49 protein-coding genes and 1 tRNA gene (1 of these 50 cut by a window edge) are annotated in these 57671 nt (G+C 63.3%); 19 read left to right on the forward strand and 31 right to left on the reverse strand.

Translation table 11 applies throughout. From position 1 onward, the window contains the following. Nucleotides 1–39: 39 nt before the first annotated feature. The 6 genes from ABD283_RS00300 to ABD283_RS00325 all read right to left on the reverse strand — a co-directional run bounded on the left by ABD283_RS00300 (nt 40) and on the right by ABD283_RS00325 (nt 4106). Nucleotides 40–582 carry a MerR family transcriptional regulator gene (locus ABD283_RS00300; RefSeq protein ID WP_344223140.1) on the reverse strand — a complete coding sequence of 181 codons (543 nt, stop codon included), beginning with the start codon at nt 580–582 and terminating at the stop codon, nt 40–42. A 230-nt stretch (nt 583–812) separates the two neighbouring features. After that, nucleotides 813–1328, reverse strand: a complete 516-nt coding sequence (locus tag ABD283_RS00305) for a bifunctional nuclease family protein (RefSeq protein ID WP_344223080.1) — start codon at nt 1326–1328, stop codon at nt 813–815. Further along, nucleotides 1329–2093: a transcriptional regulator FtsR gene (gene ftsR, locus ABD283_RS00310; RefSeq protein WP_344223081.1), complete on the reverse strand. Its 765-nt coding sequence runs from the start codon at nt 2091–2093 to the stop codon at nt 1329–1331. It lies immediately after the preceding gene. Between the two features lie 8 nt (nt 2094–2101). Next, nucleotides 2102–2545, reverse strand: coding sequence for an FHA domain-containing protein (locus ABD283_RS00315; protein ID WP_344223083.1), 444 nt, complete (start codon nt 2543–2545; stop codon nt 2102–2104). 33 nt (nt 2546–2578) lie between these two features. Next, nucleotides 2579–2965 (reverse strand): glycine cleavage system protein GcvH, encoded by a 387-nt coding sequence (gene gcvH, locus ABD283_RS00320; RefSeq protein WP_344223084.1) that lies wholly within the window; start codon nt 2963–2965, stop codon nt 2579–2581. Between the two features lie 97 nt (nt 2966–3062). Further along, a complete protein-coding gene (locus tag ABD283_RS00325) occupies nt 3063–4106 on the reverse strand; it encodes a CobW family GTP-binding protein (RefSeq protein ID WP_344223085.1) in 1044 nt (347 codons plus the stop codon). Nucleotides 4107–4351: 245 nt separating this feature from the next. Here ABD283_RS00325 and ABD283_RS00330 point away from each other — a divergent pair, with 245 nt between their 5' ends. Continuing rightward, nucleotides 4352–5758, forward strand: coding sequence for a DASS family sodium-coupled anion symporter (locus tag ABD283_RS00330; protein WP_344223086.1), 1407 nt, complete (start codon nt 4352–4354; stop codon nt 5756–5758). A gap of 55 nt (nt 5759–5813) precedes the next feature. On the opposite strand, the gene ABD283_RS00335 is transcribed toward ABD283_RS00330, so the two are convergent. Further along, the gene (locus tag ABD283_RS00335) at nt 5814–6899 is read right to left on the reverse strand and encodes an FAD-dependent oxidoreductase (protein WP_344223087.1); all 1086 of its coding nucleotides are present in this window, start codon (nt 6897–6899) and stop codon (nt 5814–5816) included. Then, entirely contained in the window at nt 6896–7927 is a 1032-nt protein-coding gene (locus ABD283_RS00340) for an LLM class flavin-dependent oxidoreductase (protein WP_344223088.1), read from the reverse strand. Before ABD283_RS00340 ends, ABD283_RS00335 begins: the two co-directional genes overlap by 4 nt. A 335-nt stretch (nt 7928–8262) precedes the next feature. On the opposite strand from ABD283_RS00340, the gene ABD283_RS00345 reads away from it, so the two are divergent. From ABD283_RS00345 to ABD283_RS00370, 6 genes are read left to right on the forward strand one after another with little or no spacing between them, the layout of a single operon-like run. Further along, nucleotides 8263–11202, forward strand: a complete 2940-nt coding sequence (locus tag ABD283_RS00345; RefSeq protein ID WP_344223089.1) for a DUF4040 family protein — start codon at nt 8263–8265, stop codon at nt 11200–11202. Continuing rightward, entirely contained in the window at nt 11199–11525 is a 327-nt protein-coding gene (locus ABD283_RS00350; protein ID WP_344223090.1) for a cation:proton antiporter subunit C, read from the forward strand. Before ABD283_RS00345 ends, ABD283_RS00350 begins: the two co-directional genes overlap by 4 nt. Then, a complete protein-coding gene (locus ABD283_RS00355) occupies nt 11522–13093 on the forward strand; it encodes a monovalent cation/H+ antiporter subunit D family protein (RefSeq protein WP_344223091.1) in 1572 nt (523 codons plus the stop codon). Before ABD283_RS00350 ends, ABD283_RS00355 begins: the two co-directional genes overlap by 4 nt. Next, on the forward strand, nt 13090–13491 hold the full coding sequence (locus tag ABD283_RS00360) for a Na+/H+ antiporter subunit E (RefSeq protein WP_344223092.1): 402 nt from the start codon (nt 13090–13092) through the stop codon (nt 13489–13491). The genes ABD283_RS00355 and ABD283_RS00360 overlap by 4 nt, the downstream gene beginning before the upstream one ends. Then, nucleotides 13488–13745 (forward strand): MrpF/PhaF family protein, encoded by a 258-nt coding sequence (locus ABD283_RS00365; RefSeq protein WP_344223093.1) that lies wholly within the window; start codon nt 13488–13490, stop codon nt 13743–13745. Before ABD283_RS00360 ends, ABD283_RS00365 begins: the two co-directional genes overlap by 4 nt. Then, entirely contained in the window at nt 13745–14134 is a 390-nt protein-coding gene (locus ABD283_RS00370; RefSeq protein ID WP_344223095.1) for a cation:proton antiporter, read from the forward strand. The genes ABD283_RS00365 and ABD283_RS00370 overlap by 1 nt, the downstream gene beginning before the upstream one ends. A 258-nt stretch (nt 14135–14392) precedes the next feature. Here ABD283_RS00370 and ABD283_RS00375 read toward each other — a convergent pair whose 3' ends face one another. From ABD283_RS00375 to ABD283_RS00385, 3 genes are all read right to left on the reverse strand, one after another. Further along, a complete protein-coding gene (locus ABD283_RS00375; RefSeq protein ID WP_344223096.1) occupies nt 14393–14869 on the reverse strand; it encodes a hypothetical protein in 477 nt (158 codons plus the stop codon). A gap of 155 nt (nt 14870–15024) precedes the next feature. Next, nucleotides 15025–16074, reverse strand: coding sequence for an NAD(P)-dependent alcohol dehydrogenase (locus ABD283_RS00380; RefSeq protein WP_344223097.1), 1050 nt, complete (start codon nt 16072–16074; stop codon nt 15025–15027). 92 nt (nt 16075–16166) lie between these two features. Further along, the gene (locus ABD283_RS00385; RefSeq protein WP_129701112.1) at nt 16167–16658 is read right to left on the reverse strand and encodes a GNAT family N-acetyltransferase; all 492 of its coding nucleotides are present in this window, start codon (nt 16656–16658) and stop codon (nt 16167–16169) included. Nucleotides 16659–17392: 734 nt separating this feature from the next. On the opposite strand from ABD283_RS00385, the gene ABD283_RS00390 reads away from it, so the two are divergent. Then, entirely contained in the window at nt 17393–19456 is a 2064-nt protein-coding gene (locus ABD283_RS00390; RefSeq protein ID WP_425552780.1) for an excinuclease ABC subunit UvrA, read from the forward strand. Between the two features lie 370 nt (nt 19457–19826). Here the strand turns inward: ABD283_RS00390 and ABD283_RS00395 are convergent, their stop codons facing one another. Beyond that, the gene (locus ABD283_RS00395) at nt 19827–21185 is read right to left on the reverse strand and encodes an ApeA N-terminal domain 1-containing protein (RefSeq protein WP_344223100.1); all 1359 of its coding nucleotides are present in this window, start codon (nt 21183–21185) and stop codon (nt 19827–19829) included. Nucleotides 21186–21466: 281 nt separating this feature from the next. Between ABD283_RS00395 and ABD283_RS00400 the strand changes: the two genes are divergently transcribed. The 7 genes from ABD283_RS00400 (at nt 21467) to brxL (ending at nt 34119) form a co-directional block, all read left to right on the forward strand. Beyond that, nucleotides 21467–21655, forward strand: coding sequence for a helix-turn-helix domain-containing protein (locus ABD283_RS00400; RefSeq protein ID WP_344223101.1), 189 nt, complete (start codon nt 21467–21469; stop codon nt 21653–21655). A 232-nt stretch (nt 21656–21887) separates the two neighbouring features. Further along, nucleotides 21888–22538 carry a hypothetical protein gene (locus ABD283_RS00405; RefSeq protein ID WP_344223102.1) on the forward strand — a complete coding sequence of 217 codons (651 nt, stop codon included), beginning with the start codon at nt 21888–21890 and terminating at the stop codon, nt 22536–22538. Next, nucleotides 22535–23092, forward strand: coding sequence for a BREX protein BrxB domain-containing protein (locus ABD283_RS00410; protein ID WP_344223103.1), 558 nt, complete (start codon nt 22535–22537; stop codon nt 23090–23092). The genes ABD283_RS00405 and ABD283_RS00410 overlap by 4 nt, the downstream gene beginning before the upstream one ends. Further along, entirely contained in the window at nt 23089–26547 is a 3459-nt protein-coding gene (brxC, locus tag ABD283_RS00415; RefSeq protein ID WP_344223104.1) for a BREX system P-loop protein BrxC, read from the forward strand. The genes ABD283_RS00410 and brxC overlap by 4 nt, the downstream gene beginning before the upstream one ends. Nucleotides 26548–26549: 2 nt before the next feature. Further along, complete coding sequence (locus ABD283_RS00420) at nt 26550–29735, forward strand: BREX-1 system adenine-specific DNA-methyltransferase PglX (protein WP_344223105.1); 3186 nt, start codon at nt 26550–26552, stop codon at nt 29733–29735. Continuing rightward, nucleotides 29732–32065, forward strand: a complete 2334-nt coding sequence (pglZ, locus tag ABD283_RS00425) for a BREX-1 system phosphatase PglZ type B (protein WP_344223106.1) — start codon at nt 29732–29734, stop codon at nt 32063–32065. The genes ABD283_RS00420 and pglZ overlap by 4 nt, the downstream gene beginning before the upstream one ends. After that, nucleotides 32062–34119 (forward strand): protease Lon-related BREX system protein BrxL, encoded by a 2058-nt coding sequence (gene brxL, locus ABD283_RS00430; RefSeq protein WP_344223107.1) that lies wholly within the window; start codon nt 32062–32064, stop codon nt 34117–34119. The genes pglZ and brxL overlap by 4 nt, the downstream gene beginning before the upstream one ends. Before the next feature lie 503 nt (nt 34120–34622). On the opposite strand, the gene ABD283_RS00435 is transcribed toward brxL, so the two are convergent. The 11 genes from ABD283_RS00435 to ABD283_RS00485 all read right to left on the reverse strand — a co-directional run bounded on the left by ABD283_RS00435 (nt 34623) and on the right by ABD283_RS00485 (nt 45918). After that, nucleotides 34623–35804, reverse strand: coding sequence for a tyrosine-type recombinase/integrase (locus ABD283_RS00435; protein WP_344223108.1), 1182 nt, complete (start codon nt 35802–35804; stop codon nt 34623–34625). Nucleotides 35805–35808: 4 nt separating this feature from the next. Then, nucleotides 35809–36066: a helix-turn-helix domain-containing protein gene (locus ABD283_RS00440; protein WP_425552776.1), complete on the reverse strand. Its 258-nt coding sequence runs from the start codon at nt 36064–36066 to the stop codon at nt 35809–35811. A gap of 158 nt (nt 36067–36224) precedes the next feature. Beyond that, a tRNA-Pro gene (locus tag ABD283_RS00445) sits at nt 36225–36298 on the reverse strand. Nucleotides 36299–36734: 436 nt separating this feature from the next. Further along, nucleotides 36735–38279 carry a ribosome biogenesis GTPase Der gene (gene der, locus ABD283_RS00450; protein ID WP_344223111.1) on the reverse strand — a complete coding sequence of 515 codons (1545 nt, stop codon included), beginning with the start codon at nt 38277–38279 and terminating at the stop codon, nt 36735–36737. Nucleotides 38280–38286: 7 nt separating this feature from the next. Next, the gene (gene cmk / locus ABD283_RS00455; RefSeq protein WP_344223112.1) at nt 38287–39027 is read right to left on the reverse strand and encodes a (d)CMP kinase; all 741 of its coding nucleotides are present in this window, start codon (nt 39025–39027) and stop codon (nt 38287–38289) included. After that, the gene (locus ABD283_RS00460; protein WP_344223114.1) at nt 39027–40139 is read right to left on the reverse strand and encodes a prephenate dehydrogenase; all 1113 of its coding nucleotides are present in this window, start codon (nt 40137–40139) and stop codon (nt 39027–39029) included. The genes cmk and ABD283_RS00460 overlap by 1 nt, the downstream gene beginning before the upstream one ends. 2 nt (nt 40140–40141) lie before the next feature. Further along, nucleotides 40142–41167: a pseudouridine synthase gene (locus tag ABD283_RS00465; protein ID WP_344223115.1), complete on the reverse strand. Its 1026-nt coding sequence runs from the start codon at nt 41165–41167 to the stop codon at nt 40142–40144. A 7-nt stretch (nt 41168–41174) separates the two neighbouring features. Next, the gene (gene scpB, locus ABD283_RS00470) at nt 41175–41810 is read right to left on the reverse strand and encodes an SMC-Scp complex subunit ScpB (RefSeq protein ID WP_095798450.1); all 636 of its coding nucleotides are present in this window, start codon (nt 41808–41810) and stop codon (nt 41175–41177) included. 86 nt (nt 41811–41896) lie between these two features. Continuing rightward, the gene (locus ABD283_RS00475; protein WP_095798348.1) at nt 41897–42775 is read right to left on the reverse strand and encodes a segregation and condensation protein A; all 879 of its coding nucleotides are present in this window, start codon (nt 42773–42775) and stop codon (nt 41897–41899) included. A gap of 55 nt (nt 42776–42830) precedes the next feature. Next, nucleotides 42831–43724: a ParA family protein gene (locus ABD283_RS00480; protein WP_344223116.1), complete on the reverse strand. Its 894-nt coding sequence runs from the start codon at nt 43722–43724 to the stop codon at nt 42831–42833. A 271-nt stretch (nt 43725–43995) separates the two neighbouring features. Next, nucleotides 43996–45918, reverse strand: coding sequence for a propionyl-CoA synthetase (locus ABD283_RS00485; RefSeq protein WP_344223117.1), 1923 nt, complete (start codon nt 45916–45918; stop codon nt 43996–43998). A 187-nt stretch (nt 45919–46105) separates the two neighbouring features. On the opposite strand from ABD283_RS00485, the gene ABD283_RS00490 reads away from it, so the two are divergent. The 4 genes from ABD283_RS00490 to ABD283_RS00505 all read left to right on the forward strand — a co-directional run bounded on the left by ABD283_RS00490 (nt 46106) and on the right by ABD283_RS00505 (nt 50506). After that, a complete protein-coding gene (locus ABD283_RS00490; RefSeq protein ID WP_344223118.1) occupies nt 46106–46771 on the forward strand; it encodes a GntR family transcriptional regulator in 666 nt (221 codons plus the stop codon). Between the two features lie 69 nt (nt 46772–46840). After that, complete coding sequence (locus ABD283_RS00495; RefSeq protein ID WP_344223119.1) at nt 46841–48373, forward strand: MmgE/PrpD family protein; 1533 nt, start codon at nt 46841–46843, stop codon at nt 48371–48373. A gap of 3 nt (nt 48374–48376) precedes the next feature. Then, on the forward strand, nt 48377–49288 hold the full coding sequence (gene prpB / locus ABD283_RS00500; RefSeq protein ID WP_344223120.1) for a methylisocitrate lyase: 912 nt from the start codon (nt 48377–48379) through the stop codon (nt 49286–49288). Between the two features lie 78 nt (nt 49289–49366). After that, nucleotides 49367–50506, forward strand: a complete 1140-nt coding sequence (locus ABD283_RS00505) for a bifunctional 2-methylcitrate synthase/citrate synthase (protein ID WP_315279257.1) — start codon at nt 49367–49369, stop codon at nt 50504–50506. A gap of 122 nt (nt 50507–50628) precedes the next feature. Here the strand turns inward: ABD283_RS00505 and ABD283_RS00510 are convergent, their stop codons facing one another. From ABD283_RS00510 to recN, 8 genes are all read right to left on the reverse strand, one after another. Then, nucleotides 50629–51042: a hypothetical protein gene (locus ABD283_RS00510; RefSeq protein WP_344223121.1), complete on the reverse strand. Its 414-nt coding sequence runs from the start codon at nt 51040–51042 to the stop codon at nt 50629–50631. A gap of 91 nt (nt 51043–51133) precedes the next feature. Continuing rightward, nucleotides 51134–51865, reverse strand: a complete 732-nt coding sequence (locus tag ABD283_RS00515; protein ID WP_344223122.1) for a hypothetical protein — start codon at nt 51863–51865, stop codon at nt 51134–51136. Then, a complete protein-coding gene (locus ABD283_RS00520) occupies nt 51862–52380 on the reverse strand; it encodes a DUF421 domain-containing protein (protein WP_315279250.1) in 519 nt (172 codons plus the stop codon). Before ABD283_RS00520 ends, ABD283_RS00515 begins: the two co-directional genes overlap by 4 nt. A 95-nt stretch (nt 52381–52475) precedes the next feature. Beyond that, nucleotides 52476–53459, reverse strand: a complete 984-nt coding sequence (locus tag ABD283_RS00525; protein ID WP_344223123.1) for a D-alanyl-D-alanine carboxypeptidase family protein — start codon at nt 53457–53459, stop codon at nt 52476–52478. A 99-nt stretch (nt 53460–53558) separates the two neighbouring features. After that, nucleotides 53559–54527 (reverse strand): site-specific tyrosine recombinase XerD, encoded by a 969-nt coding sequence (locus ABD283_RS00530; protein ID WP_344223124.1) that lies wholly within the window; start codon nt 54525–54527, stop codon nt 53559–53561. Next, nucleotides 54524–55177 carry an NUDIX domain-containing protein gene (locus ABD283_RS00535; protein ID WP_344223125.1) on the reverse strand — a complete coding sequence of 218 codons (654 nt, stop codon included), beginning with the start codon at nt 55175–55177 and terminating at the stop codon, nt 54524–54526. The genes ABD283_RS00530 and ABD283_RS00535 overlap by 4 nt, the downstream gene beginning before the upstream one ends. A gap of 41 nt (nt 55178–55218) precedes the next feature. After that, entirely contained in the window at nt 55219–56913 is a 1695-nt protein-coding gene (gene pyrG, locus ABD283_RS00540; RefSeq protein WP_344223126.1) for a CTP synthase, read from the reverse strand. Nucleotides 56914–56962: 49 nt separating this feature from the next. Then, nucleotides 56963–57671: the final stretch of a DNA repair protein RecN gene (gene recN, locus ABD283_RS00545; RefSeq protein ID WP_344223127.1), read on the reverse strand. The gene runs 1004 nt beyond the window's last position; only the last 709 of its 1713 coding nucleotides appear in the window; its start codon lies beyond the right edge, outside the window — the gene reads right to left on this strand; it ends in the stop codon at nt 56963–56965.

Below are 57671 nucleotides of genomic sequence, written 5' to 3' on the forward strand. Positions count from 1 at the left end.
TTCGTAGCCGCCTTTTCAGCCAAAATATGTCTGCGGTGATCAGCCCGCGTTCTTCTTGCGACGACGCGCTCGGCGAGCCGACAGCTCGTCCTCGGGAAATTCCTCAGCAGCGGCATCGGCGGCCACGGCAGTGTGCTCGGAGGGCATGGAGGCCAGGGCACCCTCGATTTCACGCCAAACACGGCCAACCGCAATACCGAATACGCCTTGGCCGCCCTGGACAAGGTCAATGACTTCATGGGGAGAGGTGCATTCGTAGACACTGGCACCGTCCGACATCAAGGTCAGTTGCGTGAGGTCCTCGACGCCGCGCAAGCGCAGTGCGCCCACTGCGGAACGGATTTGCTGGAGCGAGACCCCGGTGTCGAGGAGGCGCTTCACGACCTTGAGGACCAAGATGTCCCTGAAGGAGTACAAACGCTGCGAACCAGAACCCTTGGCGCCGCGCACGGTGGGTTCGACCAGACTGGTGCGGGCCCAGTAATCGAGCTGCCGGTACGTGATGCCAGCGGCTTTACATGCCGTGGGTCCGCGGAATCCGACGGTCTCGTCAAAGCTGACCAGGTCCTCGTCGAAAAGCATCCCCTGTGTACCGCCCGTCAGAGAAGACTGGAGCGGATCTGCTGCATCCAGCGGCAGGTCTCCGTGGCTCACATATCCTCCTCTGAATAGGCGGGGGTAGTTCATGGCTGTGTCACCAAAAGAGAGTTCTCGGTGATGATTAGACGGTAGACCTCGGGGTGCGGTGGGTCAAAGACATTCGCGCGGGGTCCCAACGTGTCGCAGGGTCAGCTTGCTTGCTGAAATCCTGGTCAAGTCTGGAAGTCGTCCGGGTCCACGTGATCCAAAAAGTCACGGAACTCACGTACCTGAGCGTCCGCTTCAGCCTGGTCCGGGGCGGGCTGTTCGCGCAGTTCTCCGTCCGCGCTGAGCACCAGCCCTGAATCCTCCAGTACGGATTGCGCACACACGATCTGGGACTTGGTCCGTACGGCCACTGCGAGGGCGTCCGAAGCGCGAGCATCCACCACGGTCCCATTGTCGAATTCGATAGCGGCGTGGAACACCGTGTCCTCCACGGTGTGGATGACCACCCGGGAGATGTGGTGGCCCAGCGCGTCCACTACGGAGATCAACAGGTCGTGTGTGAGTGGCCGGGGCGGCTTGATGCCCTGCATCGCGAACACGATGGAGGTTGCCTCGTTGGTGCCCACCCAGATGGGCAAGTGCCGGGCACCACTGAGTTCACGCAACACCACCACTGGTTGTCCGGTGGGTACGTCCATGCGCACTCCCGCTACTTCCATGGGTACGTCCGGGGAAGCCAACTATCGCTCCTGTTCGAATGGACGGAGGGTGTCTTTGAGCTGCGAGTTCACGAGAGCCGTGGTCATCGTCAGACATAGCGACGCAATTTCTCGAGCCCTCTGTGGCGCCTTCTCGCGAGAAACCGGGTCGCGCCGGCTGATGAGCGGGGCAATGGTGCCCTCCACCAGTCCGATCATGCGCTCTGAAGCCCCGCGCAATGCCCTGAGGTGCCTCGGTTCGATCCCGTACGCGCTCAGTCGCTTGGCGGTCGCCGCAACGGTGAGCGCAAAGTCGTCGAAGTACCCCGAGCGTTCCACGAGCCACCCGTTATTCATCAGCTCCCGCAACAGCGTGGTCTCAGCTCCCGTGCGGGCAGCCACCTCGCGCAGCGTGTAGCGCCTCCCGGACACACGAACCGGGCTGGCCATTGCTTGCTGGGGGTCCTGCGATTCGTTGGGTGAGACGGACGACGTCGCTCGCTCCCCCTGGCGAGGTTCCTGCGGTTCGGCGTCCGCTCCCGGATCCTCGCCACGATCCAGGCGATCACGAATGACCCTCAGCGGGAGGTAGCGCTCTTGCTGAAGGCGCAGAACCGTGGCCAATCGCTCAATGTCTTCTTCCGAGTACTTGCGGTACCCCGAGGGCGTGCGGTGCGGATGTACCAGCCCTTGGTCCTCCAGGAAACGGATCTTGGAGGCGGATAAGCCGGGGAACTCAGGCTGTAATTGCCGCAGTAGTGCCCCGATACCCACCAGCGAGGAATGCGAGTGACCGGATTCAGGCATGAGGAGAGTCAGGAGTCCTTTTGTACGGAGTGGTAGAAGGTGAACCGGAACTTACCGATCTGAACCTCGTCCCCGTTCTCCAAGTTTTTAGAGTCCACCCGGTCACCGTTCACGTAGGTGCCGTTGAGCGAGGACTGGTCAACCAGTTCGTATGAGTTCGAGCGACGCAGGAAACCCGCGTGCCTACGGGACACCGTGACGTCATCCAGGAAGATCGAGCATGCGGGGTGACGACCGGCGATCACCTCGTCACGGTCCAACAGGAAACGTGAGCCCGTGAGTCCACCGTTGGTCTCGAGTAGCAGCGCGGAGCCCGGGGGCAGCGCTGCGACGGCGTTCTGCTCGCTCTCGGTCATCTTGTGACGAGCGGCAGTGGAAAGGACATCCGCAACAATCTGAATGGATGTGGTTTCCGGCCCCGAGTTGGGTACGGAGTTGTCCTGCTTTGACATAAGTATCTTTCTCCTGGGTGTGGAGTATGCGGGTCAGTCCAGCTGCTGCTGATACTGGTCAGCGTCCAAGAGGTCCTTGGTCGCCTCCGGAGAATCAGCACGGATCGTGAAGAGCCAGCCGTCCTCGTAGGGGGAAGCGTTCACAGCACCGGGGTTGTCCTCGAGCTCGGGGTTGACCTCGGTGATCTCGCCGGAAACCGGCGCGAAAAGGTCACTCACGGATTTGGTGGATTCGATCTCGCCCACAACAGAGCCTGCGGAAACTTGATCCCCTGCCTGGGGCAAGTCCACGAAGACCACTTCACCCAGTTCGTCCTGGGCGTGATCAGTGATGCCCACCCGGTAGGTGTTGTCGTCCTTGAGATCCTTAACCCATTCGTGCTCTGAGGTGTATGCGAGTTCCGCGGGAATGTTACTCATGCCGCTTAGTTTAGGGCACAGAGGGTGTAACTTGTCTGCGTGCCTCGCACCTACTTGCGACAACGGCCGGAGATGACACCGGATTGCATTGCGTGCCTCAGGTGCGGAACCGCGTGAGGCGGCGCAGTTGCGAAGCTGAGGCGGGCGGTGTCGTTGACGGAAGACAGAAAGCCTCAAGTCTTGCCTGCAGATCCGCGTGGTCCAGTTCTAGGCCGATTGCCACGAGCGATGACGCTGCCGGTTCCTCCTGAGCGCGGGCCATTGCGTCCACCGTGACATACCCGGCCACCGAATGGACCGCGAATCGTCGCGCGCCTGAGGCGGTCACCACGTCCACGATGGCCTTGACCCGGTAGACGGTCTCCGGAGGGTCAAGCGCGAATTCCGAGAGCGCCACGGGATCGACCGGGCCCTCGTGTTCCACCGTCACGGACTGATGATGGACGTGGTGGTGACGCGCATGATCGTGGTCGGCTTGGGATTCCCCCAGCGTTTCGCCCGGGTTCCATAGAGCCAACTGACCGAACTCAAGTTCATCATCGTCGCTGGCATCCACGAACAGCGCGGGGTCGAAATTTCCGTGGGGCGCCTCAATGATCATGGCGTGGGGGTTCGCCCGCTGAATTCGCGCCTCGAGAGAATTTCTAGCGCCGGGATCCGTTACGAGATCGGTCTTGGTCAACAGGACGACGGCGGCAGCGCGCACGTGCTGCTCCAAATCCCACCCGGCGGCTTCTGCCTGCGGGATGTGAGCAGCATCCACGACCTCGATCAGTCCGCCGAAACGGATCTTGGGGACTCGTGAGTCCATGACGAGCCGTAGCAACGCCGGTGGTTCGGCAACCCCGGAACCCTCGATGACGATGGCGTCCAGACGGAGATCCGGACGAGTCAGTTTCTTGAAGGCGTCATCCAACTGCTCGGGATCTGAAATGCAGCACAGGCATCCGCCCGCCACGGATACGGGTTCGTCCACCTGGCCAGCTACTAGAGCTGCGTCAACGTTCACATCGCCAAAGTCGTTGATGATCACGCCGATGCGTGCGCCACTTGCTGCGAGGAACCGATTGAGGACCGTAGTTTTCCCAGCGCCCAGGTATCCGGTCAGAATGAGAACGGGAATGCGCGCGGAGCTGGGCAACTGTACGGAACCTCCTGGTGAGACGGTGCGGGTCGCCAGTGTAGCCCGTGGCTCACGTGGTGGATGTCGTTCGGGCGGCGAGGGGAAACGACAACCGCCACCGCACTTCTAGAAGACGGCACGCCCCACTGTGTGGTCAGACCAGGCGTAGAATCGTGGTAACAGCCGTGTCGATGCGTTCGGAGCCCGCCGTGGGAACAGCCCAAGCCACCCAGCCAACAGGTCGTTCGAAGGACACCGTTTCCATGCTCTGGAAATTCGGAGTCATGCTGGTGGTCGGTGCGGTCATCTTCTTCATACCCCCGCCCGAGGGCGTCGATCCGCGCGGCATGCACATGCTCGGCATTTTCGTGGCCACCATCATCGGGCTGATTCTGCAGCCGCTACCCACACCGTCGCTAACGCTTATCGGGCTGGCGGTGGCCATGGTGACCGGAACGATGAGCGTTCCAGACGGCGAGGCTCTGGCCGGCTTCGCTAATTCCACGGTTCTACTCATCGTCGCGGCGTTCTTCATCGCGGACGGATTCCTGCTCACGGGTTTGGGACGACGCGTCGCGCTCATGTTCGTGTCCAAACTCGGCAAATCCCCCATCGGAATTGCTTACGGAATGGCCGCCACCGACCTGATCCTCGCGCCGGCGACTCCTTCTAATACCGCTCGCGCGGGCGGCGTGGTCTACCCGATCATTCGGTCTATCGCCGAGGTCCAGAACTCGACTCCGGAAACCGAAGAATCCCGCCGGAAACTCGGTTCCTACCTGACATTCACGGCCTCCCACGTCAATGTGGTCACATCCGCCATGTTCGTCACTGCCATGGCTGGCAACCCGGTGGCACAGCAAGCCGCCGTCGATATGGGTATCGAAGTCACATGGGGCAACTGGGCACTGGCCGCCATCGTCCCCGGCCTGTTGAGCTTGGCAGTCGTACCGTGGGCCATGAGCAAGATCTACGGTCCCACGGTCACAAAAACTCCCGAGGCCCCTGCCATGGCGCGAGGTGAGCTCACCAGCATGGGCAAGATCTCCCGCGGTGAGATCACCATGATCTTCACATTCGTCCTACTGCTGGTGCTCTGGATCTTCGGCTCGAGCATCGGCATCGACGCCACCACCGCAGCCTTCGTGGGCATTGCCATTATGCTCCTGACCCGTGTACTCACCTGGAAGGACATGGCCGCTAACGGCTCCGCGTGGAACACCCTCATCTTCTTCGCCGTGCTCGTGGGCATGGCGGGCCACTTGAACGACCTGGGTGTGATCGATTGGATCGGCTCAGTGGTTTCCGGGCTGGTCGGCGGCATGCCGTGGGGACTCGCCTTCGGAATTCTGGCGATCGTGTACTTCTACGTCCACTACCTGTTCGCATCCAACACCGCGCAGATCGTGGCCATGTACGCCGTGTTCCTCGCCGCAGCAGTCGCGGCCGGAGCACCCCCGGTGTTCGCAGCGCTGGCCTTCGGCTTCATCGGCAACCTGTTCGGCACGCTGATGCACTACTCGTCCGGCCCCGCTGGCGTGATCTACGGTTCCGGTTACGTGAAGGTCAGCGAGTGGGTGCGCGTCGCGTTCATCATGTCCATCATCCTGATTCTGATCTGGACCGTGGCGGGCGGCGCCTGGATGGCCCTTCTCGGTATGTGGAACTAGAAACGTCCACTGGTACAGCAATTATTGGGGGTACGTGCCTCCCGGAAAACGTTCATCAGTGCACGAGTTCTCGTTGCTTCGCAGCCTTGAGGGCGCGGACGACGCCGCGCGCTGCCGTTCTGCCCGCACGCGTCGCTCCCAGCGTGGAGGCCGACGAGCCGTAACCCACCAGGAACACGCGCGGGTCGGCGTCGACCCGCACGCCTTCCGTGCGAATGCCGCCGCCGTGCTCGCGTAAGTGCAGCGGTCCCAGGTGATCGATCGAGGCGCGGAAACCGGTGGCCCACAGCACAGCATCGGCATGCACTTCTTCTCCGGCGGCCAGCTGAACTCCGTCCTGAGTCAACGATGTCATCGGTCCCGCGGAAACCAGGATCCCGTCCTCGATCCCCCGCTGGTACTGCGGGGTCAAGGGCAAACCGGTCACGGACACCACACTCTTGGGCGGCAATCCGGCGCTGGTGCGTTCACGCACACGCCGTTCCACATCGCGACCCCATTCAGAGTCGAACGACCGCGGCTCGAACACGGGTTCCCGGCGAGTGACCCACGTGGTCGTCGCGCCGGCTTCATTGAGCTGCAGCAAGAACTGCACGGCGGACGTACCGCCACCGACAACCACTACGTGCTGACCGGTGAACTCGGACGCGGACCAGAAATCCCGGGTATGGAGCTGCCGCCCGCGAAAATCGGCGCGTCCCGGATACCACGGCCAGAAGGGCTTATCCCACGTGCCGGTCGCGTTGATGAGGTACCGCGTGCGGAAGGCGCTGGCATCCGTGTGAACGAGCAGAGCGGCGTCGTCGTCATCGCTTTCGGACACCACGGAGGAAACTCGAGCCGGGCGGATGACCGGCAACGAAAAACGCGCCTCGTACTCCCCGTAGTAGCGGGCCACCACGGACGAAGCCGGCTCGGTCGGATCCGGGGTGCCGAGCGGGAGACCGGGTAGATCGTGGATCCCGTGAGCGGTGCCGAACGTGAGGGAGGGCAACCGGTGCCGCCATGCGCCGCCGGGACCGGGGTTGGCGTCGAGCACCACGAAGTCCTCGTGCGGACATAAGCCGGCCTTGACCAGGTGATAGGCAGCGGACAGACCCGCCTGCCCGGCACCGATGACCACTACCTCCAACGTGCTCATTCGGACAGCATGTCCTTCACGAGCGGGGCGACCTTGGTGCCGTAGAGCTCGATGCTCTTCATGATGTTCTCGTGGGACAGCGGCCCTGTGCTCACCTTGAGGTCGAACCGGGAGGCGCCCAGTGACTTGATGCCAGCTGCGATTTTGCGGGCAACGGTTTCCGGTGAACCAACCGCCATCGAGCCGTGCTTGACCTCGTGCTCGAAAGAATCGCGGGTGGGGGCGGGCCATCCGCGTTCCGCACCAATGCGGCGCGTGGAAATCACATAGGGCTTGAAGAACTCCTCCATGGCCTGCTCGTCGGTCTCAGCGACGTATCCGTAGGAGTGGTAGCCCACGGGGTTGCTCTCGGTGTTCCCGAACTCGGCGAGCGCCCGGCGGTAGAGGTCGGCGAATGGGGCGAAGCCGTCCACCGGGCCGCCGATGATCGCCAGCATGAGCGGGATGTCGTAGTGGGCGGCGCGCACCACGGACTGGGGGCTGCCGCCCACTGCGATCCACGATGTAAGCAACCCGTTCTCGACCGGCGGGTACAGGGTCACGTTGTTCAAATTCTGGGTGTGCTTGCCTGCCCACGAGACCGGCTGCCCGGCGCGCAACTTGGTGAACAGCGCCAGCTTTTCCTCGAAGAGCTCCTCGTAGTCCTCCAGCTCGTAGCCGAACAGTGGGAAGGACTCGGTGAAGGAGCCGCGGCCCAGGATGACTTCCGCGCGCCCGTTGGACAGGGCATCCAGCGTGGCAAAGCGCTCGTACACGCGCACGGGATCATCGGAGCTGAGCACGGTCACGGCAGAACCGAGGTGAATGTTCTCGGTGCGCGCAGCGATGGCGGCCAACACCATCTCGGGAGAAGACACGGCGAAGTCATCGCGGTGGTGCTCCCCCAGGCCGATGAAGTTCAGCCCCACTTGATCGGCGAGCACACCTTCCTCGACCACGTTGCGCACCACGTGCGCGTGCGACAGAGGGTTCTCTTGCGCGTCCCAGGTGACGTCTCCGAAAGTGTCAATGCCAAGTTCAACAGTCATGCCAAGGGAACACTGTGGACACGTCAAGTATTCCGGCGGGTCATGACACACCCCTCGGCGTGAGCCACACGACTGTTACGATCGGAGGGATGTCCTCAACGCGCTCATTCATGCCCTCGGCCTTCGAGCCGATCTTTTGGGCACTTCCTATTTCGTTGGGGACCAACGGACAAGTTTCTTCTTGGGGTGCCAATCAGGCTGGTGCTCCGCCCTCGTACGCGCACGCCTCATCACCGGCCTGAGTTCGTCCCCCCGCTTTGCGAGAACGATGCGAAACTTCTGGCCCGCCCATTTCCTGATGCCCGGACCAAGGTGGTTTCTTGCTACTCACATGTTTGGTTATCGCGCTTCTCACCTGCTTCGTCTCGCCCCTGGTCACTAAGTTTCTGGGTCGCAATGCAGGTTGGGTTCTCGCGCTGCCTCTGCTCGGCGCAGCTGCGCTAGCCGTTTCATCTTTCGCCGACGCGGCTCGTTCCGGCTCCACTGACACCTCCGGTTCGCCGGTGGTCGAACAATGGGTCCCCTGGATGCCCACGGTTGATGTGGGCCTGGGCCTCCGCATGGACGGCCTGGCCCTGGTGTTCACTCTGCTGGTGCTGGTCATCGGTGCGATGATCATGGTCTACTCCACCCGCTATCTGGAGCCCGGTGGAAAGCACGGCACGTTTTACCTGCTCATGACGGGTTTTGCCGCGGCCATGCTGGCACTGGTGCTCGCCGACGACCTGATCGTGCTCTACGTCGCGTGGGAAGCCACCACGCTCTGCTCGTTCTTCCTGATCGCCCGTTCCGGAGCGGGGGCACGTGAACCAGCCATCCGCACGCTGCTCGTCACGGTGGCCGGTGGTCTGCTGCTGCTCGCCGCGGTGACCGTGATGATCATTGCCACGGGCACCACTCGATTGAGCGAGATCCTGGTGAATCCCGTGTGGTCCTCCAACGGTGCGTTGACCACCACGGTGGCTGTGCTGATCGCGCTGGCCGCATTCACCAAGTCCGCGCAGTTCCCGTTCCAGGCATGGCTGCCGGACTCAATGGTGGCCATCACCCCGGTCTCCGCCTACCTTCACGCTGCGGCCATGGTGAAGGCCGGCATCTATTTGCTGCTGCGTTTCTCTCCCGTGTTCGCGGACGTGTCCGTGTGGAACGTCATGCTGGTCACGGCAGGTCTGATCACCGCGTTGTTCGGCGCGATCGCTGCCCTGCGACGTTACGACCTCAAGGAACTGCTGGCCTACTCGACCATGAGTCAACTGGGACTGCTGGTCACAATGATCGGTATCGGCACGCCCGAAGCACTCAAGGCCGCAGTCATTCACACGATCGCCCACGCATTGTTCAAGTCCGCTCTGTTCATGTTCGTCGGTGTCATCGATCACAGCGCCCACACCAGGGACATGCGTGAGCTGGCGGACATGAAATTGCGGATGCCCATTGCCGCGACGGGCATGGGTCTTGCCGCCGCATCCATGGCCGGGGTCCCGCTGCTACTCGGGTTCGTGAGCAAGGAAACGATGCTCAAGGCGTTCCTCGATGCGCCCGGTCCGGCGTGGGCCCCGTGGGTTGTTACCGCAGCAGCTGCCGTGGCATCAATCTTCACGTTTGCGTACTCCGCGCGGCTGGTCCTGGGAGCCTTTGGCGGCAGGGCCAAGAAGGCGCAGGATTCCGACAACGTGGTTCCCGAAGCCTCCCCCGCGTTCTGGGGTGCCCCCGTCCTTGGTGCGAGCGCCGGGCTGGTACTGGGCGTCGCTCCCTTCCTGCTGGACAAACTCGTCACGGTGGGTACGACAGCTTCCGCGGGCGAGGAGGTGGAAGCGCACTTCGCGCTGTGGCACGGCTTGGTGCCCGAGCTGTTCGTCTCCCTGACCGTGATTGCCATCGGAACCATGATGGTGCTTGCCCGCCGCCGGGTGCACCGCGCCATGGAACCCTACGATTTCCCGATCTCTGGACTGAACGTCGTGGACACGGCGAGGGAGCAGACGATCCGTTTCGGCGGCGTCGTCGGCGGCTGGACCGGAAGTATTGCTCCCCGCCGTCACCTGAGCATCCCGGCCGTGGCCTTGATTGCGATTGCTGCCGTTGCCGTGGTCACCATCGACGACTTGCCCGCCGTGGTGGGCGAGCCCAGCGATCCGCTCGACTGGGTGCTCGTGGTGCTCATCGCCTGCGGTGTGGTGGCCATGATGCAGGCAAAGACGTTGATTGCCGCGATCGTGGTGACCGGTGTGGTCGGTTTCGGCATGACCGTGTGGTTCCTGCAGCTCGGCGCCACGGACGTGGCTATCACCCAGCTGCTCGTGGAGATCCTGACCGTGTGCGTCATGGTTCTGTTGCTGCGCCGTTTGCCCACCACGTTCGAGAAGACTCCCCCGCGCAAGCACGTGATTCCGTTGCTGGTCGCCGGTGGCGCGGGCCTGGCCACCACCCTGGGCGTGTGGGCACTGACCGGGCGCCGAGAGATGTCCCCCGCCTCCGAGTACTTCCTGACCGAGGGCTATAACGAAACCGGTGGCACCAACCTGGTCAACACCATCCTGGTCGACTTCCGTGCCCTGGATACGTTGGGCGAGCTCACGGTGCTGGGCGTTGCCGGCCTCACCATCGCCGCCCTACTGCGAGCGCGCAAGCCCAGCCCGGAACGCTCCGCGGACATCCAGGACCACTCGCCGCTGATCGATGCGCGGGACAACACTGTGTTCGTGCGCGTGGCCGCCAAACTGTTGGCGCCGATCATCGTGGCGGGTTCCTTGATCCTGTTGCTGCGCGGTCACTATGAGCCCGGCGGTGGCTTTATTGCCGCGCTGGTGGGTGGCTCCGGATTCGCCCTGGCCTACCTCGCGGCGCCCACGGACCGTTCGGCCCGAGTACAGATGCCGTATCTCCTGCTCATCGGTTTGGGAGTGGCCGTGGGTGTGGGAACCGGGTTCTTGGGCTATCTCGATGGCTCGTTCCTGCGACCGCTGCACCCGGAGATCTTCGGCTACCAGACCACCACCGCGCTCGTGTTTGACGTGGGCGTGTACCTTGCCGTGATCGGCGTGATCTTGGCGTCGTTCAACCTGCTGGGTCGCCCGCCCAAGCGCGGCGGCCAACCGCTGGTGGGCGGTAGTGACCCGGGCGCTCCCACGCATGAATCCGACGTGTCGGATGCTCCCACCACCGATGAGAAGCGCACCAAGGGTGACCCGGCGGCGTCGGGCTCATCGGCGAGCGAACACTCCCACGACCATGCCAACCACCCCGATGAATCGGACGAGGTGAACGCACGATGACCGTTGCCATTACCGCCGGCCTGCTCGTCTTCGGGGCCGTGTACTTGATGATGAAGCGCGAAATGCTGCGCGTGATCCTGGGGTTCATCCTGCTGGGGCACGCGGGCAATGTCGTGCTCATGGCCGCAGGCGGGACCTCCCGCCGTGACCTGCCGTATGGCTCCCCCGATGACCTTTCAACCATTGCCGATCCGCTGCCGCAGGCATTCGTGCTTACCGCGATCGTGATTGCCTTCTCCATCACCATCGTCATGCTGGTGCTCGCGGTGACCGGCAACGATGATGATGACACCGCCGCGACCGCCCAGGAGGTGCAAGAGTGAGCGCCGCACTCCTCCCCCTGTTCGTCGCGGTTCCCCTCATGATGGCCGCGCTGCTGGTCATTGTGGGCAACCGTCGCGCGGTTCACGCGGTGGGCCTGCTGGGCACCATGATTGTCGCGGTGGGTGCCGCCGTGGCGCTCGTGCTCGAGTTCCGTTCCGGCGGGGCCATCGCCCATGGCATCAGCTCGTGGCCGTTCGGCATTGCAATCCCGTTCGTGGCCGATATGTTCACCGCGCTCATGCTCGTGGTCACCGGGCTGCTCACCATTGTGTGTTCGTGGTTCGCCATCGCCTCGGGACGAGCGGCCAACGTGTACTTCGCGCCGCTCGTGCTGGTGCTCACCGCCGGTGTGAACGGCGCGCTGCTGACCGCAGATCTGTTCAACCTATTCGTGTTCATCGAGGTCATGCTCTTGCCCTCCTACGGGTTGTTCGTCCTGGCTGCCCGTCACAAGGGCACGTTGCAGCAAGTGGCCGGCGCGCGCCTTTACGTGACGCTGAACCTGCTGACCTCCACCGTGTTCCTGATCGGCGTGGGCTTCATTTACGGCACTGCAGGCACCGTGAACATGGCTGAACTGGCAGGTCTGGCCAGCACGGATCCCACGGTCGCAATCTCCGGCGCGGTATGTCTGTTTGCCCTCGGAATCAAGGCCTCGGTGGTACCGGTCCACGGTTGGCTCGCCGCGGCCTACCCTGCGACCTCACCCGCCATCACGGCTCTGTTCTCCGGGCTGCACACCAAGGTCGCGATCTACGGCATCTACCGCATGTACGCCGTGCTCTTCGACGGCGATACCCGCTGGCTCTGGATCGGCGTGACGCTGTTCTGCCTGACCATGGTCATCGGCGTGCTGGGTGCGGTCGGTGAGAAAACCACCCGCTCCATCCTGGCATTCCACATGATCAGCCAGATCGGTTACATCTTGCTGGGCGTCGCGCTGTTCACCCTGGCCGGTCTCACCGCGGGCATCTTCTACCTGCTGCACCACATGATCGTGAAGGCCTCGCTGTTCCTGTCCACCGGCGCGGTCGAGGTTCGTTACGGCACCGGTGAGATCGGGAAGCTCTCGAAGATGGCCAAGCGAGAGCCGATCATCGCGGTAGCGTTCTTCGTCGCCGCGCTGTCGCTGGCCGGCCTCCCGCCGTTCTCAGGCTTCGTCGCGAAGTTCACCCTGATCCTCGCCTCGGTTGAGGCGGGGCAGATCGCAGCGGTTGTCGTAATGCTCCTGGTCAGCCTGATCACGTTGCTCTCGATGCTCAAGATCTGGAACGGCGTGTTCTGGGGCGATTCGAAGGCCTCGAATTCCGACGACGACGCTCCCGCGGTTCCTGCTGCTCCCTCGCCTTCCGGTGGAGTCGCCACGAAACAGGCTCCAGTGTCGTCGGCGACTGCCGTGGCCGAGCGGCCTCGAATCGGTTGGGCGTTGGCCGGACCCGCCGTGTTCACCGCAGCGATCACGCTGGGTCTAGGACTGGGTGCTGAGCTGCTGCTGGGCCTGTCCGCGACTGCGGCCGAAGGATTACTCGACACCACGGCATATGTACAGGCGGTGATGGGTTCATGAGTTGGTTGACATGGCCATTCAGATGTATTGCGTTCTTCCTGTGGTTCTCCAAGGAAATGGTGACCTCCAGCGCCGCGGTACTGAAGGACAACCTGACGCCCGGGCAGAACTCCACTCCGGGCATCACGGCGTTCGACAGTCAGTGCCGCAACGATTACGAAATCACGCTGCTCGCGGCTCTCATCACCCTGACCCCGGGCACCCTCACGCTGGGGCTGAACGCGGATTCCAAGGTGTCGCAAGCGGACGTGGCCGGCTCGTCTCCCGCCAAGACCGGACCGCTGACGATCTACGTGCACAGCCTGTATTCGGGTAGCGCGGATGCCACCCGTGAGGAACTGCGGGACATGGAAACCCGGATGCTGCGCGGGATCCGCAGGGAAGGAGCGCCCTCATGATCGGCGTGGACGTAGGAATTCTGATTATCGGCGTCGCGTGTTTGGCGTCCGCGTACCGCATCCTCACGGGACCAACCGAGGCCGATCGCGCCGTGGCCGGTGATCTGCTGCTGTTTGGTTTCGTGGGGCTCATCGCGTTGTTCGGGGTGCGGGTCGCCAATGAGTACACGTTCGACATCGTTCTGGTCGCCGCACTCGTGGGCTTCCTGAGCGCCCTGTCGCTGGCCCGAGCCCTGACAAGGGGGAAGCGCTGATGGATCTGTTGACGCTTATCGGAAACATCACCATTATCATTGGCGCGCTGATTTTCGCGACCGCGGCGCTGGGCGTGCTGCGCTTCCCGGACGCCTACATGCGCGTCTCGGCGGTGGGAACGGCGGGCGGTGTGGGCATCGTGCTGATTGTCGTCGGCGCCCTAGCCCTCCAGCCCTCGATTCCGAACGTGGTGAAGGTGGTGCTCATTTTGGTTGTGCACCTGGCCTCATCCGCGGTCGGCACCATGGCGATCGCCCGCGCCACCTACATCACTCGCACTCCCCTGGAGCACTTCGAGTTCGATGAGCTGGCGCAGGCCACCCCTGAAACGGATGCGGAAGAAGAGGAATTGTCGGCCGAGCGCGGTGCCGAGGATCGCCGTTCCTGAATCCGAGAAGAGGCAATCCTGGAAAAGCAGCTCCCAGCGCGAAGCGTGCACAAGTAAACGTTTAGAGGGACGGACACGCCCCGAAAAAACCGTGTACCAATGAACTGCTATTCACTCGGTCCCCCGAGCTTTGCGACGAATTCGTTCATTGGTACACGGTTATTGAAGAGAGCATTCCGAGGGCACCAAATCGGAGCCCCGTGCTCGTCTCTGGCGTTCAGATCGACACAGAAGTGCCGCGGGATTGCGGCCCACCGACTATGACTGCGTGAGCTGATGGGCCAGCTTCAATCGCAGACTTTCCAGCTCGTCCTCCTGATCCCGAGCCCGATCGAGCAATTTCTGGAGCAGTGTCTTGTCCAGGCGGTCATCCTCGACCTCCAGGAGCATGCGCCAGCCCAAAGATTTGGCATGAACCGCAGCGGTGAGTGCCTCCAGCTCTTCAATGTCGGACAGTGGCGACCGCTGAACCAATCGTTCGTTGGGCTTGAACCGTGCCACCTTTTCGGCAATGCGCGCAGGAATGTCCTTGAGCTGGCTGGGCTTCACGTCGAATGCGGACATGATCTTTTCGAGCGATCTCTGGTCCTCAGCAATGTCGTAGGACATACGCGTGACCTTGGCACGCACCTCGTGGTCGCCATGCCCCTGCGCCACCCGCCGGAACGCGTCCACACCTGCAGCAGACCCAGCATGATGGTCCTGCAGGTACGTCTCGATCGTCTTACTGGTCATGAGGTAAGCCGCCTTTCTATTGTTTTTCACCACGCTACGTAACCGCGGCGAGAGGCGCCACCCCCGTACGAGGGTGGGCGCGGCGTCGTCGGCGACACTTTGGAGAGCAGAAAGGCCGCGATCAGTAACGACCGCGGACCTTTCTTTGCTAGCTATCAGGCGTGCGGGGCGACGACGGCGCGCGCGGACAGCTTGCCGTCACGCAGCTTCTCGTAGGCCTCGAGTGCGTTGTCGAGCGTGTACTTCTCGACCGCCGGGACAATCTGGCCGGCACGGTACATGGCGACCACCTCGTGGAGTTCCTCGATGGTGCCCCAGTAGGTGGACGAGAAGTTCACCTCGTAGGGCACGGCGAAGAAGTTCCACGCGAATTCGCCACCGGCAATGCCCACAACCGTCAGTGAGCCGCGCTGCGCAACGGTCGCGGCACCGAGCGCGATAGTTGGGCCAGCGCCGACGAAGTCGAACACAGCGTCGACGCCGCGGCCACCGGTGAGTTCGCGGATCTTGGCGGCCTGGCCCTCACCACCGGGAACGGTGACGGCGCCGAACTTCTCGGCCTCGGCCATGGCCTCGGGCTTCATATCGGTTGCAATGACCGTGGCTCCGGTGAGCGCCTTGAGGATCTGCACGCCCACTAGGCCCAGGCCGCCCAGGCCGATGACCAGAGCGGTGCTGCCGCCCTTGTCGAGATACGGGAGGGCACGCTTGATGGCGTGGTAGGGGGTGAGGCCCGCGTCGGCGAGGGGTGCGGCGGCGACGGGATCGACGTCGTCACCGAGCGGGACCAAGTTGCGTGCCGGCGCGACCATGTATTCGGCCATGCCGCCGTCGCGGCCGATGCCGTTGGCCATGAAGCCGACTTCCTGCGGGTTCTCGCAGTACGTGTCCTGACCGCGCGTGCACGGCGGGCAGTGGCCGCAGCCAATGGGTCCGTAACAGAGGTAGGCGTCGCCCTTGGTGAATCCGGTGACACCAGGACCGACTTCCTCAACCCAACCGGAGTTCTCGTGACCGAGGATGAACGGTGGTTCCATGAGACCACCGTTGGGATCAGATTCGAAGTCGTTGAAGATCGCAACGTCAGAGTGGCAGGCACCCGCGCCGGCGATCTTCAGGAGCACCTCCCCCGGGCCCGGAGTGGGCTTCTCCACCTCTTTGAGAACGGGGAATTTCTTGAACGATTCGACGACAACTGCCTTCATCACTGCTCCCTTCGGTATAAGAACAATCTTATCGGGAGCGGGTTACGGCCCGGTAAATGAACACACCTTGTGCGCCGGTATGCCGCGGATTTTCAGCGCTGGGCAGGCCGCCACATGCCAATCGTCTCCACGGTGCCCCGACTTGGAATGCGACTGCGCTCCACGAACCCGAACTTCTCGTAGTACGACATGTTGGTCTCGGAAGAGGACTCGAGATAGGCGGGTGTCCCGGTGGCATCCGCGTCCGCCAGCCGGTGCCGGATCAGCGCGGATCCAGCGCCGCGGCCTCGGGCACGTTCCGTGGTGCCAATGGCCTTCAGGTACCAGTGGGGCACGAGCGGGCGGTGCTTGTCCGCGTTTTTATCGGTGATGGCAGCGTCCAGCATGCGTGAGCGGAAGATACTGAGGTAGGCGGGCAATTCCGGAGCCTGCGAAAAGAACCCCGGGTTCGTTCCCGGTGCTCCCCACTCGGAGACGCCCAGCAATTCACCGTTTGACGAGTCGATCGCCAGCCACACGTGCCCTCCGTACTTAAAGGTGTGCTTGAGCTGGACCTTAAAAATCTTGTACAGCTGGCTCGTCACGTCGCCGGAAGGCAATAGCCCGGTCGCGTAAGCATCCTTGGAAAAAGCATCCGCAAGAACCTTCGCGGCTCGGTCCAGGTCTGAGAGCGCAGCGGGTTGTACTTTGATGTCGGCTTTCGCCGTGTTCTGCTGGGGGGATGTGGTTGCTTCGGTTATTTAGCCCATAGCCCGTAGTTTAGTAGGGACACCTTAGTGTCACTTCTGCCCGGAGAGTTGGCCGAAGACACGAAACCCTAGGAGGACAGTTGGAATCGAGCGATGTAGTTCCCGGACATATCGCCGTACGCGGTGCCCGCGAACATAACCTGGATTCGCTCGATGTCGACATCCCCCGCGACACCGTGGTCGCGTTCACCGGAATCTCCGGATCGGGGAAATCCTCGCTCGCATTCGGCACGATCTACTCGCACTCCCGCCAGCGCTACCTCGAGTCGGTCTCGCCCTACGCACGCAGGCTCATCGATCAGGGATCCGCTCCGCACGTCCGGCTCATCAGCGGGCTCCCACCGGCCGTGGCCCTGCGCCAGCAACATGCGGGCAGCACCCGCTCGTCGGTCGGCACCGTGTCCCGGATTTCAAACGTGCTGCGTATGCTGTTCTCGCGGTCGGGCACCTACCCGGAGGGCTACCGTCCCGCGGACCTCGCGGGCACCTTCCCTCGCGACGCCGCTCCCCTGGATTCCGACAGCTTCTCCCCCAATACCGCCGTGGGTGCCTGCCGAGTGTGCTCGGGCATGGGGCGTCTCTTGCTGGTCGACCAGAACAAACTCGTCGGAGACCCCTCGCTGAGCATTGACGACGGCGCGATCGTCGCCTGGCCGGGCGCCTTCGGTGGCAAGAACAATCGGCGCATCCTCAGTGTGCTCGGCGTCGACATCAACGTGCCGTTCGAATCGTTGCCCACCGATACTCGCGAGTGGGTCCTCACTACCGATGAGCAACCCACCGTTCGCATCGGCGATCGCTACAACGGCACCTACATGAGCCCCAAGCGGTGGGTCGAGCACACCTTCGCGGATTCGCCGTCGGCCCGGATGCGCACCAAGGCGGCGTCGTTCATGACCGACCAGCTCTGCCCCACCTGCCACGGCAAGCGCCTCAATCCTGAAGCTCTGGCGGTCACGATCGCAGGCATGGATATCGCCGACGCCGCTCGCCTCCCCCTTGCCGATCTTTCCTCCTTCCTCGAAGACGCCCGTACCCACCCGGACACCGACGAGCTCTCCGTCGAACGCAACCAGGCTGCCCAAGCACTTATCGACGTCCTTCAGGACCACATCGCGACCATGATCGATATTGGACTGGGCTACCTCGAAACCGCTCGCCCCACGTCGACGCTCTCCAGCGGTGAGCTCAAGCGACTGCACCTGGCTACCCAGTTGCGCAGCGGACTGTTCGGGGTCTTGTACGTGCTCGACGAGCCCTCAGCGGGGCTCCATCCCTCCGACCTCGAACTGCTCCTCGGCGCGCTGAAGCGGCTCAAGGACGACGGCAACACGGTCTTCGTCGTTGAGCACAATGCTCAAATCATCCGCACGGCCGACTGGATCGTGGATCTCGGTCCGGGTGCGGGCCGCTACGGCGGGCGGGTGCTCTACAACGGGCCCTCGGACGGTCTCGCCGATGTGGAAGAGTCCGCCACCGCACGTTACCTCGGGCCCTCGGCCCCGCAGCCACCGGGACCGAAAACCTCGCGCGAGCTCACCGATTGGATCGAGCTGCAAGGCGTCACGGGGCACAATCTCTCCGGGGCTGACATCCGGTTGCCACTCGGCGCGTTCACTGCGATCAGTGGCGTTTCCGGATCGGGCAAGACCACTGTCCTCACGGCGCTCGCCAATGAGGTCAGATCGCGACTCGACACCGGGGACGTCCAGGCGGACGAGGAACGCAATCCTGACTCTGTTGAGGTCGCCGAACAGCTCGTCAACGGCGCTCCCGTCTGGGACCTGGGCAGCGAACAGATCGAGGCCGAGTCCACGTCCGGCTTGGACGCCTTCGACCGCATCATTATGGTCGACCAGCGTCCCATCGGGCGCACTTCCCGCTCGACCCTGGCCACCTACACCGGACTGTTCGACGGCGTCCGCAAGCTTTTCGCTGCGCAGCCCGGGGCCAAGAAGCGTGGCTTCGGCGCGGGTCGCTTTTCCTTCAACCAGCCAGAGGGCCGCTGCCCCACTTGTCTCGGCGACGGCGAGGTCAGCATCGAGTTGCTGTTCATGCCCACGGAGACCGCTCCGTGTCCTGATTGCCACGGCAAGCGGTACAACCCCGAAACCCTTGAAGTGACCTACCGCGACCATACGATCGCGGATGTGCTCGCCATGACCGTAGACGAGGCAGCTGACTTCCTCAGTGACGTGCCTAAGGCATCCGCTATCCTCACGCTGCTGCAGAACATCGGCCTTGGCTATGTCAGTTTGGGTCAGAGCGCACCCACTCTTTCTGGCGGCGAGGCCCAGCGAATCAAACTCGTCTCGGAGCTACACCGCTCCTCGCGCGGTCACAGCCTCTACATCCTGGATGAGCCAACGACCGGGCTTCATCCCGCTGATGCCGATCTCCTGATCGCTCAACTTCAATTGCTAGCGGATGCGGGCAACACCGTGGTCATCGCCGACCACGATCTGAGAACCCTCAGCGTCGTCGACTGGATCGTCGACATGGGTCCGGGTGCTGGTTCAGCCGGAGGATCCGTGGTGGCCACGGGAACTCCCTCCGAGCTGGCGACTCGCAAGGACAGCCGCACGGGGATCTACCTCGCGCGTCGTGCTGAGGCTTCCCAGGGCGCCGAGTAGATTCCATCAGAACCGCGGGCTTGCAAACCTAAGGCGAAATTTCCCGGGATAGCAAAAAAGGCCCCGGAACCGTTTACGGTTCCGAGGCCTAACTGCTTCCCTGGAGGGAAACGTTGGTCGGGCTGACAGGATTTGAACCTGCGACCCCTTGGAAAATCCCTGATCAGAGCGGGTTTTTCCGAAAATCTTGGATTGTCCCGGGTTCCCTAGTTTCGACTGGGAAGTAGACGTTTCGCCTCCTCCGAGTGTAGCCGGTTGGTGGCGGTGCTTGGTGGGCGATTGAGATGGGTTTCCGGTGGCTGGAGGCACGTTCGCTATATCCCTCTTACTGCTCGGAAACTTTTGCCGTTTCAGCGCGGCCAAGAAGACATTAGTCCAGAAGCTCTGTTATTCGACGCGACCGAGAATCATTGGCTAACGCCTGGCGCAGCCGTTCTTCCTGGACACCGAGACGGACGCCCACCCATGCTCTTACTACCTGAATCGCTTGGAGGTAAGCAACAAGTGCGTCATCCAAATCCGGCCGGACTCTATTGGCGTGCTTTGTACCGACGTACGTTCGCCGTAGACGTTCCGAAAAGTCTTTGCCGGGGAAGGGCAGCACCGCAGAGACACTATCTGCTACAACAGTCACGAGATCAGCGTAAGACTTCTTAGCGATCTGAGTCTTGCTCGCACCTGCCTCTTCCAGTAGATCGTGCCCCAACATCTCGAATCCAATACCTACTTGCGCGATATACGCTTCAATGGAAGCGCCCTCCAAATCGAGCAGTCCGATCAACGGCGAGAGACCTCGCTCGAACCTTTCGACAAGTCGAAGCCAGCGTCCGACCCCTCTTGCGCCGACATCTGAGAAACCGAATAGGAAATCGTTGAGCCGCAGTTTTGTGGGCGCACCCTCCAGTAGGTCGGTACGCCGCGTCAGCCCATCAAGCCATACATCGCCATGTTTTTTGCCGTCCATCGTTCGAATGCCGTCAACGGCGCTCATGGCTTCATGGCTTGCAAATTTTAGAGGTCTCCATGCAACTACGCGAAGTAGATTGCGTATAGAAAAGTGGATCTTCAAATGTGAATCCCAGTCAACCGGGCGCTTTACCTCGGTTTGGATTTGCAGACGCTCGCTGATCGTTGTCTCGTCAGGTGCGACTCCCTGTCCATAACGCCAATTGGCTCGAAACTCGGCGTTCATTCGTCGACTAACGCGAATGTTCGGTGGCGACTCTAGCTTGAAATCAACTGCCTTAACTCGCCCATCCTCAACCGTGCGTTCGGCCCTGAGCGACCGCAAGCCAACCCATGTCCCCAGACCTTCAATCTCTGAGCGAAGCCCATTGATGCGTTCAAAGGCGGGCCCCGACATCGCGCCGAGAACCGTGTAGTCAAAGCGCAGGCGCCCTTCACCAATGCCCATGCCACCCATCACACGCCTTGCCCCAGACATGCGGCTTCCGACAAGGCCGACTTTGCCGGCCGCATCGTAGTAACTCAATGAGGCCGGCGGTTCGTACCGGCGTTTCGTTCGATTGGGGTCGTCACCGAACATAATCCCTGAGGAAAACCAGTACGAATATGGGTCATCAGGCCCATCAAGAAACGGAACCGTCAGCTCAATGCCATCTTCGTGTCTTTCAAGCTTGACGGCGACGCGAGGTGTTTCCTTCAGCCCATCGATCATCAAGCCGATCCGTGACTGACCGACCTCGAATGCGTTGTCTTTCGCCGTCAACCTAACGCCTCAACTTCTCTTGGTGACCTTAAACCCACTCATTGCCGAGTCAGCCGAGTTCCCCATGCAATCTAACCGTTCTATCCCTGCTATGAAACTCTTAGGGTTATCCGGAGCACTGGAAAACGCCTTTCGCTGCATAGCTCTCAGAACATCTTGCTGACTGAAACCGGTATTCACCAAGCCACACTTGCTTACACCCAGAGAGACCCTACTCATATCGGGTTGCCCACGATAGCATTGATATGACTGCCCACTCAGGGCCGCAAGGGAGGATCTCTGTGACCGAGCCGTGGCTATCCGCAGACGACATCGCCGCCCACCTCGGGGTCACCAAAGACACCGTCTACACCTGGATCGCCGAGAAGGCCATGCCCGCCCACAAGGTCGGTCGCCTCTGGAAGTTCCAAGCCAGCGAGATCGACGACTGGGTGCGCCGAGGCGGAGCGACAGGAGACGACACCCCGTGAAGGCTCGAATGTCAGAGGTTCCTGCTGAGATGGGACCCGCGATGAAGTCCGTCGTGCGCCAGATTCGTAACGCCTCGCTCCGGACAGGTGACGCGATGTGCGTGTCGGGAAGGAGGACAACCGAGAAATGACGAGGTCTCGTGTCGCTGAGAGCGACTTTACGCTTGGCACGTTGCGGACGACCGCCAGTCATACGATTGGCGTTCCCCATCTGGTGGAGCTTCTCCGTGAGGTGCCGTCCGACGCGCCTGCCGAGCAGTATCGGCAAGCAGTGGTCGAAGGCAACGTCCTCGGGCGGCCAACTCTGGCCGGGCGGCAGCGTTCGTTCCGTCATCTGCGTGAGCTGTACTTCCTTGACCCGGGGCGAGCGGAGTTCACGGCCTTGCGGTATTTCTGGGACATCGACCCATCATCACGCCCACTCCTTGCGGGACTGTTGGCGGTCATCCGCGATGAGGTTCTTCGCGCGTCGTTTACTGCGATCGCGGACTTGCCTGCGGGTTCGGGCGTGACATCGGCGGACCTCACCGCCGCGGTCGCCGCGCAGTTCGGCAACGAGATGTCGGAGTCGACACTCGGTAAGACCGGCCGCAATACCGGAGCCTGTTGGACCCAGACCGGTCATCTCGCGGGTCGGGCCAAGAAAGTGCGCATCGACGTTGAAGCACAGCCGGCGGCCATCGCGTATGCGGCGTACCTGGGGCACCTCGCCGGCGGGCGAGGCCTCGGCGTACTTGACAATCCGTGGTCGCAGATCCTCGGCCTCGCCCCTGGGCGCTCCTTGGAGGCGTTGCGCGACGCGCACACGCAGGGACTCATCGACCTGCTCGTGGCGGGCAATGTCGTGGACGTAGCGTTCCCTGCCTTCGGAGGTCGCGCATGAGCCGCGTCTCCGATCTCGTCGACGCTTATAAGGCCGAGTTGTCCCTGGCATGGAAGGACAACATCTCGGGTGGTGAGCGCGTCTGGATGCTCGTCTACCCGCCTGACCTGGAACGCAAGATGCGGCACGCTCTGCCGAGCATCGAGTTGGCGACCACTCAGGCGGGTCGCGTGTGGGTCGTTCTCGACGTCACCGACGACTTCGGGCGCTGGCTGTCCGCTCACCGACACGCGCAGGCCTTCTATGAGGAACCGAGCGACCTCACTCAGTCGATCCTGGACCAGTTTGAGAAGACACTGGTCGCGCGCATCCGAGGGGCTCTCGAAGGAGCACCTGAGAATGCCGTCGTGGCCCTTGTCGGCATTGGCGCGATCTTCCCGTTCCTGCGGGCATCGAGCGTGATCAAGTCCATCGATTCCGCCGTGACTGGCCGCCTACTCGTCTTCTTCCCCGGGCTTCACGACCCGGAGACTCATTCATTCCGCTTGCTCGACGCGCGCGACGGGTTCAACTACCGTGCGCGCGTCATCGATCCGCAGAAGGACATCGCGTGACGACCAACAACGACCTGTTCATCCGGCCTCCGCTAAGCTTTGAGATTCCGAACGATGGTGTCACCAACGTCGACCGGCCCGAGGACTCCAACCAGTGGGATGTCCTGAAGTACGAGCTGGAGAGCTTCGTATGCGAGGGCGAGTACGAGCACGGACTCCAGCGCATCCTCGACTCCTACACCGGGCATCGGAATCGCACGACCCAGCCTGCCGTGTGGGTATCGGGCTTCTACGGCAGTGGTAAGTCCCACCTCGTCCGTGTACTCCAGCATCTGTGGGCGGACACGAAATTCCCGAACGGCGCGACCGCGCGCGGTCTGACGAACATCCCCCAGGGCATCCAGGACCAGTTGACGGAGCTGACAACACTCGGCCGACGCGACGGTGCCGCACCGTGGGCAGCAGCGGGCGCACTCGATCGCAGCGGCGACACCCTCAACTCGGTGTTCCTCTCCGTCGTCCTCGGGGCCGCAGGGCTGCCTACGCGCGTCGCGCCCGCCCAAGTCGCGCTGTGGCTCGCGGGCAACGGTCACCTCGATGCCGTTAGCGACCACGTTACGGCGAACGGAGGCGACCTCGTCGAGGAGTTGGGCGAGTACAACCTCAGCACGCGGCTCGCGGACGCGATCCTCGCGGTCGACCCCGCGTTCGCGTCGTCGGCTCGGGACGTACGCGCCGCGTTGCGCAACCAGTTCCCACCGGACACTCGCTCATTCTCCACGGACGAGACGATCGCGCTGCTCAAGAAGATTCTTGAGCACGTCGGTCATGGCCAGATCCCGCCGTCGCTGATTGTCCTCGACGAGGTGCAGCAATACATCAGTGGCGATGGCGGCCGGGCGATGGAGGTGCAGAACCTCGTCGAGTCGGTGTCGCGCGAACTGAACGGTCGTGTACTGCTGGTCGCCACGGGCCAACAAGAACTGACGGCTGATTCGACACTCCAGAAGATCCAGGACCGTTTCACCGTCAAGGTCGTGCTCAAGAACCAGGACGTCGATGCCGTTGTCCGCCGAGTACTTTTGAGTAAGGAGCCCGCCAAGAAGCCCGGTCTCGACAGCACGCTGTCCTCGGTCGCCGGGCAGATTTCCCGCCAGCTCATCGGCAGCAGGATTCAACACACTGCGGCGGACGACAAGGACCTCGCTGAGGATTACCCGCTGCTCCCTGTGCGCCGCCGGTTCTGGGAGAGCGTGCTCCGCCAGGCCGATGCCGGCCGCGCTGGTCAGCTGCGTTCCCAGCTCCGCATCGTGCATGAAGCGAACCGCAAGGTCGCTCCCAAGTCGGTGGGCACTGTGGTCGGCGCTGACTTCCTCTACGCGCAGAAGAACGAAGACCTCAACGGTGCGGGTCTCCTTCTCAAGGAGACGCAGACACTCATCCATGAGCAGGGGCAGAAGGACCCCCTGCGCGGCCGCATCCTCGGCCTCATCCACCTCATCGGTCTTCTCCCGACGTCGGGCCACGGCGACATCGGCGTCCGCGCGACGGCAGACCATCTCGTCGACCTCCTCGTCGAGGACCTCGCCCACGACGGGGACCGGCTCCGGCAGCAGGTGCCTGCGGTGCTCGAAGCGCTCGCCGAAGAGGGCGTCATTCAGCAGGATGGCGAGGAGTTCCGCCTTCAAACTAAGGCGGGCCGCGAGTGGGACGAGGCATTCCGCAGGCACCATGTTCAAGTCACGGACAGTGAGGTAAGCACAGATCGTGATTCGCTGTTGGTCACTGAGGTCGGTCGGTCGATACCCGCTTCGATCCAGCAGGGTCGTGCCAAAGAATCACGCAAACTTGCGCTGCATGCTGACGCCTCTCTCCCGCCGGAATCCGATGCGATCCCGATCTGGCTGCGCTCCGAGTGGGACGAGGGCATCACGGCGAAGCAGTTCGACGAGGCCGCACGCAGCCTCGGAGTTGACTCGCCGATCGTTCTCGTCCATCTTCCCCGGCTCCAGGCTCCCGCGTTCGTCGCGGCAGTCCGTAACAAGCTCGCAGCGCAGAGAGTGATCGACCAACAGGGAATCCCGCAGGACGACGAGGGTAAGCAGGCGCGAAGTGCGATGCAGACCCGACTCAACCGTGCAACCGACCAAGTGAACGCCCACGTCCGCGATGTCATCGGCAGGGCGAACGTACTCCTCGGGGGTGGGACTTCGCCGAGCGGCGTCAGCCTACGCGAGCGGATCGAGGCGGGCGCACAGTCCGCCACGACCCGCCTGTTCCCGCGGTTCTCCGAAGCTGACGACAACCGGTGGCCGCAGGTCATCGCGCGCGTGCGGAGCGGATCGGCTGCCGACGCGCTCAAGGCCGTCCAGCACGACGCCGACCCAGGGCAGCACAGCGTCGTAAGGGAAGTCCTCAGCCACGTCGGCCCGGCGGGCACGTCCGCGAGTGATGTCGAGAAGGCCGTGACATCGAAACCGCTCGGCTGGCCGCGCGACGCGCTCATGGCCTCCCTCGGAGTGCTCCTCGACACCGGAGTGATCCGTGCGACGCTCAACGGGAGCGACGCGACCACGGCCGATGTACTTAAGCAGACCCGCCTCGGCAACGTGCAACTCCGCCACGAGGTCACAGTGCTCAAACCCGCCGAGAAAATCCAGGCACGCCAGGTGCTGAGCAACCTCGGCTTCCCGGCCGACAACGATGGACTCGTCTCGGCCGTCGAACAGGCCGTCCAGTCGCTCGTCGACCGCGCGAAAGGCGTGAGCGGGCCCGCGCCGCTCCGTGACATCACAGTGCCAGGTAGCATCCAGGCGATCGTGAACGCTTCTGGAAACGATCGCGTGCACGCCATGCTGGCAGCGAAGAGTGACCTCACGAGCTTCAACGACCAACTCGGAGACCTGGAACGCAGGCTCAAGAGTCGCACGCTTTCGCTCCAACTGGCGCATTCGCTTGCATCCTCGGCCACGGGACTGGAGCCCGCGGCGGCGGCCCGTAAGCGGCTCGGCGCACTGGCCGCGAGCCGCGATCTCCTCAGCGAGGCCGATCCGGTCGCCCCGATCGTGAGGGAACTCGCCGAGGCACTCCGCGATGCTATCCACGAAGCAGCATTGGCGTTGCGTGACGCCCGAGCGACGGCTCTCGAAGGCCTCGAACAGCAGCCGGCATGGACAGCTCTCAGCGATGCGCAACGTGAGGCTGTTCTCAGGGAACACCATCTCGGGACCGAGGCGGAGCCCAACCTCGCAGATGCAACTTCCGTCCTGGCGGCGGCGCAAGCTCGGCCGCTACAGGGGTGGACCGCTGAACTCGATGCTATCCCGCAGCGGGCCTCGCGGGCGCTGGAAGCGGCTATTCAGCTGACGACACCCGCGGCCAAGATGACCACGGTGCGGGTTGTGGCGGCGAGCCTGGGCAGCGCCGACGAGGTAGAGCGGTACGTCGAGGCCCTGCGGGCGCAGCTACTCGACGCACTGAACAGCGGTAACGACACCGTGGTAGTGAAGGGGTGACCATGACGACGGCAACGACCAAGATCCTCAACTCCGACCAACGAAGCTTTCTCGACGCCCAGACGCAGCGCGCCCGCGATGCTGCACAACGCGCTGCCGAGGATGCTCTGCGCGCTCTCGCGGTCGCCGAGCCGAGCCGTCCGGACTACTTGAATGGCGAGCAGAACGAACTCCGGCTCGCGCTCCGCGATAAGGCACGGCAGCTCGGCGATGATAATGCACGAGCGGGTGCAGCGCTTACCAACCTGGTGCGAGATGTCGCCTACGAGCAGTGGCACCGCTTGCTGTTCGCGCGCTTCCTGGAAGTCAATGGCCTACTCCGGCATCCCGATTACCGCGATATCCCGTTGTCATTGGAAGACTGCGGCGATCTCGCGTCTGACCTTGGCGAGCCGGATGCCTGGGCCGTTGCCGCGCGGTTCGCCTCAGAGATTCTGCCCGGCGTGTTCCGCCTCACCGACCCCGCGGTACAAGTCCGGTTCGCAGCCGAACACCGAGCCGCGCTGGAGCGTCTCCTCCTCGACATTCCTTCCGAGGTCTTCACGACAGAGGACGCCCTCGGATGGGTGTATCAGTTCTGGCAGACGGCCGAGAAGAAGCGCGTCAACGAGTCAGGCGGCAAGATCGGCGGGGCGGACCTCTCGCCCGTCACGCAGCTTTTCACCGAGAACTACATGGTTCGATTCCTGTTGGAGAACTCTCTCGGAGCATGGTGGGCCGCTCGCCACCCCTCGTCGGCACTCCTTGACGGCTGGGTGTACCTGCGCCGCAACGACGACGGCACCCCTGCAGCGGGCTCGTTCAGTGACTGGCCTGACCGTGCTGCCTACGTGACGGTGATGGATCCCTGCTGCGGTTCCGGTCACTTTCTCGTCGCGATGTTCGGGATGCTGTGGCGCATGCGAGCCGAGGAGGAGGGCCTCACGCCGGCGGAGGCGCAAGATGCCGTCCTCCGCGACAATCTCCACGGCCTCGAACTCGACCCGCGCTGCACTCAGATCGCCACTTTCAACGTGGCTCTTGAAGCCTGGAAGCAGGGGGGCTTTCGAGAGTTGCCGGCACCTCAGATCGCCTGTTCGGGTGTGCCGGTTCGTTCGGCGCGGAGCGATTGGGAATCGTTCGCGGGTGAGGACAGCGAACTTCGGAAGGTCCTCGGCCATCTGCATTCCCTTTTCAGAGACGCTGACTCTCTAGGCTCCCTCATCGAGCCACGGCTCGACGGTCCTGAAGACGTGCTCTTTGGGAGCGATCTCAACATCGGTGCCAGTTGGGAGTCAGTTCGAGGAGCTCTTTCGCGCGCCCTTGCGGGCGAAGCCCAAGGGAATGCGGTCCTGGGATACGCTGCGGATGACATCATCCACGCTGCTGGGCTTCTGTCAGAGTCCTACACACTTGTAGCCACAAATCCGCCGTTCCTTTCTTCTGGAAAGCAGGCTGAGGTCGTCCAGAGCTTCACACAGCGTGCGGATCGGGTCGCAGCAGGGAACCTGGCCTACTCGATGCTCTCCCGATGGAGCGGAGCAACAACTCGAGCGTTCGTGATTCCGCAGAGTTGGCGCTATCAGACCAACTACTCGGCGTTTAGAAAGGCGAGACTCAGCCTTGACGGCCCAATATTCGTCGCCGCCCTCGGTGTGTCTGGGTTCTCGGCAACCATGTGGGACTTCCATACGGATCTGCTGGTCGAAGGGGGGCAGCGCACGGAGGCGGTCTCCGGGCTAGATGCCGCGGCCGGCAACTCACCTGCGGAGGTTGCCGCAATCCTCATCGCGGCACAACTTAGTGATACAACGCGGACGCAGCAGATGGCGAACACTGACCACCGGATCACGTTGACCACGTCCAAACCGCAGGCACCCCTGTCGGGCGTGGCTCCGGGTCTTCAAGGAATCAAGACCGGGGACGATGGCCGTTTCCGCCGTTACTTCTGGGAAGTCAGCGGAGTCGGTGGGCGTCGTTGGCGCCCGTTCTTGACCTCAGTTTCTGCGACTGAGTTCTATGCCGGACGGAGTTATGTCGTTGCTTGGGATGAGGGCCAAGGTCCGATGGCTCAAAGCCGCGGCTCCCGTATTGTCGGCAAGGCAGCATGGGGAAAACTGGGCGTTCTGGTCAGTCAGATGGGGAATCTGCCTGTGACGCTCTACACCGGAGAACTGTTCGACACTAACGCGTCACCGGTCGTCCCTTATGACGAGTCGTTGGTGCCGGCGCTATGGTACTTCCTGTCTTCCCCGGAGTATTCGGCGGCGGTTCGAGAAATTGATACATCCCTGAAGGTCACAAACGCGACTCTAGCGAAGGTTCCTTTCGAGATAGAACACTGGACGAAAGTGGCCGAACAGGAAGGGCCGTTGCCAGAGCCCTACTCGCCGAACCCAACTCAATGGCTATTCACGGGCGACGTTGTCGCCGCGACGCTGCCCCTCCAAGTGGCGATCGGGCGGCTACTTGGCTACACGTGGCCCCAGCAGGGTGCCGACGAGCTTGACCGCTTTGCAGATACCGATGGTGTTGCTGCCCTACAGCCACTGCCAAACGAACCTGATCTCGCCACACGGTTGCGCAAGCTGCTTGCAACGGCCTATGGCGACCAGTGGTCAAGTGGCTTGGAGCGGAAGCTCGTCACCGATGCCGGCGGTAAGAACGGTCGCTTGGAGGACTGGCTCCGAGACACGTTCTTCGCGCAGCACGTCAAGGCCTTCGGCAACCGACCGTTCCTGTGGCACATCTGGGATGGGCGCAAGGATGGGTTCTCAGCGATTGCGAACTACCACCAGCTTGACCGGCAGACGCTAGAGAAGTTGACCTTCACATCGCTCGGTGCCTGGATTGACCGGCAGAAGCATGAGGTGCGGGCGGAGCGAGCCGGTGCCGATGCCCGACTTGCCTCGGCTGAGGAACTTCAGCGCAAACTCAAGCTGATCCTCGAAGGCGCGCCGCCGTACGACATCTACGTGCGATGGAAGTCGATGGCTGAGCAGCCGATCGGCTGGGCGCCTGACCTCGACGACGGTGTCCGTCTCAACATTCGGCCGTTTATCACTGCTGGCGTGCTGCGCTCGAAGGTCAACGTGCACTGGAAGAAAGACCGCGGGACGAATCCCGACGGGTCGGAACGGCACAACGATTTGCACCCAACTCTTGAGGAGCGCCGTGCCGCCCGGCGCGAGGCGGGAGGTGCCGAATGACGCTCGTCCGTGCCGTCGTCGTCAAAGCACTCCGCGACGCTGCTGCTTTCAACGCAGGGGTGAGTTCGGCCCCAGCGACTGTTCTGTGGACCGACCCTGAGCGCACCTGGGAGCCGGTGATTCGCAGCCTCCAGGAGGCAGTGCCCATCTTGGTGCTCGGAGAGTACGACCCCGCAGCTGCACGAGGTCCGGCGCTTTGGCTTCGAGCCGTTCTCGCCTCGCCCGAGTCAGCGGAACTACCAGCACATCTTGCCGAACGAGACGAACGTAATCCGTGGGTGATCTACCTGCCTGGTGTCAGTCGAGGTTCCGTGATCGAGGCAGCGGCTCTCGATGACTCACTCGCGCCGCTGGCCGAGGTTGCGATCCGCTCGAACTGGTGGCCCTCCGCCCACGGCCAGACGCCATGGACGCCGCACTCGTTCCTTGCGTCGAAGCAGGGTGCGGGGCTCGACATCGCGAGCGACAGTGCGACGAAGGCGGCACTCGCTCAGGTGCTGGACAAACTCCTCTTCGAGGACATCGCCGATCTCAAACGTATGGGACGTCTCGACTCGTCTCGCCTGCACACCCTCGTGCTCGACGACACGGTGCGCACCCTCCTCGAATGGATGAACGACCCGGAATCCGTGAGGGCCTCGCTCGAAGGTGCGCAATGGCAGGCCCTTCTCGCCTCCTGCAAGTCCCTCTACGGCTTGAGCCCCGACAAGGACGGCGCGCTCACCGCAGCCAGCAAGCTCGGCGGCCGAACGGGCGAGTGGGGAGCTGTCTGGCAACGGTTTGCGGAGAACCCGAGCCGCTATCCGAACCTACCTGCCTTGCTCGACCAGGCGCGGCCCTCCGTGGTGCCGCTCTTTGGAGACATGGATCCACACCCCGACTCGTGGCCCTCGTGGAACCGCGACGAGGAGGACGCCATCAGGTCCGCGCTTGATGCATTGGGCACTCATCCCGACCCGCGTGGTCGCGTTGAAGAGCTCGCTGCCGCGCACACGTCGCGCGAGGAGAACGTCTGGGCTGCTCTCGGCCAGGCACCGCTTGCGAGGGCCGTCGGCCACCTCGCGGAACTAGCAGACCGTGTAGTGGCCGCCTCGACAGCAACCGACCTCAAGGCTCAGGTCGCCTGGTACAGCGACGAGGGCCACGTGATCGAGGACCTCGCGCTACGGACGATCGCGACGGCCAAGACCGCACAGGATAGGTCCGCTGTCGCTCACGCGCTCGGTGCGATTTACGACCCGTGGGTTGATCAGTCGGCACGAGCATTCCAGAAGGCCGCAGTTGGCGCCTACCGCGGCGAGACGGGCCTCGACGTAGCTGCCGGAACGTGCGTGGTCTACGTCGATGCACTGCGTTACGACCTGGCCACTCGTGTTGCTCGCCGTCTGTCGGGGCTGGCGGCGGTCGTGGAGCCGCGCCAGGCGGCTTTCCCCAGCGTCACGCCAACCGGCCAGCCGGCGGTGGCGCCAATCAAGATCAGCATGGCTGGCGGCGCTGCTTTCGACGCGGCCGACGATCAGGGGCGATCTGTGAAGGGTGCAGTGCTGCGGTCGTCCCTCGCTGGTGCGGAGGTGCAGTTCCTCGACTGGGACACCGCTCAGGTCGGCGACCCGGCCGGAACGGCCTGGACGCAGACGAACATGATCGACTCGCTGGGCCACTCGCACGGGCACCAGATGGCGGACCTCATCGACCATCACCTCGACCTCATCGCTGAGCGTGTTCGTGCACTGCTCGACGCAGGGTGGCGGAAGGTCGTCGTGGTCACCGATCACGGGTTCCTCTTGCCAGGCCAAGCAGCGCAGAAGGTCAACCTCCCGATACAAGTCACGGAAGGCGATGCTGCCCGTAAGCCGCGTGTGGCGCGGTTGAAGGCTGCCGCGGCGCGCCCGGACTTCCCGATCCTGCCCTGGACTTGGGACTCGTCCGTTGACATGGTCAGCGCACCGGGAGCTGCTGCATTTGAGTCGGGCTGCCTGTATGAGCACGGAGGGCTGAGCCTTCAGGAGTGCGTGATCCCCGTCGTCACTGTGACACGCGGCGATTCGACCGCTGCGCCCGCCCAGATTGAAGCTGTTCGATGGACCGGACAGCGCTGCCGCATCGACTACGGCCCTGCCGAAACCGAAGTGGTCGCCGAAGTTCGGCTTCGCCCAGCGGACGCATCGAGCGCCGTCGGTGGCCCGAAGTCGCCGACCGAGCCGGGCGAGGTCAAGGTGCTCGTCGACGAGGAACAGGCCCCTGCTGGGGCGAACGCATGGGTCGTGTTACTCGACCTGAACGGTGGAGTTCTAGCGCAAGCACAAACCACGGTAGGAGGCGTCGAGTGACCGACGCAATCACGCTCGACGAGATCGACACGACCGCAGCGTCGGCCTTCGAGGGGTACGTCGTTCGCAAGGATCTCGCCCAGCAGTTCAAGGGCGCGTATCCTGTCCCGACGTACGTCGGCGAGTTCCTTATCGGGCGCTACTGCGCCACGACCGACCCGGAGGAGATCGAGGAGGGGCTCCAGGTCGTGCGACGGCTGCTCGCCGACCGCACTGTGCGGGCAGGTGAAGAGGAGCTCTTCAAGTCGCGCGCGCGTGAGCGCATGACTGTCAAGCTCATCGATCTCGTCAAGGCCCGGCTCGATGCGAAGTCGAACGCCTACGTTGCCGAGTTGCCGAGCCTTGGACTCCGCGACGTGCGTATCGACGATGCCGTTGTCCGCGAGAACGAGCGCATGCTGACCGGTGGCTTCTACGCCGAGGTCGATCTGTTCTACGACGCCGCGATCGCTGACGAGAACAACGGCAAGCCCTTCGCTATCGGGTCGCTTCGCCCCATCCAGCTCTCAACCCGCGATTCGCTCTCGCGTCTGGCCGAAGGCCGCTCACGGTTCACTACGGAGCAGTGGAAGCACCTCCTACTTCGGTCAGTGGGCTTCGAACCTGCGCAACTCACCGAGCGCGAACAGGACGTGCTGTTGCTACGCATGGTCCCGTTCGTGCAGCGAAACTTCAACATGGTCGAACTAGGGCCTCGTGGCACCGGCAAGTCCCACCTATTCCAACAGGTCTCGCCCTACGCGCACTTGATTTCCGGCGGCAAGGCCACCGTTGCCCGGATGTTCGTCAACAACGCCACTGGACAACGCGGCCTCGTCGCGCAGTACGACGTCGTCTGCTTCGACGAAGTCTCCGGCGTCTCCTTCGACCAAAAGGACGGCGTCAACATCATGAAGGGCTACATGGAGTCGGGCGAGTTTTCCCGCGGCCGTGAGTCCATCCGTGCTGACGGTTCGATCATGTTGGTCGGGAACTTCGACGTGGATGTCGCCCACCAGCAGAGGATCGGCCACCTGCTCTCTCCGCTGCCCCCGGAGATGCGCGACGATACGGCGTTCATGGACCGCATCCACGCATACCTGCCCGGCTGGGATGTTCCGAAGCTCAACCCGACCTACTTCACTCACCACTTCGGACTCGTGAGTGACTTCCTTTCCGAGTGCTGGTCGCGCCTTCGTGACCAGTCGCGCCTTACCTCGATCCAGGGGCGGGTCAACTACTCCGATGCACTGTCGGGCCGAGACCTGTCGGCCGTCAACAAGACGGTAGATGGTCTACTCAAGCTCCTGTATCCCGACGCCGAAGCCGCGATCTCCGACGACGACCTCGAATGGGCGGTGCGCATCGCCCTGGAGTGCCGTCGTCGCGTCAAGGAACAGCAGCGCCGCATTGGCGCAGCAGAGTTCCGTAATACCCAGTTCGGCTACCGCCTCGGCGAGGGGGTGGAGCAGTTCGTCTCGACCCCCGAACTCGCGAGTCCCGACTCGATCGGCCTCGATCCGCTGCCCCCCGGCCAGGTGTGGGCGATCTCCGAGGGCGGCGGCGACGTCGGCCCGGGACTCTACCGAATCGAGGCGGCGGACACGCCCGGCTCTGGCGCACGCGGTCTACTCAACCAGGCCGCACCCGCCACGCTCCGGGAAAGCTTCAAGGTCGCAGAGCAGAACCTCATCGCCCAAGCGAGACAACTCGTAGGCGACCGCGACCCGCGCGAGCACAACCTCACCGCTCAGGTACGCGCGCTCGACGCGGCCAAGACCGGTGCTGGGCTCGGGCTGCCTATCCTCCTCGCACTGGCCTCAGCGATGCTCCAGAGGTCGATCCGCGGTGGCCTCATTGCGGTCGGGAACCTGTCGCTTGGCGGCGGTGTCGAGACCGTCTTGAACGCCGCGCAGCTCGCAGAGCACGCTATGGAGAAGGGCGCGACGGCGCTGCTGCTACCGGTGTCCGCCCGCCGTCAACTCCTCGATGTCAGCGACGAGGTCGCCACGAAGGTGTCATTCATCTTCTACAGCGACGCCCAGGATGCTCTCGTGAAGGCGCTCGACGAATAGGTTATTTCAGGACCACATCATCGAGCCCACGCGTCTGGCAGATCGCGGATGAGCGGTCCGAAACAAACTACGTGAATCGCTCGTCTCCTCGATCTGCCAGAGGCGTGGCAGCTTTGGGATCGGTTGATCGAGGGGGCGGGTGACTGGGGTCTGGGAGAAGCTGTGTACCTACCCATTGGAATGAGCACGAGCGGGAGGAGACTGTCATGCCCAGGTCAAGCTCTTGCGTGTTCGAAGTAGCCCTGGGCCGGACGGCCAAGCCTGCGGGAGTGACGGACAAGCTCACTCTCAACCGTCGTTCCAAAACCCGCACGAGGCCCCATTTGCGGGATCAACGGTCCCGCCGAATCGGTGGGACCTCAAATTCTGCGAATCTTGTCACGGCGCCGCGAAATTTGCGTGACCGTGAAGTTTTCGAATCATGGCTGAATGCCGAATCCCAGGCGCGACGTCTTAGAGCCAAACTACGTCAAAGTTGCCTCCCGATCAACGCCGCGCTGCGGTCACACTTCCTTCCCGAAAACACGGTCGAGCATTTCGGCGGTCGCGGGGTTCACCATCTCGTTGCGACGGATATAGTGCTGCACCGTGATCGCCGGGTCCGTGTGTCCGAGTAGTTCGGCGGCGAGGTCGACGCCAGCCTCGTTACTGATCGCGGTCGCGACCGTGCGACGAAACATGTGCGGCGTGACGCCCTCGATGCCCGCGAGGTCGAGCACGTGCCGCAGCTGCCTGCGCACGTTGTTCGTCGTCAACGGGCCACCATCACGATTACAGAACAACAGCGCATCAAGCGAGGCATCATCGCGGCGGGCAAGCCTGAGCCGCACCGCCTCGGCAGCGAATGCGGGGAGTGCGACCGTACGCCTGGACTTTGCGGTCTTGGGGTGATCCTGCCGCTGGGTCGGTTCGCCGCGGTGCGCGACGATGGTGCCGCTAATGCGAATCGACGGCGGGGCACTCACGATGTCGATATCGCGGCGCCGGATCGCAAGCACCTCTCCGATGCGGGCCGATGTGCCGAGCATCACCTCGACGATCGCGCCGAGTTGCCCATCCGGTTTCGGTCCGGTGGGTGAGAGCCCGGTCTCCCAGAACGCGATTGCGGTGCGGATGGCGTTCACCTCGGCGGGGGTGAGCGCGTTCGGTGTCGTCGGGGGTTTCCGGAGCCGTGAGACGTGATCCATCGGGTTGCGCGGCAGCACCTCGTGCCGCACTGCGAGCCCGAGCGCAAGCCGCAACGCTACCCGGGCCTGCTTGGCACGGTTGTAGCTTTGCTTCGCAAGCTGCTTCAAGAAGTGGTCGCAGCGTGCCACGCCGATCTCGCGCAGCGTGAGGTCTTTGAACGCGGGCATCACGAGCGTGCGCATGTTGCGTTCGTACAGCTGTCGGGTGGTGGTCGAGAGCCGATCTTCAAGATCGAGATCTTCAAGCCAGTACGCCACCAGGTCGGGGAACGGACTGTCGGCAGTCAGCCCGATACCTGCGGGCTGGTAGAGCGTGCGCTCGGCAAGCTTCGCTTTCAACCGTTGTTCGGCGGCGCGCTTCGTGTCACCGGTGGCTTGCACGAGCCTGGACTTCCCATCCCAGTCGCGATACCTCGCGCGGGCGGTCACGCGACCGGTCGACGCGGTCTGGAACCCGATCGTACCGAAGGTGCCGATGGTGAGGCGTGGGCGGCTCATCGTGTCACCTCCCGCCGGGCGGGGAAGCCTGGGCGCCGTTGCGTTGCTGTTCGATCCAGACGCGCACGTCGGAGATGGCGAACTTCAGGTGTTTGCCGAAGCGGTACGCGGGCGGGCCGAGGCCTCGGGTGCGCCAGTCGTAGATCGTCGAGACGGGGATGCCCAGATATGTGGCCAGCTCGCCGACATCGATCAGGGGCTCCAGGCCCCACGGGGTGGGTTGTGCTTCGGTGTCCATGACGAACAGGTGCACGGCGCGCATCGCAGCTGACCGTACACAACCGGGGCGGTTGGGGCCCTGCCGGGTGGCTGTCGCCCGAGTGCCGCCTCGGCGTGTCAAAAAGATGGGTTTGTGATGACCGGATCAAATCTCACAACCTAAAAAGTCCCGGAAACCCTTGAGTTTCCGGGACCTCTCGGTCGGGCTGACAGGATTTGAACCTGCGACCCCTTGACCCCCAGTCAAGTGCGCTACCAAGCTGCGCCACAGCCCGCGACCATGTTCGGTACTGGGAACCAGTCCCGAACACCAGAGATACATTACCCCAACGTCGACCGAAATTCACATCGACGGGCCCGGACCGAGCAATCGCCACCGCGTAGCCCGCGAACTCCACTCCGTGCGCCCGCGTTCACGCTGGCAGCAAGAGCACTGCACGTTCATAGACGTTGAGACCAGGATCCCCAGCAGCCGGGAATCTGATCGACGTTGTGACCCGAGATTCGAGGATTGTGGGTCGTAAGGTCGATCAGATTGAGATGGCGCTCGGATCGTGGTCCTTACGTCGATCAGAGTGCACTTCGCTCCCCCGCGCACAACACCCATGCGGCCACACCAGCAACAGAAACACCGGGCCGCCCCGTGCGAAACGGGACGACCCGGCGTCGTCGTCGGCCAGGAGGTCGAGAAATAGAGAAGCCGGCGAACCGTTACTTCTTCCGCTGCCGCTTCTCACGCACGCGCATGGTCACGTCAATGGGCGTGCCCTCGAAGCCGAAGGTCTCGCGCAGGCGGCGCTGGATGAAGCGGCGGTAGCCGGGATCCAGGAAGCCGGTGGTGAACAGCACGAACTTGGGCGGCCGTGAGGACACCTGCGTACCGAAGAGGATGCGGGGCTGCTTGCCACCGCGCACGGGGTGCGGGTGAGCGGCCACGAGCTCGCCCAGGAACGCGTTGAGGCGCCCGGTGGGGATGCGCTTATCCCACGAGTCCAACGCGGTGTGCAGGGCGGGAACCAGCTTGTCCTTGTGCCAGCCGGTCTTCGCGGAGATGTTCACGCGCGGGGCCCAAGCTACGTGGGCCAGGTCGCGCTCGATCTCGCGCTCCAGGTAGAAGCGGCGCTCATCATCCAGCAGGTCCCACTTGTTGAAAGCGAGCACCACTGCGCGGCCGGAGTCCACGGTCATCTGAAGAATGCGCACATCCTGCTCAGAGAGCACTTCGTCCACGGCCAGCAGCACCACGGCCACCTCGGCACGCTCCAGAGCCGACTGGGTGCGCAGGGACGCGTAGAAGTCGGCACCCTGCTGCAGGTGCACGCGGCGGCGGATACCGGCGGTGTCGATGAAGCGCCACGGCTCGTCGCCCAGCATCACGATCTCATCCACCGGGTCACGAGTGGTGCCGGCTAGCTCGTCCACAACCACACGGTTCTCACCGGCCATCTTGTTCAGCAGCGAGGACTTGCCCACGTTCGGGCGACCCAGCAGGGCCACGCGGCGGGGGCCGCCCTCGACCTCGGGCTCGGCCACCTCGGAGTGCTCGGGCAGGGCCTTGACCAGAGCGTCCAGTGCGTCACCGGTGCCCATGCCGTGCAAGGACGATACCGGGAAAGGCTCCCCCATGCCCAGCGCCCACAGCTCGGAAGCGGCGATCTGCAGCTGCGGCGAATCGGCCTTGTTGGCCACCAGGATGATCGGCTTCTTCACGCGTCGCAGCATGGAAACCACAGCCTCATCGGTTGCAGTCACGCCCACGGTCACGTCCAGGACCAGCAGCACGGCGTCGGCGTTCTGCACGGCCACCTCGGCCTGCTCGGCCACGCGGGCGTGGATGCCCTTGGCGTCGTGCTCCCAGCCGCCGGTGTCCACCAGCGTGAAGTTCTTACCGGACCATTCGGCCTTGTAGGACACGCGGTCACGGGTCACGCCCGGGGTGTCCTCCACCACGGCCTCGCGGCGGCCGATCACGCGGTTGACCAGCGTGGACTTACCCACGTTGGGTCGGCCGACCACGGCCACCACGGGATCCGGGAGACGCGTTTCGCGTTCGTCGTCCCAGCCGTCCCACTCATCGAGCAGCGCGGCGTCTTCCTCGTCCAGCTCGTAGTCGGACAGGCCCGCGCGCAGGGCCTCGGCGCGGCGCTCTGCCTCGTCGTCGTCAATGGCGGCCAAGCGCTCGGAAATATCTTCCTGGCCACCGCCCAGTACGGATTGCTCGTACGGGTCAACCTTGTTCTCTTCGGAACCGGTCATGGCTACCTCACTTACTCTGGGCGGGGGCGCCCGGGGATTGATCGGGGCCGGCGGCCCGTTCGGTCATGGTTTCGGTGGTGCGGATCACCAGATCGATCACGCCCTGCACGGTCTGCTCCATGCTCAGTTCGGACGAATCCAGCAGGTGCACGCCGTCCTGCGCTTCGGTGAAGTTCACCACGGTCGAGTCCTTGGCGTCACGACCCACCACTTGGTCTTTCAAATTCGACGACGCCGCCGCGCCCAGTTGCTTGCCTCGCCGCGCCAATCGCGCTTCTTCCGAGGCGGTCAGCAGAATGCGCACGGTGGCATCCGGGGCGACCACGGTGGTGATGTCGCGGCCCTCGGCCACCATGCGGTGACCGGAATCGGCAACGATCTGGCGCTGCATAGCTACCAGCACCTCACGAGCCGGAACGGTCGTGGCGATCGCGGACACGTTGTTGGTCACGTCGTCCCCGCGGATCTCGGATCGGACGTCCTGGCCGTCCACGGTGATGCGCTCCCCGTTGGGGTCGGTGCCCATGTCCAGGGGAACAGAACGGGTGGCCTCAACAATGGCGTCCGAGTCGCTCAAGTCGACCTGCGTGTGCAAGCACCACCAGGTCACGGCGCGGTACATGGCACCGGTGTCCAGGTAGGCCAGGTTGAAACGACGCGCCACTTCCTTGGACACGGAGGACTTTCCGGAACCGGAAGGCCCATCAATGGCGACCACCAATCGGGCGTTCTCATCGCGTGCGTCCATTACTGCACCACCTTCCAGTTGCGTTCGTTCAAAGCGTTCACGAGTTCCTCGCGACGGTTGGGATCCACGGAGACCACGACCAGACCCACCGGCTGACCCGGTGAGTGCTCAAGGCGCATGTCTTCCAGGTTGATCCCGTCCTCACCGATCTCGGTGAGCAGGCGGGCAATGGTGCCCGGGGTGTCGTCCACGGCCACGGTGAGCGTGGCGAACGCCTTGGGTGCGCCACCGTGCTTACCGGGAATCCGAGCTTGGCCAGAGTTGCCTTCGGCCATGAGCTGGGCGATGTCCAGTCGAGCCCCGCCGGCCATCGGGTTCTCCAGGGTGGAGATCAGCCGATCCAGATCCGTACGGACCTCGTGCAAGGACTCCACGATGGGCCGAGCATTGGCCGAGAGGATCTGCACCCACAAAGACGGATCGGAGCCGGCAATGCGCGTGGTGTCCCGCAGCCCCTGTCCCGCCAGGGACAAGTGGTGCAACGGGGTGTCCTGCAAGCGAGAGGCCAGCAACGAGGACATCACCTGCGGCAGATGAGAAATCAGCGCCACGGTCTCGTCGTGCTCGGCCGCATCCATCACGGTCACGGTCGCGCCCAGGTCCACGGCCAAGTTCTTGGCGGTGGTGATGGCTCGCGCGCTGGTCGTTTCGGTCGGGCAGATCACCCACGGCATGGAGGTGAACAGCTCACCGCGGGCAGCCACGGGACCGGACTTCTCGCGTCCGGCCATGGGGTGCGTGCCCACGTAGCGGGACAGATCCGCCCCGGCCGCGGCGACGTCGTCGAGAATCGAGGACTTGACCGAGGCAATGTCGATCACCACGGCGTCCGGGAAATCGGTCAGCGCCTCGACCACGAGCTCGGCGACCACGTCCGGCGGAGCGGCCACGACCACGAGCGCGGGATCGGACAGCGTCTGACCCGCATCGTGGACGGCACGCACGGATTGGCCGGCGCCAATGTCCTGGGCCACGGCTTCCGTGGTGGGCGAGGCATCGCGCACGTACACGCGCACCCCCAGGTGTTGGAGGCCCAGGCCGATGCTGGCGCCAAGCAACCCCGCACCGATCACCAGGACCGGTCCGGAGGTTGAAACGATCGCCGGAACCACCGTTACATCCCCACCGATGCGAGCAGGGTACCCACCTCGGTGTGCGACAGCTTGCGCACCACACCCTGGCGCTGATCACCAATGGCGATCGGGCCCACCTGAGTGCGCGCGAGCCGCTCGACCGGGTGGCCCACGGAATCGAACATGCGGCGGACAATACGGTTACGGCCGGTGTGCAACACGACTTCGATCAACACGTGACCGGGCTTGGAGTCGATCAGCTTGAACGAATCGACCTTGGCAATGCCGTCCTCGAGCTTGATGCCCTCGCGCATTTGCTTGCCGATGCCCTTCTCCACGGGACCGTGCACCTGGACCAGGTAGGTCTTGGGCACCTCGTAGGAGGGGTGGGTCAGGCGGTTGGTGAGTTCGCCGTCGTTGGTGAGCAGCAGCAGACCCTCGGTCTCCACGTCCAGGCGACCCACGTGGAACACGCGCTCGTGCTTGCGGACGTCCAGGAAGTCGCTCACGCAGCGGCGGCCGTCAGGGTCCTCCATGGTGGAGACCACACCGGCCGGCTTGTTGAATGCGTAGTAGACGAGCTTCTCATCGGTCTGAATGCGCATGCCGTCCACGTGGACGCTCTGCAGCGCGGGATCCACGCGCACACCCAGTTCGTTGACGATCTGGCCGTCCACCTCCACGCGGCCGTCCAGGATCATTTCCTCGCATACGCGCCGCGAGGCCACGCCAGCCTGAGCCATGAGCTTCTGCAGGCGCACACCGTTCTCGTCGTGTGCTTCCAGACGGTCGACGGGCGGGTTCTTGGGACGACGCCGCCGGTGCGGGCCGTGCTCCTTGATCGCCGAAGCGCGGCGCTCGTACTTGTCCACGCCGCCGAAGGCGCGGGGCTTCTGCGGCCCCTTCTTGCCGGCTGATGCCTTGGGCTTGCCGGGTCCGGACTTGGGACCGGACTTGAAGCCGCCCTTGGGTCCGGCTTTGGAGCCCTTGCCGCGACCCTGCGGTCCGCGAGCGCCGCCGCCGGGCTTGCCACCGCCGCGGGATGAGTTGTTTCGTGATTGAGCCATGCTGTGATCAGTCCTCTAAGTCTTCAAGTTGGTCGGTTCCGGGGAGCAGCGGGGCGATGTCTGGTAGTTCATCCAGTGAACCGAGGCCCAGCTTTTCCAAGAACAAGGGGGTGGTGGAGTAGAGCACGGAACCCGTGGATTCTTCGCGTTCGTGTGCGGTGAGCAGTCCGCGTTGCACCAAGGTCCGCACCACGCCGTCCACGTTGACACCGCGGATCGCTGAGATCCGGGAGCGGGACACGGGTTGCAAGTAGGCCACCACGGCAAGGGTTTCCAGGGCTGCTTGCGATAACCGCGAGCTGCTGCCTTCCACCACAAAGTCGGTCACGAGCTGGGCGTACTCACTGCGTGAGTAGATGCGCCAGCCGCCGGCCACTTGGCGCAGTTCAAAACCTCGCATTCTGGGGGCCGACCCTCCATCATATCCGAGGTTCGGGGCATCCGGTGGGGCTGCGGGGGTGGGACCGATCACGCCGTCGTACTCGGCTTTCAGGTATTCCAGGCCGCTACGTGCCTCGTGCAATGGCACATTGAGGGTGCGGGCGAGTTCTTCTTCTCGAACGGGGGCTGCGGCCACCATGAGTACGGCTTCGAGGGCCGCGTGAATATCGGTTGGGGGTTGTTCGTGTGGTTGGTCTACCACGCTGACATCATCTCCTTCGGTACGGTTCACACCGATCCATGACGTGTCTTATTCTTTCAGGTTTTCCGGGCCGCCGTTGCCAGGTGCTATTCCCCCGCGCCGTGGTCCTCGTTGACTGAGGTGCCCTCGAGGGGAATCTCGGCGCCCGTGTACTCGCTGTTGAGCCCTTCCGAAGTCCAGTCGTCCGGACCGTCCCAGCGCACGAGCAACGGTCCGAGCACCTCGTCCTGACGGATCCGCACCACGCGGTCGCGGAACATTTCCAGGATCGCCAGGAATCGCACCACAATCACCAACGTGGAGTCGGCGTCCGAGATCAGGGTGGCAAAGCTATGGTCCTGGCCGTCCTTGAGGATCTCGGCCATGGTCTCTGCCTCGTCCGCCACGCGCACCACGGCACCGTGCAGGTGCTCCACGTTGACCTCGTCCGGCACGTGTCGTTCGGGGTCCAGGGCGACCACGGCGAGTTGAGCGAACTGTTCGGGGGTGAGCGTCCACTTCAGTGGCGGCAGCGCGGTGGTCACCGCGGGGTCCAGGTCCACCTGCCGCGGGATCCGCACGGACTCCGCCGCGAAGCGCCGGTTGAGTTGTCCCGCCACTTCCTTGAACGCCTTGTACTGCAGCAACCGCGCGAACAGTAGGTCGCGAGCTTCCAGGAGTTCGACGTCGTATTCGTCCTCCACCTCGCCGCGCGGCAACAAGCGCGCGGCCTTGAGGTCGAGCAGGGTCGCCGCGACTACCAAGAACTCACTGGCCTCATCGAGGGCCTTGACCGAGCCCTCTTCCTGAAGTGCCTTCACATAGCGGATGAACTCATCCGTGACCACGGACAGCGCCACGTGGGTGATGTCCATTTCATGCTTGGCGATCAGGGAGAGCAGCACGTCAAAGGGGCCCTGGAAGTTTTCCAGGGCCACCTTGAAACCGGTGTCCGAGTCCGTGGGAAGCTCGGCGACAACGCTCATGCTCGTGAAGTGACCTCGCGCAAGATCAGGCCGCGAGCGGCGCCGGCGGTGGTGATCACGGCGCTCCGCCGCGGCTGATCAGCTCGCGTGCGAGCTGGCGGTAGGACTCCGCACCCGGATGGTTCGTGGCGAAGTTGAGAATCGGTTCGGCGGCCACCGTGGCGTCCGGGAACTTCACGGTGCGCTTGATGACCGTGTCGAAGACCTTGTCGCCAAAGGCATCCACGATGCGGGCGATGACCTCGCGCGAGTGCAAGGTGCGCGAGTCGAACATGGTGGCCAGTACGCCGTCGATCTGGAGCTTGGGGTTCAGGCGATCCTGGACCTTTTCAATGGAATCCACCAGCAGGGCCACGGCACGCAACGCGAAGAACTCGCAGATCAGCGGGATGATCACGCCGTGCGAAGCCGTCAACGCGTTGACCGTCAGCAAGCCCAAGGACGGTTGGCAGTCGATGAGGATTACGTCGTAGTATTCCTCGACCTTGCGCAGCGCTGAGGACAGCACCTGTTCGCGGGCGACCTCCGTAACCAGCTGCACCTCAGCGGCCGAGAGGTCGATGTTGGCGGGCAAGAGGTCCACGTTGGGCACGTGGGTTTCCTGCACCACGTCCCACACGTCCACCGAGCGGTCCATCATCACGTTGTAAATGGTGAGATCCAGCTCGTGGGGGTTGGAACCGAAACCCGCGGACAGCGCACCCTGCGGGTCGAAATCCACCAGCAGCACCTTGCGTCCGGTCTCCGCGAGCGCGGCACCCAGGTTGATGGTGGACGTGGTCTTACCCACGCCACCCTTCTGGTTCACCATGGCGATGATGCGTGCGGGACCGTGATCCTTGAGTTCCGGCGGATCCGGGAAGGTGCGCAACGGACGGCCGGTGGGGCCTACGGCGCCCGATGACTGGTCATCGAGCTCAGGGAACCTCTCGTCACTGGCTTTGCTCACGTGCTACGGCCTGCTTTCCTCAAGTCACTGGTCAGGTCTCAACGAACTACACTACCGCCGTCCGGCGGGAGCGAACCAACCGAAGTCATGAGAACCGTTGATTGAGCCGACCGATCCCTGGACTCATGGACATGGCAACGAGGCTATTAAATTGGAACGAGCGAAACTCCAGCTACACAGCGGTTCGGCATAAAGGCCCATTACACAGAAAATCGGAGTGGCGCCATCCGGAGACAGCGCCACTCAGATTCCGGTTTGATGGTTTTCCGGCTTACTGCTTGGGCGCCAGGATCGAGTGCAGCGCCTCCAAGACTGAATCGTCCTCGATGGTCGAAGGCACCGAGTACTTTTCGCCATCGGCCATCTGACGCATGGTCTTGCGCAAGATTTTGCCGGAGCGGGTCTTGGGCAGTGCTTCCACCACGGCCACGTCCTTGAAGTCGGCCACGGGGCCGATCCCGGAACGCACCAGCTTGACCAGGTCCTTGGCCAGCTCGTCCTCGCTGATCTCGGATCCGGTCTTGAGCACCACGTACCCGGAGGGCCGCTGACCCTTGAGCGGATCATTGACACCGATCACCGCGCACTCGGCAACATCCGGGTGCGTGGCCACGATCTGCTCCATCTGACCGGTGGACAAGCGGTGGCCGGACACGTTGATCACGTCGTCGGTACGACCCATCACGTACACGTAGCCGTTCTCATCAATGAAGCCTGAGTCACCGGTTGCGTAGTAACCCGGGAAGGCCTCGAGATAGGAGGAAATGAAGCGGTCGTCGTCACCCCACAAGGTGGCCAACGTGCCGGGAGGCAGGGGCAGCTTGACCGCGATATTGCCTTCTTCGCCCTGTGCTACCGGGTCACCCAGGGGATCCAGGATTTCCACGTTGTAGCCGGGCACCGGGACAGTAGGCGAACCAGCAACGATCGGCAGCTTCTCGATACCGAAGGGGTTGGAGCAAATAGCCCACCCGGTTTCGGTCTGCCACCAGTGGTCGATCACGGGAACGCCAAGGACCTTGGCGGCCCAGTGATAGGTCTCCGGATCGAGTCGCTCGCCCGCGACGAACAGCGCCTTCAGGGATGAAATGTCGTAGTCCTTGACGAAATCGCCCTCGGGGTCTGCCTTGCGGATCGCACGCAGGGCGGTGGGAGCGGTGAACAGCGCCTTGACGCCGTGATCGTTGACGCGCTTCCAGAACGCGCCGGCATCCGGCGTGCCCACGGGCTTACCTTCGTAGAGCACCGTGGTGGCACCCACCAACAGTGGCGCGTAGACGATGTAGGAGTGGCCCACAACCCACCCAACGTCCGAGGCGGTCCACATGACCTCGCTCTCGCCCACGTCGTAGATGTTCTTCATGGACCAGGTCAGCGCCACCGCGTGGCCGCCGTTGTCGCGCACCACGCCCTTGGGCTTACCGGTGGTGCCGGAGGTGTACAGGATGTAGAGCGGATCGGTGGCCGCCACGGTTACCGCGTCCGCGGGTTCGGCGTTTTCCAGAGCCTCGGTCCAGGACAGCCACGCGGGGGCGTTCTCCACGCCTTCGGCACGTTCGCGCGCGTCCGCCACGGAGTTCTCGAAACCCTCACGCTCGTGGACCAGCACCGCCGACGGCGTGTGGTCGCTGATCTCGAGGGCCTCCTCCACGGACGGGATGTACTCGATCCGACGTTTGGGCTCCACGCCTCCCGAGGTCGTCACGATCACTGTGGGTTTGGAGTCGTCAATGCGGCTGGCCAGCTCACGGGGAGCGAATCCACCGAAGACCACGGAGTGAACGGCGCCCAGTCGAGCACAGGCCAGCATGCCGACCACGGACTCCGCGATCATGGGCATGTAGAGGAGAACGCGGTCGCCTTTCTTGACCCCCTGGTCCGCGAGCGCTCCGGCGAACAGCTGCACGCGTTCCAGCAGCTCGCTGTAGGAAATCTCTTCCTGGATATCCAGCACGGCCGAGTCATAGATCAGGGCGGTGCGGTCCCCGTTGCCCGCTTCAACGTGGCGGTCCAGCGCGTTGGCGCACGTGTTCAGTTCCGCATCGGGGAACCAGCGATAGATAGGTGCCTTGGAGTCGTCGAGGGCCTTGGTGGGCGGGGTGACCCACTCAACGGCCTGTGCAGCATCGAGCCAGAACTGCTCCGGGTTGTTGACACTGTTCTCGTAAACGGATGCGTACGTAGCCTGGGACATGATCTCTCCGACATCTTTGTTGGACTCGTTGGATTGCCTTGGTTCCAGGCTAGTGTTGTGAGTCACACCTTTCAATAGGTTTGTATACACAGCTTCCACATTTTTGGATTATTTCCCGGATGACTCGCCCATTTAAGCCTTCTGTGTATACACTCGAGGTGTTCGATGCGATTCACGAGGAGGTGTCATGCGAGCTGGGGAACGCGCTTACCAAGCTTTGCGCGCAGACATAGTCGAATGGCGCTTGCTGCCCGGACAAGTTCTGGGCGAGGTCGAGCTCTCCGAGCGGCTGGGTATCTCCCGCACCCCTGTGCGCGAAGCGCTCTCACGTCTCACGGCGGACGGCTTGACCGAACCGCACAACGGCCGCGGCGTCGTCGTCGCGACCATCTCCGCGGACGACGTCCGTTCGCTCTACGAATTCCGCGACAGCCTCGATTGCAGGGCAGCCGAACTTGCCGCACGCCGCGGTGACCCGGAAGTTTTCCGAGGCTTGGCCGAGGAGCTGCTGCACGCAGTCGAAGGCCTCAACAACGACCACGACCCGGATCACGTCTCGTACTACGAACTGGTCCAGCGCATGGATGCCGCGATCGACGAGGCCGCCGCGAATCCGTTCCTGCGACAGGCGCAGGCCGGGGTTCGGCTGCATCTGGCCCGCGTGCGCAAGCTCTCCAAGTCCGACCCGCGGCGCTTGGCATCGGCGGCCGTCGAACACCAGCGCATTGCCCAGGCCATCGCGGACGGCGATCCCGCATTGGCCATCGCGACCACCCGCGTGCACCTGAGCAACGCACTGCAACACGCTTTGAACACCAAAGAATTGGCGCCGGTGCGGTCCGCCGCATCGTAACCACAACACCCGCTACACCCGCGCGGCGCCGACCGGTCCGCGCGTAACGGATCTGAGGAAGGACTCCCCGTGACCGTCAAGCACACCGTACGTACGTACTCGTCCAAGGAAAATCTGCCCCGCGAGGAGCAGCTGGCCTACAAACTGGCCAAGGTGGCCACCGACCCGGTCGAGGTCGATCCCGAGGTTGTGGACATGGTCATCAACCGCATCATTGACAACGCGTCGGTGGCAGTCGCCTCCCTGAACCGTGCTCCCATTGTTTCGGCCCGCACCCAGGCACTGGGCCACAAGGTCACCGAAGGCTCCGGCTTCACCGGCAACGGTGCCCTGCTGTACGGCGCTCCGGACAACAACGCGCCGGTCTCCCCCGAGTGGGCCGCATGGGCCAACGGTGTGGCCGTGCGCGAGCTGGACTACCACGACACGTTCCTGGCCGCCGAGTACTCCCACCCCGGCGACAACATTCCGCCGATCTTGGCTGTGGCTCAGCACGTGGGCAGCAACGGTAAGGACCTGATTCGCGGTATCGCGACCGGCTACGAAATCCAGGTGGATCTGGTCAAGGCCATCTGCCTGCACGAGCACAAGATCGACCACATCGCCCACATCGGACCCTCCGCCGCGGCCGGTATCGGCACCCTGTTGGGTTTGGACACCGAGACCATCTTCCAGGCCATCGGCCAGGGTCTGCACACCACCACCGCCACCCGCCAGTCCCGCAAGGGTGAGATCTCCACGTGGAAGGCACACGCTCCGGCATTCGCCGGCAAGATGGCGGTCGAGGCCGTGGACCGCGCCATGCGCGGCCAGACCTCCCCCACGCCCATCTACGAAGGTGAAGACGGTGTGATCGCGTGGCTGCTGTCCGGCCCCGATGCCTCCTACGAAGTTCCCCTGCCCGAGCAGGGCGAAGCCAAGCGCGCCATCCTGGACACCTACACCAAGGAACACTCCGCGGAGTACCAGGCGCAGGCCTGGATCGACCTGGCCCGCAAGCTGAACAAGGAACACCCCGAGGTCGCGGACCCGAACAACGTGAAGTCCATCCTGATCAAGACCTCGCACCACACTCACTACGTGATCGGTTCCGGCGCCAACGATCCGCAGAAGTACGATCCCAAGGCCTCGCGCGAGACCTTGGACCACTCGATTCCCTACATCTTCACCGTTGCGCTGCAGGACGGCGAGTGGCACCACGTGGACTCCTACGCTCCGGAGCGCGCCGGTCGCGAAGACACCGTGGCCCTGTGGAACAAAGTCACCACCGAAGAGGATCCCGAGTGGACCCGCCGTTACCACTCCTTGGACATCTCCGAAAAGGCATTCGGCGGTTCCGTGGAAATCACCCTCAATGACGGGACCGTGATCACGGACGAGATCGCCGTGGCCGACGCTCACCCGTTGGGCGCACGTCCGTTCGCTCGCGAGCAGTACATCAACAAGTTCCGCACTTTGGCCGAGGGCCTCGTGGCACCGGAGGAGATCGAGCGCTTCCTAGACGCCGTCCAGCGACTGCCCGAACTCGAGGCCGGTGAACTGGGTCAGCTCAACATCGTGGCGGCCGTGGACCTGGAGAAAGCTCAGAAGGGAATCTTCTAAATCATGCTGTATTCGAAAGTCACCCCCGCCGAAAAGCGCGTGGCGTTCCGCAAGGCCCTGGCCGACCCCAAGGTCGCCCAGTTCCCCGGCGCGTTCACCCCGCTGTCCACCAAGCTCATCCAGGAACAGGGCTTCGAGGGCGTGTACATCTCCGGTGGCGTGCTGGCCAACGAGTTGGGTCTGCCCGACATCGGGCTTACCACGCTCACCGAGGTAGCCACCCGCGCCGGTCAGATCGCCCGTTCCACGGACCTGCCCGCACTTGTCGACGCCGATACCGGTTTCGGTGAGCCCATGAACGTGGCCCGCACCGTACAGGAACTCGAGGACGCCGGCCTGGCCGGTTGCCACATCGAGGACCAGTTCAACCCCAAGCGTTGCGGTCACCTGGACGGCAAGAACGTGGTGGATACGGCCACGGCCACCAAGCGAATCAAGGCAGCCGTGGAGTCCCGCCGCGACGACAACTTTGTGATCATGGCTCGCACCGACATTCGCGGTGTGGACGGCCTGGACGCCGCTATCGACCGCGCCAAGGCACTTGCCGACGCCGGTGCGGACGTCATTTTCCCGGAGGCCATGGCCGACCTGTCCGAATTCGAGCGGATGGCCGAGGCATTGGACGTGCCCATCCTGGCCAACATGACCGAGTTCGGTAAGTCGGACCTGTTCACCAAGCAGGAACTGCAGGACGCCGGGGTGTCCATGATCATCTATCCCGTGTCACTGCAGCGTCAGGCACTGGGTGCCATCGAACGTCTGCTGACCGCCATCCGCGAGGACGGCACCCAGCAGGCCGAGGTAGAGAACATGCTCACCCGCAAGCGCCTGTACGAACTCGTGGATTACAACGGGTACAACCAGTTCGACTCCGGAGTGTTCAACTTCGAGGTCCCGGGCACGCCCGGTAACTAATCGTCCGCCTACGACGCCGCTGCCCAGCGGCGTCGTAGGCTTTCTAGTGATCGACCACACACGAACAAGGAGGTCACCATGACCGAAACCGAGATTCGCAAGGGTCTTGCCGGCGTCGTCGCCGACACCACCGCTGTGTCCAAGGTCAACGCCGAGACCAACTCGCTGCTGTACCGCGGTTACCCGGTGCAGGAGCTGGCCGCCAAGTGCTCCCCCGAGGAAGTCGCGCTGCTGCTGTGGACCGGGGAGCTGCCCACCGAGGATGAGCTCGCGGACTTCAAGAAGCGCGAACGCGCCAACCGTGCGCTGACCCCGGAACTGAAGAAGATCATTGACGCGCTGCCCACGGACTGTCACCCCATGGACGTGTGCCGCACGGCCGCATCCGTGATCGGAGCCCAGCACCCGGAGGCCGAAGATTCCTCTCCCGAGGCCGAGCTGCGCAAGGCGCAGGAACTGTTCGCCGTCATGCCCGCCGTGGTTTGCTACGACCAGCGCCGCCGTCGCGGTGAGGAGCTGGTTGAACCGCGCGAGGATCTGGACTACTCGGAGAACTTCCTCTGGATGGCTTTCGGTGAAGAAGCCGCCCCGGAGGTCGTGGACGCCTTCCGCGTGTCCATCATTTTGTACTCCGAGCACTCCTTCAACGCCTCGACCTTCACCGGCCGCGTGATCACCTCAACCCTGGCAGACCTGCACTCGGCCGTGGTCGGAGCCATCGGCGCCCTCAAGGGCCCGTTGCACGGTGGCGCGAACGAGGCCGTCATGCACACCTTCAAGGAACTGGGCATCCGCAAGGATGAGTCCTCCGAAGAGGCCGAGAAGCGCTCCAAGGAATGGATGGACAAGGCGCTGGCCGAGAAGAAGAAGGTCATGGGCTTCGGACACCGCGTGTACAAGCACGGTGACTCGCGCGTACCAACCATGCAGGACGCACTGTTCCGCATGCTCGACTACTACGATCGCCCGGAAATCCTGGGTCTGTACAACGGTCTGGCCAAGTCCATGGACGAAGCCAAGTCCATCAAGCCCAACCTGGACTACCCCGCCGGTCCCACGTACTGGCTCATGGGCTTCGACATTCCCACGTTCACGCCCATCTTCGTGTGCGCCCGCATCACCGGCTGGACCGCACACATCATGGAACAGCGCGCAGCCAACTCGCTGATCCGACCGCTGTCCGAGTACGACGGACCGGAAGAGCGTCACCTGGACTAAGCGCCCGCCGCGCCCAGGTACACAGAAGTCCCCGGGATTCACGCCATGACCGTGAGTCCCGGGGACGTTTCTCTGTCGCGGACCGGCTGGCATCGTCAAGCCGGGTGTCCACGCGCCGGCATCTAGGAGACGGGTTTCAGCGCCGCGCTCGTGAGCACCAGTTCTTCCCCACGGTCTATGAGGTAAGTGGCGGTCTCCTCGTCCGTGGCGGTCTGCAGGGCATCAATGTCGTCTGCTTGGTAGACATCCATTTTTTCCACGGTGCCGGTGATTTCGACCTCGTCACCGGGATTGAGCTCTTCCGGCAACTCATCGGTCATCACAATGGTGTCTTCCTCCCCCACCGTGAACACTCCGTCCGGGAGAACATGCTGGATTTCGTGAGTGATGGTCATGCTCTCACCCACCAGCTCTTCGGTGGGAATATTCGATTGATCCGCTTCGGTGACATCAGATTCAGGAGTACACGCTGTGAGAGAACTCGCAAGGACCAAACCCGTAATTCCGGCTGTTATTGCGCGTCGCTTGTGAATCATGATGATCTCCTCGTTCTCTCGAACATGTGTGGTATTTCCAGTTTGACAGTAACCTGACATTTTGCCGTGCTCAATGGGAGGCGGCATGTTCCTACTGTTCCTCAACGGGACCTGAACTCGGTGTCGCGTCCTTGGACGCCTGCTCCACGGAGTGGTCACGTAGAAAATAGGCCCCCAAAGAACCCGCAAGGGTTGCGAAGACCGCCACTGAATACATGGCAAGCAGCACGTGCAGGATCTGGGAGAAGCCGTCACTCGTGGTCAACCCACTGCCCGTGATCGTCGTGAGTGCTGCCTCATACAGGGCTTTCGAATAATCAGTGTGCGAACCCACCGCATACAACAACTGGCTGGAAGCCAGAACCACGACTGCCGTGACAGCAGCGACCCAACCGATTCTGTTGGATAGCAGCTTTCCTGCGGAACGCGATCCCCGCACACTCGCGGAAACGATCCCTCCCACGCGGGCCACGCGTGTGAGGCGCAACAGTCGCAGTGTCTGCAAAGCCCGAAAGAATCGTAGGAAGGGAATGAGCAGGAAAATGACCTGCCACCAGTTTCGTTTCCAGAACGCCGCTTGGAATTCTGCGATATAGGCGCGAAGCAGGAACTCGGCCACGAAGATCACCCAGAATACCCACCCCACAACGTTTAGGGTCCTGGTCCAGCCTGGATTCTGGACGAGAAGCTGGCCGAGTACAACGAATAGGAAGATCACACCCAAAATGCCCATGGGTCTGTCGAGTTTTGCCGCCAGAACTTCTGCCGCGGCCATCTCCTCGGCCTGGCTTCCTTCCGCAGGGGCGGCTCGAACGCTCCTCATCGTCGCCCCGTGTGGCGGACGTCTTCCAATGCAGACCCGTTACCGTACTGGCTTGAGGAGATCACGCTGAAGGTACCGTTCGTTTCTAGAATTACCGCCCTGACATCGTTCAGGTCACCAATCCCCTGCATGCGCACGGCCTGCCGAACTTCAGATTCCGCGAGCCGATGTTCTTTCATGGAGTCCGGGAGGAATTTCCCGTCTGCCAGCAGCAGCGCGGGCTGAGTGGTCAACAGGTTTCGCAACCACGGCAACCTCGAAGAACTCCAGGCAACAACGAACTGCAATCCGGCCAGTAGGATCAGCGCTGTCAGGCCTTCTAGCCACGAAACGGACGAACTCAGGAGAATGGTGGCCAGGGTCGAGCCCAGGGCTACTGTGACGACGAAGTCGAATGCGTTGAGTTGGCTGAGTGTGCGCTTCCCCGTGGCTCTAAGAATGAGAACGAGGGTGCCGTATGAGGCTGCTCCGACCAGGAGCACTCGGCCAATGGCATCCCAAGAATCGATCCACAAGAGGCTGTTCCTCCGATCCGCTGTCGAACGAGGTTCGAGTGACTGACATGACTACGGAGGTTCACGCTACCCGCAGTCGTGAGGCGGTCCGGTCATCAGTAGCGCGGGGCTTTGGGCAGACCCAGGTAGCTCTCCAGAGTGCTGTAACCGTTGTTCTTCACGCTGTTGGACGTGGGCGTTCCCACGTAGCGCAGGTGCCAGGGTTCGTAGGCGTAGCCGTGGGTTCCGGTGTATCCGTTGGGATACCTCACCACAAAGCCGTATTTGTGGCCGTTAGCGGCAACCCAGCGTCCCTGGGGCGTGTTACCGAAGCAGGCCTGCAGTCCGCACACCGCGCCCGGGGCGCCCACGTCGATGGCCAGACCGGTCTGGTGCTCGGAGTATCCGGGGCGGGCCGAAATGGTATCCGCGGTGGCTTGTCCGTACATGTTCACGTAGTTCCAGTAGAGACTGTTCTGCGTGCCGTAGGAACGGTAGCCGCTGACGGGCACGAGAGTAACGCCCTGGCTGGCCGCTGCCTTGCTCATGCGCTGGTAAGCAGCAGCGGCGTCACTGCGCAGCAACACCCCGGCGCCCACATTCTGCAGGGGGCCGGGAGCATAAGCCCGGGGGTTCAGGGGACGTTTCTTGTTCACGATCACGGACGAGCTGGCGGCACGGTCGATGTCTCGACTGACCGTGGTGCCCTTGCCCTTGGTCCATCGGATGGTGCCACGCTGATAGTGGACCACGCATGAATTGCCGCTGCAGGTTTCACGGGTCTTGGGATACCCCAGGTTTCCATGCTCAGAGCCTTCGACTCTCCAACGCTGCAGAATGCCGCCTCGTTGGGCGCGACCCCCGGTACTCGGGGACCAGTGAATGGTGCCGCCCTGATACTGGCGGTAACATCCGCCGTCGCGATACCCGCAGCGCTCAGAAGATGTGGCTTTACCCAACCAGCTGTTGGAGCCGCCCAGCGAACGGTACTCGTTGTCGATCCCGGCACCGGCCATGGCCGGAGCGGTTCCCAGCATGGAGAACACCAACGCCAGGAGTGCGGAGAAAAGGACCGTTCGGGATATCTGTTTGCGCGGCATGTTCCCAGGGTAGCCTCGGCGTTGCGTCAGGGACCCGAAATCATGTTTAAATTTCGGCACAAATCGCCAGGTGACACGGGACGCGAAGGACAGGACAGGTCAGTGAGCTCGCGGGTGCGCCGTCGCATACACCTCACGCAGCGATTCCACAGACACCTTGGTGTAGATCTGCGTGGTGGCCAGGGACGCGTGTCCCAGCAGTTCTTGGACCACACGTAGATCCGCCCCGCCCTCCAGCAAATGGGTTGCGAAGGAATGCCGCAGGGTGTGAGGAGTGACGTCCTCGCTGAGGTTCGCGAGCTCGGCGGCGTCCTTGACCATGGTCCACGCCGTCTGGCGGGAAATCCGGCCACCCCGGGCATTCAGGAAAACGGCCGGGGTCCCCTTGCCATGGCGGGACAGCTCCGGTCGCGCGCGCACCAGGTACTGATCGAGTGCTTTCTTCGCGTAGGAGCCCACCGGAACCATGCGGTGTTTATTGCCCTTACCCAGTAGTCGAACGAATGACAGTTCCGAGTCCTGAAGACCCGCCAGATCGTCCACGTCCAGAGCGACCGCTTCCGAGATGCGTGCGCCGGTCGCGTAAAGCAGCTCCAAGAAAGCCCGCGCGCGCAGGCCCGCCGGAGACTCCGGATCCGGTGCAGAGAGAATCTTTTCCACGCTGTCCAGGCCGATGGCCTTGGGCAGGCGCTGCGGCGGCGTCGGCGGGCTGACTCGCGAGGCCACGTCCACTTGGCACAGCCCCTCGGCGACCCAGAACGCATGGGCGCCCCGCACTGCCGCCAGAACCCGGGCTGTACTGCGAGTGCTCAGCGCCGGGCGCTCCGGCGATCCCCCGTGGAGGAGCCGCACAAAGGAACGGACGTGCTCTGTGGATATGTCAGCGGGCGTGGACACCGCGTCGTGCTCGGTATCAGCCGCAGCGCCGCCCAGGAACTCCTGATACCGCGTGAGGTCCCGGCGATAAGCGGCCAGAGTGTTCGCGGCCAGCCCCCGCTCGACGGTCAAATGGTCGAGGTAGCGATGAACGGCGCGTTCCAGAGCGGTTGGGGCGGAAGAACCTGTCACCGGAAATTCGGGTGACCCGGCCAGGGGCCATCGACCGGTCGGAGCGATGTCCAATCCTGTCCCCGTGCGGCATGGGCCGCCAAAATGCCGAGAACCGCGGCGGGAGAATTGATCTGCCCCGCGAGGGCGGCGGCCACGGCATCGTCAAGATCGGCGAAGCGCGCGAAAATCTCCGCTTCCTCCCCGTCGCGTTCGTGCCGGTCCGCCTCGGGCACCTCGTGAAGGCCGCGGGCCAAGAAGATGCGGTTGGCCTCCGAGGACGAACCGGGTGAATTGTGGAAGTCAACCAGCACGTGCCAGTCATCGGCCGTCATGTCCGCTTCCTCGGCAAGCTCCCGCTGGGCAGCGGCGTGGGGCGCTTCCCCATCTACGTCCAGCAAACCGGCGGGGATCTCCCACATGCGCATGCCCACGGGGTGACGGTACTGATTGATGAGCAGAACCCGGTCATGCTCGTCTAGCGCGACGATGGAGACCGCCCCGGGGTGGGTGATGAAGTCTCGTTTCAGCGTCGAGTCTTCATCACCCAGTCGGAACTCATCGCGTTGAACGTCCCAGATGAATCCTTCGTACACGGTGTCCGATGCCACCACCTTGTGGGGATCCATCGTGTCTTTCAGGTCTGCTCGGCTCACGCGCGAGAGTTCCATGCGAACCTCCGGGTTGCTCGGTTACTTACTGACCAGGGCCTTTACTGGCCGCTCAGGGTGTCACGACGGGACAGGGCCGCCTTGATGAGACCGTCGAACAGCGGGTGCGGGCGGGTCGGACGGGAGCCGTATTCCGGGTGAGCCTGTGTGGCCACGTAGTACGGGTGCTCGCTGCGGGGCAATTCTACGAACTCCACGAGCTGGCCGTCCGGGGACGTTCCGGACATCACCAGACCACCCTGGGTCAATGCATCGCGGTAGGCATTGTTGACCTCGTAGCGGTGACGGTGGCGCTCGGAGACCTCCAGGCTGCCGTAAGTCTCGGCGACCACAGAGCCCTCCGCGAGCTTGGCCGGGTAGGAGCCCAGGCGCATGGTGCCGCCCAGATCGCCGGCACCCTCAACGAACTGCTTCTGTTCCTCCATGGTGGCGATCACCGGGGTGTCGGTCTCGGGATCGAACTCGGTGGAGGATGCATTGGGCAGGCCAACCACGTTGCGCGCGAATTCCATGACCATGCACTGCAGGCCCAGGCACAGACCCAGGACCGGAACCTGGTTTTCACGGGCCCACTTGAGCGCTCCCAGTTTGCCTTCCAGGCCGCGGATGCCGAAGCCGCCGGGGACGCAGATCGCATCCACGTCGCCGAGTTCACGCTGGGCGCCCTCGGGAGTGTCACACAGGTCGGAAGCAACCCACTTGATGTGCACGCGGGAGTCATTGGCGAAACCGCCGGCCCGCAGCGCTTCCGACACGGACAGGTATGCGTCCGGGAGGTCGATGTACTTGCCGACCAGCGCCACGTTCACGTGGTGCTCGGGTTGGTGTACGGCCTCGAGCAGGTTGGACCACTGGGTCAGATCCGCGTCGCTGTAGGACAGACCCAGGTAGTCGAGGATGTAGGTGTCCAGGCCCTGGTTGTGCAGGGTGGTGGGGATGTCGTAGATGCTCGGGGCATCGGCACACGAAATCACGGCGTCCAGGTCCACGTCGCACGCGCCGCCAACCTTGCGGAGCATGCCGTCCGGAACATCGCGATCGCAACGCAGCACCAGTGCGTCCGGCTGGATTCCCAGACCGCGCAGCGTGGCCACGGAGTGCTGGGTCGGTTTGGTCTTGAGCTCACCGGACGGGCCGATGAACGGAATCAGGGACACGTGCAGGTAAAACACGTTGTTGCGGCCCACGTCCTGGCGCACCTGACGGGCGGCCTCGATGAAGGGCTGTGATTCGATGTCACCCACGGTGCCACCGATCTCGGTGATGATGATGTCCGGGGCGTCCTGATCCTCCGAACGGCGGCGCATACGGCGCTTGATCTCGTTCGTGATGTGAGGGATGACCTGAACCGTGTCTCCCAGATATTCGCCGCGGCGTTCCTTGGCGATCACGGTCGAGTAGACCTGCCCGGTGGTCACGTTGGCGGAGGCATCCAGTTTTTCGTCCAGGAAGCGCTCGTAGTGACCGATGTCCAGATCGGTTTCTGCGCCGTCGTCCGTGACGAAGACTTCACCGTGCTGGAACGGGTTCATGGTTCCGGGATCAACGTTGAGGTACGGATCCAGCTTCTGCATGGTCACTGACAGTCCGCGCGAGCGGAGCAACATGCCCAGCGACGAGGCCGTCAGGCCCTTGCCAAGAGAGGAAGCTACACCACCCGTGACGAAGATCTGTCGGGTAACTTTGCCGTTATTCTGCGTGCCTGCCTCGGGGGCGGCGTTCTGAGCGTTCACCACGGAATTTCAGCCTACCATTCCAGTTGCGTTGAGTTGACGGGTAGTTGTGTCATGCGGTGGCGTCCCGCAAGAGCTCGCGGGCGTGTTCCCGCGCCGCTTCAGAGTTTTCGTGACCCGCGAGCATGCGGGCCAATTCCACCACGCGTTCCTCGTCCGTGAGAACTCTCACGTCAGAAACCGTGGAATCCGAAGATTTGGTCACCAGCACGTGGTGGTCTGCGAAGGCCGCAACCTGCGGCAAGTGGGTCACCACGAGCACCTGGAGATTCTTGGCCAGCATTTTGAGGCGCCGTCCGATTTCCACCGCCGCTTTGCCGCCCACACCCGAGTCCACTTCGTCGAAGACGAAGGTCGGCACCGGGTCCACCTCGGACAGGACAACCTCAAGCGACAGCATGATGCGGGAGAGTTCACCGCCAGAGGCGCCCTTGCCCAGCGGGCGCGGCTTGGCATCCGGGTGGGGCGCAAGCATGAATTCGATCTCGTCGCGTCCGTATTCGGTGAATTGTTCGGACGGTTCTACCGAGACGACCAGCGTCGCATTGGGCATGGCCAGCGCGGTCAGTTCCTTGCTCACGGCGCGGGAGAGTTTCTCGGCGGTCTTCCTGCGGAGCTCCAACATGGTCTGCGAGCGCTCGAGCAATTCCTGGTGCAGAGCGTGAGCCTCCGAGCGAAGTTCCTCATCGCGCTGCGGATCATCCACCAACTCGGAGAGTCGAGTGCGGGCGGTGTCGGCCCAGTGGATGACCTCGTCGATC

This window comes from Kocuria atrinae, assembly GCF_039531425.1.
In the GTDB taxonomy this organism is placed as follows: Bacteria; Actinomycetota; Actinomycetes; order Actinomycetales; family Micrococcaceae; genus Kocuria; species Kocuria atrinae.

Excerpts from the sequence above, each read along its gene's own strand:
- ABD283_RS00300 (WP_344223140.1), bottom strand. The coding sequence starts at position 582 with ATGCTTTTCGACGAGGACCTGGTCAGCTTTGACGAGACCGTCGGATTC.
- ftsR (WP_344223081.1), bottom strand. The coding sequence starts at position 2,093 with ATGCCTGAATCCGGTCACTCGCATTCCTCGCTGGTGGGTATCGGGGCA.
- ABD283_RS00315 (WP_344223083.1), bottom strand. The coding sequence starts at position 2,545 with ATGTCAAAGCAGGACAACTCCGTACCCAACTCGGGGCCGGAAACCACA.
- gcvH (WP_344223084.1), bottom strand. The coding sequence starts at position 2,965 with ATGAGTAACATTCCCGCGGAACTCGCATACACCTCAGAGCACGAATGG.
- ABD283_RS00330 (WP_344223086.1), top strand. The coding sequence starts at position 4,352 with ATGCTCTGGAAATTCGGAGTCATGCTGGTGGTCGGTGCGGTCATCTTC.
- ABD283_RS00335 (WP_344223087.1), bottom strand. The coding sequence starts at position 6,899 with ATGAGCACGTTGGAGGTAGTGGTCATCGGTGCCGGGCAGGCGGGTCTG.
- ABD283_RS00340 (WP_344223088.1), bottom strand. The coding sequence starts at position 7,927 with ATGACTGTTGAACTTGGCATTGACACTTTCGGAGACGTCACCTGGGAC.
- ABD283_RS00350 (WP_344223090.1), top strand. The coding sequence starts at position 11,199 with ATGACCGTTGCCATTACCGCCGGCCTGCTCGTCTTCGGGGCCGTGTAC.
- ABD283_RS00360 (WP_344223092.1), top strand. The coding sequence starts at position 13,090 with ATGAGTTGGTTGACATGGCCATTCAGATGTATTGCGTTCTTCCTGTGG.
- ABD283_RS00365 (WP_344223093.1), top strand. The coding sequence starts at position 13,488 with ATGATCGGCGTGGACGTAGGAATTCTGATTATCGGCGTCGCGTGTTTG.
- ABD283_RS00370 (WP_344223095.1), top strand. The coding sequence starts at position 13,745 with ATGGATCTGTTGACGCTTATCGGAAACATCACCATTATCATTGGCGCG.
- ABD283_RS00375 (WP_344223096.1), bottom strand. The coding sequence starts at position 14,869 with ATGACCAGTAAGACGATCGAGACGTACCTGCAGGACCATCATGCTGGG.
- ABD283_RS00380 (WP_344223097.1), bottom strand. The coding sequence starts at position 16,074 with ATGAAGGCAGTTGTCGTCGAATCGTTCAAGAAATTCCCCGTTCTCAAA.
- ABD283_RS00390 (WP_425552780.1), top strand. The coding sequence starts at position 17,393 with ATGGGGCGTCTCTTGCTGGTCGACCAGAACAAACTCGTCGGAGACCCC.
- ABD283_RS00410 (WP_344223103.1), top strand. The coding sequence starts at position 22,535 with ATGAGCCGCGTCTCCGATCTCGTCGACGCTTATAAGGCCGAGTTGTCC.
- ABD283_RS00420 (WP_344223105.1), top strand. The coding sequence starts at position 26,550 with ATGACGACGGCAACGACCAAGATCCTCAACTCCGACCAACGAAGCTTT.
- pglZ (WP_344223106.1), top strand. The coding sequence starts at position 29,732 with ATGACGCTCGTCCGTGCCGTCGTCGTCAAAGCACTCCGCGACGCTGCT.
- ABD283_RS00435 (WP_344223108.1), bottom strand. The coding sequence starts at position 35,804 with ATGAGCCGCCCACGCCTCACCATCGGCACCTTCGGTACGATCGGGTTC.
- ABD283_RS00440 (WP_425552776.1), bottom strand. The coding sequence starts at position 36,066 with ATGCGCGCCGTGCACCTGTTCGTCATGGACACCGAAGCACAACCCACC.
- der (WP_344223111.1), bottom strand. The coding sequence starts at position 38,279 with ATGACCGGTTCCGAAGAGAACAAGGTTGACCCGTACGAGCAATCCGTA.
- cmk (WP_344223112.1), bottom strand. The coding sequence starts at position 39,027 with ATGGACGCACGCGATGAGAACGCCCGATTGGTGGTCGCCATTGATGGG.
- ABD283_RS00465 (WP_344223115.1), bottom strand. The coding sequence starts at position 41,167 with ATGGCTCAATCACGAAACAACTCATCCCGCGGCGGTGGCAAGCCCGGC.
- ABD283_RS00475 (WP_095798348.1), bottom strand. The coding sequence starts at position 42,775 with ATGAGCGTTGTCGCCGAGCTTCCCACGGACTCGGACACCGGTTTCAAG.
- ABD283_RS00485 (WP_344223117.1), bottom strand. The coding sequence starts at position 45,918 with ATGTCCCAGGCTACGTACGCATCCGTTTACGAGAACAGTGTCAACAAC.
- ABD283_RS00490 (WP_344223118.1), top strand. The coding sequence starts at position 46,106 with ATGCGAGCTGGGGAACGCGCTTACCAAGCTTTGCGCGCAGACATAGTC.
- prpB (WP_344223120.1), top strand. The coding sequence starts at position 48,377 with ATGCTGTATTCGAAAGTCACCCCCGCCGAAAAGCGCGTGGCGTTCCGC.
- ABD283_RS00505 (WP_315279257.1), top strand. The coding sequence starts at position 49,367 with ATGACCGAAACCGAGATTCGCAAGGGTCTTGCCGGCGTCGTCGCCGAC.
- ABD283_RS00510 (WP_344223121.1), bottom strand. The coding sequence starts at position 51,042 with ATGATTCACAAGCGACGCGCAATAACAGCCGGAATTACGGGTTTGGTC.
- ABD283_RS00515 (WP_344223122.1), bottom strand. The coding sequence starts at position 51,865 with ATGAGGAGCGTTCGAGCCGCCCCTGCGGAAGGAAGCCAGGCCGAGGAG.
- ABD283_RS00525 (WP_344223123.1), bottom strand. The coding sequence starts at position 53,459 with ATGCCGCGCAAACAGATATCCCGAACGGTCCTTTTCTCCGCACTCCTG.
- ABD283_RS00535 (WP_344223125.1), bottom strand. The coding sequence starts at position 55,177 with ATGGAACTCTCGCGCGTGAGCCGAGCAGACCTGAAAGACACGATGGAT.